This window comes from Bradyrhizobium canariense, assembly GCF_018130465.1.
In the GTDB taxonomy this organism is placed as follows: Bacteria; Pseudomonadota; Alphaproteobacteria; order Rhizobiales; family Xanthobacteraceae; genus Bradyrhizobium; species Bradyrhizobium canariense_C.
Window position 1 is genome coordinate 12501 of record NZ_JAFCKJ010000021.1, and the last position, 56607, is coordinate 69107.

The window sequence follows — 56607 nt, forward strand, 5'->3', positions numbered from 1 at the left end:
AGCGCGAAGAAGTTCCTGGTGCGCAAGCCCGTCAACAACGCCATCATGCGCTCCGGCTTCGGCGGCCGCCGTCACCCGATCCTCGGTTATGTGAAGATGCATACCGGCGTCGACTGGGCCACCTCCTACGGCACGCCGATCTTCGCCTCCGGCAACGGCGTGATCGAGAAGGCCGGCCCCGAGGGCGGCTACGGCAAATACATCCGCATCAAGCATAACAACGGCTACGAGACCGCCTATGGCCACATGTCGGCCTTCGCCAAGGGCATGGAGCCCGGCAAAAAGGTGCGGCAGGGCCAGGTGATCGGCTTCGTCGGTTCGACCGGCGCGTCGACCGGCCCGCACGTCCACTACGAAATCCTGGTCAATGGCCGCTTCGTCGATCCGCTGCGCGTAAAATTGCCGCGCGGCCGCTCGCTGGAAGGCCCGATGCTGGCCGGCTTCGAGAAGGAGCGCGACCGGCTCGACGGCATGATGAGCGGCCGCGCCGGCGCCATCGCCCGGATGTCGGACGCAACCGGCGGCCCGTTGCAGGTCAGCAACCGGTAAAGCCAACGAACCGGCCGAGATCGGTCGGACATCTTCAACACGATCTGGATTTGACGTTGTCGCGCGGAGCTCGCGTCGCGGCGTCACAACGTCAAGTTTCGTTTGCCAAAGCGGCATGAGGAGCGAATACTTTCCAAAAAAACGGGAGGTCTCGCCATGAAGAACAGGCTCGCCTGCGCAGCCTTCGTCGCTGCAATTGTCTCCGCCACCAGCGTTTCGGCCGAAAACTGGGAGGTCACCAGGCTCGTCCCGGGCTCGGCGTTCCACGGCGTGCACGGGCTTGCGATCGACAAGGCCGGCCACCTGTTTGCCGGCAGCGTCGCGGGCGCGGCGCTCTACGAGGTCGACATCGCCGGCGGTACCGCCAAGGTTGCAATCCCCGCTCCGATCGGAATGGCTGACGACATCGCGTTCGCGCCCGACGGCACCATGGCCTGGACCGGCTTCCTGGCCGGCGATCTCTATGCGCGCAAGGGCGACGGCCCGATCAAGAAGCTCGCCTCGGGGCTACCAGGCATCAACTCGCTCGCCTTCCGCAAGGACGGCAGGCTCTACGCCACCACCGTTTTCCTCGGCGACACGCTCTATGAGATCGACGTCGAGGGCGTCAAACCGCCGCGCCAGATCATGGAGAAGATGGGCGGCCTCAACGGCTTCGAGTTCGGCCCCGACGACAAGCTCTACGGTCCGCTCTGGTTCAAGGGACAGGTCGCCAAGGTCGACGTCGACAAAGCCGAGCTGACCGTCGTTGCCGACGGCTTCAAGGTCCCGGCCGCGGTGAACTTCGATTCCAAGGGCAATCTCTGGGTGGTCGACACCGCGCTCGGCCAGCTCGTTCAGGTCGATCCCAAGTCGGGCACAAAGACCATGGTCGCGCAATTGAAGCCGTCGCTGGACAATCTCGCGATCGACGACAAGGACCGGATCTACGTCTCCAACATGGCCGACAACGGCATCCAGGAGGTCGATCCGGCGACCGGCCAGGCGCGGCAGGTCATCATCGGCAAGCTCGCCCTGCCCGGCGGCATCGGCGTCACGTCGGAGAACGGCAAGGATACGATCCACGTCGCCGACGTGTTCGCCTATCGCACGGTGGACGGCGCGACCGGCGAGGTCACCGAGAAGGCGCGCATGCACGCCGCCGGCGTCACGCTCGAATATCCGATGAGCGTGACGGCGAAGGGCAACGACGTGATTTTGTCGAGCTGGTTCACCGGCACGGTGCAGGTGATCGACGGCAAGACCGGCGCCACGCGCGACATGCTGCACGGCTTCAAGGCGCCGCATGACGCGATCGTGCTCGCGGACGGCAGTATCCTGGTGGCCGAGCTCGGCACCAAGTCGCTGGTCCGCGTCAGCGGCGAGCACGGCAAGGATCGCACGCCGCTGATCGGTGGCCTCGAGGGCCCGGTCGGACTGGTCGCCGGATCGCGCGGCGAGGTCTATCTCACCGAAGCCTTTTCCGGCGTGATCTCGATGATCGAGAGCGGCGGCGAAAAGACCGTGCTCGCCAAGGACCTGAAAATGCCCGAAGGCATCGCGCGTACCAGCGACGGCAAGCTGATCGTGGCGGAAGTCGGAGCCAAACGGTTGATCGAGATCGCGCCGGAGAGCGGCACGGTCACCGAGATCACGGCCAATCTCCCGATCGGCCTCGAGGGCGCGCCCGGAGGGCTGCCGACGCATATTCCGACGGGCGTTGCGGTCGGCACGAGCGGCGTGATCTACTTCAGCTCGGATGTCGAGAACGCGATCTACAAGGTGGTGAGGAAGTAAAACTCCACAGCGCTCGATGCCGCGCCGCCAGGATTCGGCCTCAAGCCCGCTCCGCATTTCAGCTCCAGCTGGCGCGGTCATTGACCCGCGCAGGTGTACGCATGTGTCAGCAGTGCTATAGTCCAGCCAGGAGGACAGTAAATTGCGTGAAGCCTTGCTCGCCGCAGTTTGTTTGACGGTTTTGCTGACGCCAGCGCACGCGAGCGAGGTCGACTGCAACGGCTATCGCTATGGCATGAGGGTCCGGGACGTGGTGACCCTCGACATCGACAACGCAAAGTCTCCGGCGTGCGAAATCCCCAACAAGGTAACCTGGGACATCAAGAAATGGTGCAACGACGATGACTTCTGCACGTTCCGCGCGCGCGTCGTGCGGCGGAACGGGAACAGGTATATCATCGACCGGATCGTCGGGCCGGTGAAGTGGGGGGATTAATCCTTCGCGCTCGCCTGCCTGGACGCCTTCAGATGCTCCTCACCAAAGATACGCTCGATCGAGAAGTGCCCCGTATCGGGGTCGTTCCAGTTCTCGCCACCGCTCAATCCCCAACGCCGCTCCAGCTTCCTGAGCAGGTCACAGTGGCTATCTATCCATTGGCGCACATCGGCATCAACAACGTCGCGGCTATGTTGGGCCCAATCGATCGCAAATCCCCGGGGATGTTCTGAGGGATTGCCGCGGACTCCAAAGCCACCGAGGCCGCGGACGGGTGCCCCGAATTTGATAAGATCATTGAAGAATCCGAGGAACTGGGCCGCGATCGCTGTATTGATCGTTACCTTTTTGCCATTGCTGAGCGTGATCGTCTGGCGCTCGCTCGGTGGTGCCATTGGCGTGTGTGCCGGCACGTTGAACTTGCCGCCAACAGGACCGCTCCCTTCCGTATCGCCGTCCATATGCTCGGGAGGCTCGCCGTGATCCGATAGTCCGGCCAGCGCCGACACTGACGGTCCCAGCGTCAGTGGTATGGATTCCCCGCCCTGCAACCGCTTAAATGGCTTCCGGAACGGACCTTCGTGGAAGTAGCTTTCAGGATGCCTTGGATCTGCCGTGGGCAAATCTGCGCCCTGCGTGCCCTTGGCGTACTGCTGGGTGGATGTTGGTGGAGAAGCGTTGCCGGTCGCAATGAAGTGGAGCAAGGCTTCCGACCTGTTCGAACCCGCGACAAGTTCTGGCAGAAAGTTCTTCTTGAAGTCCTCGAACTCTGCGGCGGTCACCGGACGCGAATAGGTCCCGTTCGAGCCGCCCTGGTAATAGCCGCGACCCCTGTCTTCCGACGTCGACAGCAAGACGTGAGCCAGGGATTGATCACGCGCCATGGCGCGATTGAAGGCCGTTTCGAGTTGAACGAGCTTGGTGTCGTGCGGGGCGCTCCAGCCTACCTCGCCTTTCACCATGTCTGCCAATTTCTTGACGATGGCCGGCTTTTTGAGCTCATCAAGGAACTGCGTGCGATCGATGCCGTTGCTTACGCCGGTGAGGACGCTCGTCACATGGCCAGGACCGCCAGCACCTTCATCAACCGAGATCGGGTCGGTCGGCTTTGCGGGAATGCCGTCGCCAAATACATCAGAGTCGGCCTCGCCAGCCAATCTACGGACTTCGTCAAAACCCGCGCCCATCTTGGTCAAGCAGTTCGCCAGGACTTGCTGGATGGTGGCTGATCCGTTCGGACCAAAAATGCTCACGTTGCGCGCGAAGAACGCAGCACGTACGGCCGCGTCCGGATAAACCGCCGTGAAGACGGTCGCGGCCGACTGCGTCTTGTCGGTTTCCGCAGCCTGGAGCACCATCGCCGCCGCAACCGATCCGAAACCTTTGGTGCCGGCACAGAGATGCGCGAGGAAAAGATCGACGGCGCTTACTCCGCGATCCGTGATTGTAGCTGTGAGCAGATCTGCCGACTTCGCAGCAACAATCGCCGCCATGATGCATTGAACATCGGGAAACTCGATTTGGTCAGGCAGAATGCCTTCTCCTTCAGGCGTAGCTATCAGGCTCTGCCATGCGTCTTTCGTGAAGCGATACACTCCAAACGCTGGAGCGCCGGGCGGATCGCTGGTCTTGACGTCGGTCTCGCTCCATTGATCACCGCTCAACACGAAAGCCAGGGCGTAAAGATAGGCCGGGTTTGTCCCGTTCAAAGCGGCCTGCAAATAGCAGGTCGTCGCAAAGTCCTCCCTGTCGACTTGCGCAGGGAACGGGCTGAAGGAAACCACCACTGGAACGTCGGCGGCTTCGGGGACGAGAAAAGTGTCGTCGACAAAGCCTTTTCGCTGGTCGAGATCTGCCCCGCTCGTTGCCTCGACGAAGACCCAATGGATCAGATTGTCACCGACCTGCTCCGTAACCGAGTCCTTTGCGCCGGTCTTGACCTTCTCTCCGCCAAAGACCCGCAGCGGAACGCCGTCCAGCACGACCTGGTCGGAAGCGTCTCGCGGCTCCTTGAGGAGAGGCTGACTCGCTTTAACCTTCATGACCGTCTCGGGCATGTGCGTTTCCTGTGGTTAGATTAGGGACACCTTGTGCGCGAAATGGCGTTGTAGGACTTGTCGTTCAGGTTATCGGTATCGGCATCAGTCAGCGCGAAGCGCTTCTCCTGTTTCACCTTGGCTTTTGCGACCGTGATTGCATCGCGCGTCGTTTGGTCGAATTTGCCGGAGAAGTGGTCTTTCAGCCTCGGGTCGCACACCGCAAGGATTTGTTGGAGCGACACCACTGCGGCTTCATTCGCGAAAGTAAATTTCTCGAATGCCGTGCGGTATCCGCGATCTACGCCGGACATATCGACGTTGCACACCCGCGCGTTGCGAAAAGCCTGAACTTCGGCCGGGCTCATGATCTGATTTGTGATATTGGCGAATGGCCGCGCGCCGGGGCCACTTTGGTTGGCTCCTATTTTCGCTTGCTCGATCGCGTCTCTTGTCGCCGGGTCATCGAAGCTTGTCGATCGCGCAACGCACAAGTTCGACTGGATTCCCTGTCCAATGGAGATGGGCACATTTTGCTCGGCTTTGGTTTTGCCGTCCATATTCTCTTCAGCCCGGGGCAGCGGTGGATTTTTTGGACCGGCTCCCGGCAGTGCGCCACCCGGCGTCGTCGGAATCGAATTGAGCAAGGCACCCTTCACCAGCGATCTGCGAATCTGTTCCGCGTTGCCCTTGTCGGGAGACGGGTTGCCGCTGACGCTGTCGCGAGTCCTCTGGTTGACGAGATCTTCGATGTAGAATGGCGTACAAATCAGCATGTATTCCCGGAGCACGTGTACGGCATCCGGCTGATATGCAATCCGCACGTTCAACGTCTCGCGGTACTGCAAGCGCTTCTCACGCACCAGAAGCGAGACAGTCGATTTCTCGATCTCGAACAGCAGTCGCGAGTAGTAGTTTGTGAAGGAATTGCTCGCTAGGCCGAAGGCGAGACCTGCTATGGCGATCGGCGCAGCGCCAACGCCCGTCGTATACAACAGCGCTTCGGTAAAAGTTCTCGTGTCGTGGATCTGGCTCAGGATCGCGCTGCGGTCACGACGCCGGCTGGCTAGCCATGCGAGATAGCTGTCGCAGCGACGATCGATATCGTTGAAACCGGCACTCACGAGAGCCGCCCATTGGGCGCTTCCATACCGGCTAACGTCGCAGGAGACGATGGCATCAGAGGCCGGATCGACGATCTTGACCCCTCCGGCCTGCACACACAGATACGAGAGATAGATCTCGAGCCGGCGAGTCGATTCAGCCATGTCCTCGGCCGGCAACTCGGTGCCGATGCCTTCCTGAATCATCTTCTCTTCGAAAGAGCTGCAGCCGCTCACCAGCAGCGCCAACGCAACAAAGCCCGCAACGATACCCGCACGCATCGCACGCTCCACAATATTTTTCAGACTGTGGCGAGCGACCCTGTCGCTACGAGCGACAGCCTCACGCGAACAACATTTCCGGCAAATACCGTGTGTCGCCACAATCCCTTAAATCGTGAAGGATTGTGGCGAGCCTCTATGGAATTGTTCAAGAAGATTCATGCACGCTCTGAGAGAAAGCGCGGAGCGTGTCCCATTTATAACACACGGCCCCTGCGTGCGCCGCAACGACGCAGCCAATGGTTGTGATGCCTGTCACGCACATGCCGCACCACTTGATTGCTCGTCGCCCGAAAGAAGATCGCCTGCACTGCAGGTACAAAAAAACCTCCCCGCATCGCGGGGAGGTTTGGTCAGATTCGGTGCCTTTCCTTACGCTCAGTTCAACTTCCGCTTCGACACCGGCGCCTCGAACTGCGCGATCTCCGCGGTCTGCGGCGCCTTGCCGTTGAAGGTCAGCACGTTGCCTTCGGACGAGATCGCAACGCTGTCGCCGTCCCTGACGTCGCCGGCCAGGATCATCTCGGCGAGCGGATCCTGGACGTGACGCTGGATCACGCGCTTGAGCGGCCTTGCGCCGTAGGCGGGATCCCAGCCCTTGGCGGCGAGCCAGTCGCGTCCCGCAGCGTCGAGCGTCAGCACGATCTTGCGATCGGCCAAAAGCTTCTGCAGCCGCGCGAACTGGATCTCGACGATCCGGCCCATCTCGCTCCTCTGCAAGCGATGGAACAGGATGATCTCGTCGACGCGGTTGAGGAATTCCGGGCGGAAATGCCCACGCACCATTCCCATCACCTGCTCGCGCACGGCCGAGGTGTCCTCGCCCTCCGGCTGGTTCACCAGAAACTCCGAACCGAGGTTCGAGGTCATGATGATCAGCGTGTTGCGGAAGTCGACGGTGCGGCCCTGGCCGTCGGTGAGGCGGCCGTCGTCGAGCACCTGCAACAGGACGTTGAAGACGTCAGGATGCGCCTTCTCGATCTCGTCGAACAGCACCACCTGGTAGGGCCGGCGCCGCACCGCTTCGGTCAGCGCACCGCCCTCGTCATAGCCGACATAGCCCGGGGGCGCGCCGATCAGCCGCGAGACCGAGTGCTTCTCCATGTACTCGGACATGTCGAGGCGGACCATCGCGGTCTCGTCGTTGAACAGATATTCGGCGAGCGCTTTCGTCAGCTCGGTCTTGCCGACGCCGGTGGGCCCCAGGAACATGAACGAGCCGGTCGGCCGGTTCGGGTCCTGCAGCCCCGCGCGCGAACGGCGCACGGCGGTCGCGACCGCATGCACGGCTTCGGCCTGGCCGACGACGCGATTGCCGAGCGAGTCCTCCATCCTCAGGAGCTTGTCCTTCTCGCCTTCCAGCATCTTGTCGACGGGCACGCCGGTCCAGCGCGAGACCACCTGCGCGATGTGGTTGGCGGTAACAGCCTCCTCCATCATCTCGCCGGAGTTTTCCTTGGCCTCGATGTCCGCGAGCTGCTTCTCGAGCTGCGGGATCCGGCCATAGGCCAGCTCGCCGGCCTTCTGGAATTCGCCGCGCCGCTGCGCGTCGGCGAGATCGACGCGCAAGCCGTCGAGCTCGGACTTCAGCTTCTGGGCATCGGAGAGCTTGTTCTTCTCCGCACTCCAGCGCGCGGTGATCGCCGCAGATTTCTCCTCGAGCTCGGCAAGTTCCTTCTGAAGCGTCTCGAGACGGGACTTCGAGCCGAGATCGCTTTCCTTCTTGAGCGCTTCCTGTTCGATCTTCAGCCGGATGATTTCCCGATCCATCGAATCCAGCTCTTCCGGCTTGGAATCGACCTGCATCTTGAGCCGCGCGGCGGCCTCGTCCATGAGGTCGATCGCCTTGTCCGGCAGGAAGCGGTCGGTGATGTAGCGGTTGGACAGCGTCGTGGCGGCCACCAGCGCGGAATCGGTGATCCGGACGCCATGGTGCTGCTCGTACTTGTCCTTGAGGCCGCGCAGGATCGAGATCGTGTCCTCGACCGTGGGCTCGCTGACGAAGATCGGCTGGAAGCGCCGCGCCAGCGCCGCGTCCTTCTCGACGTGCTTCCGGTACTCGTCGAGCGTGGTCGCGCCGATGCAGTGCAGCTCGCCGCGGGCGAGCGCAGGCTTGAGCAGGTTGGAGGCGTCCATCGCGCCGTCGCCCTTGCCGGCGCCGATCAGCGTGTGCATCTCGTCGATGAAAAGGACGAAATTGCCATCGCTCGCGGTCACCTCCTGGAGCACGGCCTTCAGCCGCTCCTCGAACTCGCCGCGATATTTCGCGCCGGCGATCAGCGCACCGAGGTCGAGCGACAGCAGCTTCTTGTCCTTCAGGCTCTCGGGCACGTCGCCGTTGACGATGCGCAGCGCCAGGCCCTCGGCGATGGCGGTCTTGCCGACGCCGGGCTCACCGATCAGGACCGGATTGTTCTTGGTCCGGCGCGACAGCACCTGGATCGTGCGGCGGATCTCCTCGTCGCGGCCGATGACCGGATCGAGCTTGCCGTCGCGCGCCGCCTGGGTCAGGTCGCGGGCATATTTCTTCAGCGCGTCGTAGGCGTTCTCGGCCGTCGCGGAGTCGGCGGTCCGGCCCTTGCGCAGCGCTTCGATCGCCGCGTTGAGGTTCTGCGGGGTGACGCCGCCCTTAGCCAGGATCGCGCCGGCCTCGCTGGTCTTTTCCAGCGCGAGCCCGAGCAGCAGCCGCTCGACGGTGACAAAGCTGTCGCCAGCCTTCTCGCCGGCCTTCTCGGCGGCGTCGAAGGTGCGGGCGAGCTCGGGCGCCAGATAGATCTGGCCGGCGCCGCCGCCACTGACTTTCGGCACCTTTTGGAGGGCGTCCTCGGTCGCCTTCAGAATTGCGCGGGAATTGCCGCCGGCGCGGTCGATGAGGCCGGCAGCCAGGCCTTCATTGTCGTCCAGCAGCACTTTCAGGACGTGCAGGGTCGAAAACTGCTGGTGCCCTTCGCGCACCGCAAGCGACTGCGCGGACTGGACGAAGCCCCTGGAGCGTTCGGTATATTTGTCGATGTTCATGTTTTTCTGTCCCTCGGCCTGCCCCTGGAGCCCTCTAAGGCACTCCAACGGCATCTTCATTGGGTTTCCGCTGGCCGCGTTGACATTCCTCAACCGACAGCGGTCGTTATCAGCCGGCGCTGGCGCCGGCCTGACCCAGATGTGGGAAGCCTGCCTTCGGACCGGAAGAGGCGAGTTCACAATTTCGTGCGCGGATCCGCCCGCTTGGCGCCGGTGGGCCGAATCCCCTAAGTAGCGGCATGACACCCAGCGCAATGACTGCCGGCCAGACTGCCGAGATCACCGGCCTCTACCGTTATCCGATCAAGGGCCTGACGCCGGAGCCCCTGCCCCGCATCTCCCTGCGGATCGGCCAGACCCTGCCCGCCGACCGCCGCTACGCCATCGAGAACGGCCCGAGCGGCTTCGACCCTGATGCGCCCCAGTGGAAGCCGAAAATCCAGTTCCTGATGCTGGCGCGGAATGAGCGGCTGGCTTCCCTCGACAGCCGTTTCGAGGACGCGACCAACCGCCTGACCATCCGCAAGGACGGCCAAATCGTCGCCAGCGGCGATCTCGAGACCGCGGCCGGGCGCGCCGCCATCGAGGGCTATTTCAGCGAGAACTTTCAGCCGGAGCTGAAGGGCCCGCCCAAGGTCCTGTCCGGCCGTGACCACAGCTTTTCCGACGTCGCCCGCAAGGTCGTGTCCATCATCAATCTCGACAGCGTCCGCGCGCTCGAGACCATGCTCGGCGGCGCCGCCGTCCACCCGCTGCGCTTCCGCGCCAATCTCTACGTGAAGGGCTGGCCGGCTTGGTCCGAGCTCGACCTCGTCGGCCAGACGCTCGCGATCGGACAGGCCCGGCTGCAAGTGGTCAAGCGCATCAAGCGCTGCCCGGCCACCAATGTCGATCCTGATACCGCCAGGCGCGATCTCGAGATCCCGGCCGCGCTCTCAAGCAATCTCGGCCACATGGATTGCGGCATCTATGCCGAGGTGATCGCCGACGGCGACATCGGCGTCGGCGACGCGATCGCGGTGGAAGAGCCGAGATTGGTGTGACGCGGCGCCTGCTCCACGTACTCCGTCATGGCGAGGAGCGAAGCGACGAAGCAATCCAGAGTGCATCCGCGGAGGGATTATGGATGGCTTCGCTTCGCTCGCAATGACAAGCGTCAATTCGGCATCACGTAGGCATAGATCCGGCCGCGCGAGATCGGGGCTTCGCGGACGCGGTTGCCGTTGTTGCCGGAGATCATGATCGGATTACCCTGCGCATCGATGCCGGTGATGATGCCGACATGGCCGCCCCGACCACCGCGCGACATCACTGCGATGGCGCCGACCTGCGGACCGGAGACGCGCGTGCCGTAATGCGCGAACGAATTCGCCATATCGGAGCCGGTGCCATGGTGACCGGTCTTCTCAAGCACCATGTTCATGAACCGCGCGCACCACAGGCTGCCGCGGCCGGTCGGATTGCCGCCGACATAGCGGCGCGCCTCGGACACGAGGCCGGATCCACCGCCAAAGCCCCCACCGCTCATCGCGTTATTGGCCATGCCGCCAACATTCGCGTTGGTGGCCATCTCACTGCCACGCCTCGAGGCGTTTCGATCGTTATCACGCAGGGCCATCCGACGGCTAACGCGCGGGGTCGTTCCACCGCTGCCGCTCGTGACCATTCCACCGCTGCCGCTCATGGTCATTCCACCGCTGCCGCTCATGCTCATTCCACCGCTGCCGCTCATGGCGACGCCGCCGCTATTGGCGTTCGGGTCATAGCTGGCGAAGGTGTTGCCGAACCCGCTCGCCTGCAATTGCGCCGCGCCGCGCTCGAAGCGCGAGCTGCGTGCGTGATACCGGAAATGATGATGTCTGCTGGCGTGATGCGCGTAAGCGTGCCGCTCTGCGCTATGACGATGAGGTCGTGCTGACGCCGGCGAGGTGAACGCGGCGACCGCCGCGAAGAAAACAGCCAGCGCGACGACACAGCGCGACAGGCGAGACGCAAACAACTCGAACATTCTTCATCCTTCGTTGACACCCCCACTTCCCCGTCGGCCCGTGCGGTGGCCGACATCCGCGGGCTGTATCAGTATCTTGATGTGGCGAGAAAAAGACGCGGCTGCGGAGATTTTGGACGATGATTAACAAGTGTTAGGATCGCATGCGCTGACCGCAGAACGGCATTCCAATGCCGCAGCCACCTCAAGGAGAAAACCGGATGCCCCACGCCCTCACGAAGGACAATTGCCGTCTCTATTTCGAAGAAGCAGGCGCGGGCACGCCGATTATTTTTCTGCACGAGTTCGCGGCCGACTACACCAATTGGGAGCCGCAGATGCGCTACTTCTCGCGCGGCCATCGCTGCATCACCTATTCCGCGCGCGGCTACACGCCATCGGACGTGCCTGACGGCGAGGTCTACGGCTACACGCATTTCTACACCGATGCGCTCGCGGTGCTCGATCATCTGAAGATTGATCGCGCGCACTTCGTCGGCCTCTCGATGGGCGCCTATTCGTCGCTCCAGATCGGGCTCAACGCGCCCCAACGTGCACTGTCGATGACGCTCGCCGGCGTCGGCTCAGGCTCGGAGATCGAGAACCTCGAGGCCTGGCGCAAGCAGTGCCGCAGCAACGCGGAGCAATTCGAGACGCTCGGCTCCGCGGAGGTCGCAAAAGTCACGCGCGAGGCACCGAGCCGGATTCCCTTCCTGGTGAAGGACCCGCGCGGCCACGCCGATTTCTACGCCGCCCTGGCACGGCACGACGCCAAGGGATCGGCGCGGACGATGCGCGGCTTCCAGGGCGGCCGCCCCTCGATCTTTGCAATGACGGACGCGATCAAAGGCGCCACGACGCCGGCACTCATCATCTGCGGCGACGAGGACGATCCGTGCGTGGGCGCAAGCCTGTTCCTGAAGAAGCATCTGCCTGCGGCGGGGCTCGCCATGTTTCCGAAGTCCGGCCACGTGCTCAATCTCGAAGAGCCCGCGCTGTTCAACGAAACGGTGGAACGGTTCGTCACGCTGGTGGAAGCGGGAAGATGGCCGGCGCGCGATCCGAGGTCGCTGGCGGCGCATTAGCGCGAAGGGCGCACCCCGCGCACTCCGTCATTGCGAGCGTCGCGAAGCAGTGACGGGCAACTACTTCCCGCCGCCCCGCGTCAGCAAGAACACGCCCTGCTCGCCGAACAGATTCCACACCCACCACGGCATCCGCAGCCGCAGCGGACGGCCATAGAGGTCGAGCGCCTCGGCACGTTCCATCTTGACGTCGATCGCGTCGCAGAGCTCGACGAAATCCTTGATGGTGCAGAAATGGATGTTGGCGGTGTCGTACCAGCTTGCCGGCAGATTTTCCGTGCGCGGCATGTGGCCGCCGATCAGGAGCTGGAGCCGCATCTTCCAGAAGCCGAAATTCGGGAACGAGACGATGGCGCGGCGGCCGATGCGCAGCAAATTCTCCAGCACCACTTTCGGCTGCCGCGTCGCCTGCAACGTCTGCGACAGGATCACGTAGTCGAAGGCGTCATCCGGATAATTCACGAGGTCGGTGTCGGCATCGCCCTGCACCACCGCAAGACCCTTGGCGACGCAGCGGTTGACGCCCTCGCGCGACAGCTCGATGCCGCGGCCGTCGATGCCGCGGGTCTCCAGCAGTTGGAGCAGGTCGCCCTCGCCACAGCCGACGTCGAGCACCTTCGAGCCCGGCTTGACCATCTCGGCGACCAGCACATGGTCGGCGCGAAACTGACCGGATTGCCCGGTCGCGAGGCCGCCCAGCGGCAACGCTTCCTGTACAGACATGGCTAGCCGTCCTTGTTAAGCATTCTTGGCGGTGAGCCCGCGCGCCTTGCCTGCCGATTCCAGGAAGGCGCGGGAGATATCGAAGAATTCGGGAACGTCGAGCAGGAAGGCGTCATGGCCGCGATCGGTCTCGATCTCGGCGAACGATACCCGTGCGCTCGACGCATTCAGCGCATGCACCAGCGCGCGCGATTCCGAGGTCGGAAACAGCCAGTCGCTGGTGAAGGAGACCACGCAGAAGCGGGTCTGGATTCCCGCGAACGCCTTCGCCAGCACGCCGCCATGGTCGCCGGCGATGTCGAAATAGTCCATCGCCCGGGTCAGATAGAGATAGGAGTTGGCGTCGAAGCGTTCGACGAAGGACGAGCCCTGGTAGCGCAGATAGGACTCGACCTGGAAGTCGGCGTCGAACGAGAAGGTCGGCAGCTCACGGTCCTGCATGCGCCGTCCGAATTTTCGATGCAGCGCGGCGTCCGAGAGATAGGTGATGTGCGCCGCCATCCGCGCGACAGCGAGCCCGCGATGCGGATGGAGGCCGTGATCGGCATAGCCGCCACCGTGCCAGTCGGGATCGGCCATCACGGCCTGCCGGCCAAGCTCGTGGAACGCGATGTTCTGCGCCGAATGCCGCGTCGAGCAGGCAATCGCCAGCACGGAGAACACGCGGCTCGGATATGCCGCAGTCCATTGCAGCACCTGCATGCCGCCCATCGAGCCGCCGACGACCGCGAACAGCGTGTCGATACCGAGCCGGTCAATCAACATCGCCTGCGCGCGCACCATGTCCGGGATGGTGATGACAGGAAATTCAAGCCCCCACACCTTGCCCGTGGCGGGATTGATCGAAGCCGGACCGGTCGAGCCCATGCAGCCGCCGATCACGTTGGAGCAGATGATGAAGTAGTGTTGAGGATCAAGCGGTCGGCCGGGGCCGACCAGCGTCTCCCACCAGCCGGGCTTGCCGGTGACAGGGTGCACATTTGCGACGTGCTGGTCGCCGGTCAGCGCATGGCAGATCAGGATCGCGTTGGAGCGATCGGCATTCAGCTCGCCGTAAGTCTGGTAGGCGATCTGGAACGGGCTGAGATCGACACCGCAATCGAGCCGCAGCGGCTGCTCCGCGCCGAACTGCGCGACCTGCGAGCTCGGATGATCCACCTCGTGCGACCGCTCGTCGGCAGTGATCGCGGGACTCGGAATTGACTGGACGCCAACCATCTGACCATCGACCTCGTTTGCGATCGTCGTGGTGACCGCATTGACATCAGGCCATGAAAAACCCGGCCTGAACGATAGGTTCGGCCGGGATCGAAAGGGTCCCCGGCCTGTTTAGCGAGTTTTTTAACGTGGCTGCAAGCCGGCCGGCTCAAATGACCACGGAACGGTCAAAAACTACCGTCTTGGGCGGTTTTCGTCAAGTCGCGGCCCGGATCAGCCAAATTCGCCTGTCGCGCCGCCGGCGGAAAGGGCCCGATTTCCCTTTGCATTTCTCTTTGCTTTCGCCGCCCCGACTGCCTAATCAGGACATCCACCGCAGCGGTGACGGCTCGACTGATCCGCATTGGAACGCCTCTCAACAACCCCTGTCAGACATGTCCCAACGTCCGCCCGCGCCACCATCGCTCCAGGAATTGCGCAAGGAGATCGACGCGATCGACGAGGGCATGCATCGCCTGTTGATGCAGCGCGGCGACATCATCGACCGCCTGATCCAGGTGAAGCAGACCCAGGAGGTCGGCTCGGCGTTCCGCCCGGCGCGCGAGGCCGCCATGATGCGTGACCTCGTCCAGCGCCATCGCGGCATCCTGCCGCTCGACACGGTCGAGAGCATCTGGCGCGTCATCATCGCGACTTTCACCTACGTCCAAGCGCCGTTCTCGGTCCACGCCGACATATCGGCGAGCGAGCCGGCCATGCGCGATTCCGCGCGCTTCCATTTCGGCTTCACCGTGCCTTACGTCGCGCATTTCAGCGCACAGGCGGCGGTCGAGGCGGTGGCGAAATCCAAGGGCGATCTGGCTCTGGTCTCGGCGACCTCCAGCCGCACGCCGTGGTGGCTGGAGCTGGAAGCGGTCGGCGCGCCAAAAATCATCGCGCGGCTGCCCTTCGTCGAGCGCGCCGACCATCCGGCGGCGTTGCCCGTCTTCGCGGTCTCGCGCGTCGCCGACAGCGCCCTGGTGACGGAGGTCGAGACCTTCAGCGTGCGCGTGTCGGGGTGGAACGCCGAGGTCGCGCGCGCCTTGTCGCCGCTCGCCGAGATCGTGGCAGTGCCCGACACCGCCTTCGACGGCGCTGCGCTGCTGATCTCGGTCACGGGTGCGGGCGGCATCGACAAGATCAAGGCAGCTCTGATCGAAGCGGGGGCCTCGGTGCGTTCCACGGCCCTCGTCGGCAGCCACGCAACGCGCTATACGGTGCCCCCGACCCGGTCGAAATCGTAAGTCGCGAACCGCTTAAGCCACTCCGGAGTTGAAGATGTCCCGCCCCGTGCCGAATCCCGGCATTCTCGATATTGCGCCCTACACGCCCGGCAAGAGTCCGGTGGCAGAGCCAGGCCGCAAGGTGTTCAAGCTCTCGGCCAACGAGACGCCGTTCGGGCCTTCGCCGAAGGCGATCGAGGCGTTCAAGCAGGTGGCGGATCATCTGGAAGACTACCCGGAAGGAACCTCGCGCGTGCTGCGCGAAGCGATCGGACGCACCTTCGGGCTCGATCCCAACCGCATCATCTGCGGCGCCGGCTCGGACGAGATCCTCAATCTGCTCGCCCACACCTATCTCAGTCACGGTGACGAGGCGATCTCGACCACGCACGGCTTCCTCGTCTACCCGATCGCCACCATGGCGGTCGGCGCCAAGAACGTCATCGCGGCGGAGAAGAACCTCACTTCGGATGTCGATGCCATCCTGAAAGCCGTCACGTCGCGGACAAAACTGGTCTGGCTCGCCAACCCCAACAACCCGACCGGAACCTATCTGCCGTTCGACGAGGTCAAGCGTCTGCGCGCCGGCCTGCCCTCGCACGTGCTGCTGGTGCTGGACGCAGCCTATTGCGACTACGTCTCGCGCAACGATTACGAGATGGGGATCGAGCTGGTGGCGACCACCGAGAACACGGTCGTGACGCACACCTTCTCCAAGATCCATGGTCTTGCCGCGCTGCGCATCGGCTGGATGTTCGGCCCCGAGCACATCATCGACGCGGTCAACCGCATCCGCGGTCCCTTCAACGTGTCGACGCCGGCGATGTACGCTGCCGTTGCCGCGATCGAGGACACCGCGCACCAGGCCATGTCGAAGCAGTTCACCGAGACCTGGCGCAACTGGCTGACCGAGGAGATCGGCAAGCTCGGGCTGAAGGTGACGCCGAGCGTCGCCAATTTCGTGCTGATCCACTTCCCGACCGATGGCAAGACCTCGGACGCCGCCGACGCCTTCCTCACCAAGCGCGGGCTGGTGCTGCGCGGCTTGAAGAACTACGGCCTGCCGCATTCGCTGCGCATGACCATCGGCACCGAGGAGGCCAACCGCCTCGTCGTCGAGGGCCTGCGCGACTTCATGGCCGGAAGATGAGCGCGAACCCGCACTTCCAGCGCGTCGCGCTGATCGGCTTCGGCCTGATCGGCGGCTCGATCGCGCGCGCTGCGAAGCTCCAGGGCCTGGCTGGCGAGATCGTCACCACCGCGCGCTCGGAGAAGACGCGCGCACGCGTGATGGAGCTCGGCATCGTCGATCAGGTCGTGTCGACCAATGCAGAAGCCGTGAAGGACGCCGATCTCGTCATCCTCTGCATTCCCGTCGGCGCCTGCGGGCCGGTGGCACAGGAGATCGCCGCGCATCTCAAGCCAGGGGCGATCATCTCCGACGTCGGCTCGGTCAAGGGCGCCATCGTCAGGGATATGGCGCCGCATCTGCCGGAAGGCATCCATTTCGTGCCGGCGCATCCCGTCGCGGGCACCGAGCATTCGGGCCCCGATTCAGGCTTCGCCGAGCTTTTCATCAACCGCTGGTGCATCCTCACCCCACCGGATGGCGTCGATGCGGCTGCCACCGATCGCCTGCGCGCGTTCTGGGCGGCGATGGGCGCCAAGGTCGAGGTCATGACGCCGGATCATCATGATCTCGTGCTCGCGATCACCAGCCATCTGCCGCATCTGATCGCCTACACCATCGTCGGCACCGCCGACGAACTGGCGCAGGTGACGGAGTCCGAGGTCATCAAGTTCTCCGCCGGCGGCTTTCGCGATTTCACCCGCATCGCCGCCTCCGATCCGACGATGTGGCGCGACGTCTTCCTCGCCAACAAGGAAGCCGTGCTGGAGATGCTCGGCACCTTCACCGAGGATCTGGCAAAACTCACCCGCGCGATCCGCCGCGGCGACGGCGAGGCACTGTTCGACCACTTCACCCGCACCCGCGCCATCCGCCGCGGCATCGTCGAAATCGGCCAGGATTCGGCCGCCGCGGATTTCGGCCGGCCGCATGCGGCGCTGAAAAAGCCGTAGCGCTCGATCCGGACTCCGGTTCCGAGCTTAGAACGGATAGTAGCGGATCTGCGTCATGACGACGTTCTCGTCGGTCTTCGGAGCGCCGCCGACGCCGGCGAACGCGAACCGTTGCGTGTAGGAATACTGCAGGCCGGCTTTGAGCGTACCGTAATTGCCCTGGTAGATGGTGTCGTAGATCCCGGCCGTGGTCTGCCGGACCTCCCTGGTGTTGCCGTTGCAGGTCGCGGCCGGCGAGTTCTCCGTGCCACAGCCGGTGTTGTTGTAGAGCGGATTGCCATAGCCGAAGGGCACCGTGCCGACATTCGCGAAATTTGCCTTGGCCCTTTCCAGGCCCGCATAGGAATAAACATCGAGGCTCGGCGTCGCGTGCCATATCAGGCCGACCGCGGCGGCCGTGATCGTCAGCGGGAGGACGGTGCCGTCCTGCGCCACCGCCGCATCGGGGAATGGCGTTGCCGTGAAGCGACCGAGCACGCCGTGCGACCCATAAAGCTGAAGATCGAGGGTTTTCGGAATCAACTCGGCAAAGATGTGACCGCCGAAGCTTCCGGTGTCGTAGGTGTGGTTGGCGTTGTTGAAGCGGTCGAACAGCTGGCGGTAGAGCACCCACGCCTCGACATGCAGCTTGGTGGGCCCGAGCCGTGGGTCCCACGCTGCCTTGACGGTGAAGTCGGGCACCTGATTCAAACTGACATTGTTGAGGTTGTTGAAGAAGCTGCCGCCGGGACCGGTCAGGTTGACCTGAAGGTTCGGGTTCAGCACGCCCTGCGGTCCAACGGCGGGTGTGCCGACGGCCGGGACGTTGCCGCCGAAGAACGCCGTCTGGGCGTTCTCGACCGACGCAGCCAGCTTGAATTCCGGTCCGATGTCCTGCCAGACGCGCAGCCCGGGCTGCCGTGCCGCAAGAAATCCGGGAACGGATTCGAAGTCGATCACGCCGGGCGCATCGACGCCGCGAGGATCGATGCCGGACTTGGTCGGCGCGTTCAGCGACCAGGATTGCCCGGCGAGGAAGTGAAGACCCAGATCGCTGCGGTCCAGTTCCAGGCTGAGCTGCCGCATGCGCGGATTGAACGAGTTGGTCGCAACCGAGCTCGCCGTCTGAGCCGCACCTTCGAAATCGATCTCACCGTAACCAGCGAGGTGCGTGTCGGCATCGACATTGCCCTCGGCCAGCACCGAGAACCTGCTCTGGCGTGCGGAGAAGCGCGTTTCAGGGATGTTGAAATTGCGGCTCTGCTGATAGGGGATGAAGTTGTAAACCGAGCCGGTATCGGAAGCGAGATTGCGCGAGCGGTAGATGCCGGTGAGATCGACCCAGCCACCGAAGGTCAACGTCACGCCCTTGTAGCAGACCTTGCCGGCCGCACATGGATCGGCGGCGAGCGCCTTGTAACTTGCCGGCAACTGAACGGCCTTCGCCTGCGCTTCAACCTGTCGCGTCTTGCGCGCCTCCGAGTCCACGCGCTGCTGGAGCTCCTTCAGCTTGGCCTTCAGCGACTGGATTTCGGTTGTGACATTGTCGTCGGCACGCACCTGCCCTGAACAGGCAGCGAGAATGCCCAGCATCAGTCCGCAATTGATGATCCGCACTTGAAGCGTCCTCCATTTGGGAAGCGGATTGGATTCCGCGCGCCGTCTCCGGCGCCTGCATGCTTCCCTGGTGTGGAGTGATTTGAATGCGGCTGCGCTTATTCGCGGCGAGGTGCATCTTCTGCATCACGTTTTCCTGACGATCATGTTCGGAATATTTGCGCGGCCTTGCCGATCGGCATGCGCGATTGTCGTTATTGTCCAAGGCCACGCGCAATGGGCCCGGCCGGGACATTGCCGGGCCCATTCCGCGACGGGCAAGTGGTGGGACGGCGGCTATTTGCCCTTGGTCGCGCGCATCACCGTAGGGCGCGGGGATTTCGGCGAAGGGACGAACGCCATCGTCTCCCGCGTCGTGGGATTCGAGATGTCGCGATCACCGTTCGGATAGATCGAGGCGTATGCGGCCGGCTCCTGCGACTGCCATTGCCATTGCGCGAACGCAGGCGTCACGAGCGTGGTCGAGATGGCGATAGCGGCAACGAACAGCCTGGACTTGGTCATGATATCTCTCCTGCCTAGGCGGACCGCATCATCGTGCGGCCGACATGGAGAGAGAGCGGAGTTTGCGGCTCCGCATTCCCGGCGTGCAATCACGATCCGGCGAAGCGGCCGTGAGTTCAGCCTGTAGCCCGGATGGAAGGAGTTACGACAGCTGAGGGCGACGAATGCAGAGAGGTGACTCTGAATTCATCCTACCGCTTCGCGCTGCGACCAATCTTTCCCGGCTTGAACAGATCGAGGTCGATGGCCTGTCCCATCGCCAGATATCCGGTGCGGTTGGGATGAAGCTTGTCGCCGGCGCCGCCGGTGGTGCTTTCGGGAACGAACTCCGGCTTGAGGCCACCCGAGGCCGGATCGAGCGTCGCGCGATCAAAATCGATCACACCGTCGAATGTCCCCGAGCTGCGGATGAATGCGTTGAGCGCCTTGCGCTTGTCATCCTGCTCGGGGAAACCATGCGCCGCGCTGGTGCTGCCCAATGCCGAAACGACGGTGGCGCCAATGATCCGGGCTTGCGGCCATTTCGCACGTAGCCTCGCGACGCCGTCCTTCATCGCGGCGATGACCTGGTCGGCCGTGAAATTGCCGTTCTTGCTGAAATCGTTGATGCCTTCCAGCCAGATCAGGCTCGATATGCCGGACAGCGACAGCACGTCGCGATCGAGCCGCTGGCCCGAAGCGGGGCCGCCCGCGTACGGTTTGTCGGCACCATATTCGGCGGGGCCTGCGATTTGGTTGCCACCGATGCCGCCATTCACGACGGCGACCTTGTTGCCGTAGACCGCCTTCAGGCGACGCGACAGCACGTTGGGCCAGCGATCGTCGCCATTCATGGTTGAGGCGGTCCCGTCGGTAATCGAATCCCCAAACGCCATGATGGCGAAGGCATCGGCAGGCGCAGTCATCTCGATCGCATCGAGGAAGAACCACGACGCAGTCGCATAGGGAAAGGAAGCCTCGTCTTCGAGGGCGCCCTTCGCGTCGGCGCCGGGCGCACTGACATAGGAGGTGGTCAGCGCTTTGGCGTGCCGGGTCATCGGACCGCTCTGGCCGGCGACATGAAAACTGACCGCAAGCCGGCGGCCGGCGAGGTCATCAGGCCGCTTTGCAAACGGCAGCGCGATCGCATCGCTCCAGACCGAATTCCCCGGCGACACCGTAACGGAAGCCGTGCCGGCGAACGTAACCGGGGTGTTGGAGCCGCGGATCAACGCGGCACTGCCCGATTGCAGGCCGAGGTAAACGCCGTCGAACGTGACGGGTTTGGTGCCGAAGGCGTTGCTGAGCCGGATGCGGGCCTGACGGCCCCAGATATCCGGCCGCACGATCAGGCGAAAGGTCTGGTCCTGCGCACCGGCCGCAGGCTCGGGAAACGCGAATTTCTGTTCGGGCTGGGCAGACGGATTGCCGACGGGGTATGGACCCTGGACCGCGCCCGTCCAGGACACCACCCAATGTTCGCCATCCTTGGCGCTTGCGGTCTGAAACGAGGCGACGAGCAGCGATGCTGCGACGAGACAATTCAACGCGTGCATTGTTTCCCCCGAACCCCAGATAATTTGGGCGCGACCTTAGAGCCGTCAGTTGGCCTTCAATAGGGCGGCAGAACGCTACCTGTCCAGACGCCGCTGACGCACTCCTCGCCCGACGCCAGAGAGGGCCTCGCAGGTTGCGTCACCGGCACCAACAAGAAGCCCTTCGCAGAAGCGATCTGTTCACAGCTTCGAACGCGTCAGGCGGACCAAGCTGTCCGCCCGGCAGATTCATGAATTCACGACCTAATAGAGCGGCGGGATCTGGCCGACCTTGACCGGGCCGAGCAGCACAGCGCCGTCGACGAACTTCAGCGGGAAGCTGCGAGCCTTCTTGCCTTCCAGCGTGCTCTCGGTGCCGATCGAATTGATGCCGGCGGCAACGCCGGCATTGGCGTTCTGCTTGATGACCTTGCCGAGGCCGGGAACGGCGCGGTCGAGCGCACCGAACAGATTGTTGAGGTCCTGCGACTTCACGCCGGGCGCGACGCGATCGAGGGTTGCCTGCGGCACCCCCTCCTCCAGCATCTTCTCGATGCCGAGCGCGGGGATCACGCGCTCGAGGCCCGTCACCGTCATCTGCAATTCGCCGTCGAGACGGCCGTTAGCCGAGATCCCGAGCGTGCCGGCCGCAACCGCGATCATCTCGCCCTGCTGGATCCGGGACTGCACGATCTCGATATGGCCGCCGGCGGCCTGGATCTCGCGGAAGCGCTGCGGCCACGGCTTTGGCGTGAGGTCGGACAGTCCGGTGATCTTCGCGCGCGTGTCGGCCTCGAACGGCTCGGCGAGCAGCGGATGAACGCCCTGAATGCTGCCCTGCGCGATCTGGAACACGGTCTCGATCACGGGATGATCGGACGTCGAGCCATCCGCGAGGCGCCCATGCAGTTCGACCTGCTTTGCGCGCGCGAGCGGCACCTGCACGCTGCCGTCGACACGGTTGACGGTCGGCTCCTCGAACACGATGGAGGCGCGCTCCGGCACGGCGGGCAGGCCGACCACGCTGCTGCGGCCCTTGCTCCAGTTCACGACGAAGGTGCTTTGCGTGACGCCGTCGGTGAGCGTCGCGGGTGCGGAGAATTCGGCGATGACGCGCTTGGGATCGTAGACCTGGGCAACGACCAGGATGTTGTCGAGCTTCGCCGTGAACGGCGTCTTGCTGGCGTTCTGCGACACCAGGGCGACGCTGGCGCCGGAACACTGGACCTCGAAGCGGAAGGGGAAGCCCGCGATCGATCGCTTGGCGCAATCATAGATGCGGCCGGATTTGGCCTCCTGCGCGCGCCAGGCGTCGGCGGCGATTTCGGCCTGCGACGCCGCATAGAACCAGAAGCAGCTCCACGCGACGGCGAGGATCAGGAGGATGACAGGGGCGATGAAAAGGCCCCAACGGGAGCGCCGGCGCGCGGCAACGGTCATATCGGACATACGGCGACCCTTTGACCCCTGATGATGGCAAATGTAAGCGAGGTACGGCTGCGACGAAAGGCGGAGAATTCGCTTCGCTTGGGGGCGCGGTTCTGGTAGCCGTGCCCGAAATGTCGGAAATTACCCTCCCCTCCGTCACCACTGCCAAGGGCGACCTCTGGGTGTTCGGCTACGGCTCGCTGATGTGGCGGCCGGGCTTCGAATTCGAGGAGCGTGTCCCGGCGCGGCTGGTCGGCGAGCATCGCGCGCTCTGTGTCTATTCCTTCGTGCACCGTGGCACGCCGGAGAAGCCGGGTCTGGTGCTCGGCCTCGACCGCGGCGGCGCCTGCCGCGGCATCGCCTTCCGCGTCGCCGAAAAGAACCGCGCCGACGTCGTCGCCTATTTGCGCGCGCGCGAGCAGGTGACGTCGGTCTATCGCGAAGTCTTGCGCTCGGTGTGGCTGGAGAACGACGCGCGGCAGCGCGTCTCCGCGCTCGCCTATGTCGTCGACCGCGGCCATGTGCAGTATGCCGGCCGGCTGTCGCTCACCGACCAGCATCGCCACGTGCTCCAGGGCCACGGCCAGTCCGGCGCCAACCGCGACTACGTGACCGCGACGGTGAAGGCGATCGAGGCCGAAGGTTTTCGCGATGCGCCGCTGCATCAGCTTGCCACGATGCTGCATGGTGATGCGCATTCTCCGCACGCGCCGGCTCCGATCGAAGATCGAGAAAACCGCTAGCTCTCCGACGGCGCATAGCTCGGCGCCGAGCCGATCAGCTGCTCCTGCTCCTTGCGGCCCGCTTCGACGAGGCGGCCGGTCGCGTCTTCGATCGCCGTTTGCACACGGGAGAGAAACTCGTCCTTGGGCAAGCCCGGCGGCAGCGGATCGAGGAACTCCACCACCAGCGTGCCGGGATAGCGCATGAAGGTGCGGCGCGGCCAGAACAGGCCGGAATTGAGCGCGATCGGCAGGCACTGCGCGCCGCAGGACGAATAGATCTGCGCAAACCCGGTCTTGTAGTCCGGTGGCGCGCCCGGTGCGCGGCGCGTGCCTTCGGGGAAGATCACGAGCTGCCCGCCGCTGCGCACCGCCTCACGCGCCCGCCGCGTCATGTCCAGCAGCGCCTTGACGCCGGCGTTGCGGTCGATCGCGATCATCCCGGTCTTGACCAGGAACTGACCGAACACCGGGATCTGCATGAGCTGACGCTTGAGGATGAAAATTGGACGGTCGAAAAAACCCGGCAAGACGAACGTCTCCCAGAACGACTGGTGCTTCGCCGCGATGACCAATGGTCCCGCCGGGATCTTTTCGAGGCCGCGGAATTCCACCTTGATGTTGCAGACCACCCGCATCAGGAACAGCGTCGCCTTGGCCCACCATCGCGCGACCGTGAGCATGGCGCGCGGCGGCAATGCGAAGGTCGGCAGCGCCACGATCGCGAGGCACACCAGCACGGTGTAGAACAGCACGTTGAACACGAGCGATCGCAGGAAAATCAAGAACATCGAGGATCCGATCAATTGCCGATCAGTTGCCGATCAATTGGCCTGTGCGGTGGCGGGCCGCTTCGACTGAAGCCAGGGAGGCTGCTCCGACATCTCGGGCGAAAGGTCAATCCCGAAATCCTCCAGCCGCACCCTGAGCTCGGCAGCGATGTACTTGACATATTCCGACAGCAGCAGCCGCAAGGTTGACGCCGAGGTCCACCACGGCTCCTCGCGCCATTTGTCGCCGACCACCACGAACGGGATCAGTGTAGTCTCCGGCATCGCATGCGAGAATTCCACCAGCGCGCGCGGCATGTGATAGTTCGAGGTGACCACGATCAGCGATTTGAAGCCGCGCCCCTCGGCCCAGCGCCGCGCTTCCGCGGCATTGCCGCGGGTCGAGACCGCGGTGCGGTCGAGATCGACGCAGCAATGCATGAAGGACTGGTTCTCCGGCAGCGTCCGGGAGATGTCGCTCGCCGTCGAGGTCGGGTGCACGCCGGAGATCAGGAGCCTCCTGCCATAGCCGGCAGCGAGCAACTCCATCGCATCCGACACCCGCGAGGAGCCGCCGGTCAGCACCACGATGCCGTCCGCCCTGCGGTCCGGCGCGATCTCGGCGCCGCGCAATTGCGACAGAAACACGATGAAGCCCGCCGCCGCGCCGACGAAGGCGAGCGCAATCGTCGACATCACGGCCGCGCGCAGCCAGCCGCGCGGCAGTTTCGGCGATCGATCGTCGGTCGGCGCGGTCATGCGATGTCGGTAATCCCTTCCCTGAGGTGATTTTAGGACGTTTTGAGGCGAAGTGGAGTCCGGTTTATCAGCCTCAATCGACGTCATTCAGCGTCGCGAACAGCGTCTGGCGCGAGGCGACCGCGGTGATCGCGCCGATCAGCACCGCCTGCACCGCGAGCACGATGTAGCCGGACGGCCGCAGCGAGAAGGTACCGAGCAGCGCGGCGAACTGGTCGCCGACGGGGGTGCCGGAAAACCAGCCTGCAATCGACTCGGAGAAGCCGAACACCAGCATGGCCGCGCCGCCGCCGATCACGCCGCCCTCCAGCCCCAGCCTGAGGAAATGACGCAGGAAGCGGTTGGCGATGTAGCGGTCGCCGGCGCCGACGAAATGCAGCACCTCGACGATCGGACGGTTCGCCGCCATGGCGCCTCGGGTCGCGAACGACACCGAGATGATGGTGGCGACGATGACGAGCGCGAGGATGCCGAGGCCGGCGAGCACCGTGGCGTTGGTCATCGAGCGCATGCGCTCGATCCAGGCGCGGTGATCGTCGACGCTGGCGCTTGGCGCCACCTGGGTCACGCGGGCGCGCAAGGCGCCGAGGTCGAGCGCCGTGCCGGGCTGCACGCGCGCGATGATCATGCGCGGCACCGGCAGATCGTCCATCGAGAGGCCGGTGCCGAGCCAGGGCTCGAGCAGCTTGCCGCTCTCGTCCTTCGTGAACGGCTTGACCTCGACGATGCCGGCTTGCGCGCGCATTGCCTCGGTCACCGCCGCGGTGTCGCGTTCGAGATCGCGACCCGCCTGCGGGCGGACCTGGATGGTGATTTCGCTGGCGACGTCCGACTGCCATTCGGCGGCGGAGGCGCTCACCAGCAGCACCGTGCCGGTCGTCATCGACGCCAGGAAGGTCATGATGGCGACGACGGCGACCAGCGCGCGGCCGTGGATCGAGGCGCGCGGCACGATCGGCGACATGTTGCGCGCCCTGGCCGGAAGCGGCGGCCCCTCCTGTCCGAGATCGACCAGCACGCCGCGCTCGTCGGGCCTACTCATAGACGTGCAGCCGTCCCTGGTGCAGCACGAAGCGTCGCGCCTCGTACTGGTCCATCAGGGCGATATCGTGGGTGGCGATGATGACGGCGGTGCCTGACTTGTTGAGCTCGATGAACAGCCGCAGCAGGCGGCGGCCGAGCGTCGGATCGACACTGCCGGTCGGCTCGTCTGCCAGCAGCAGCTGCGGCCGCGAGATCACGGCGCGTGCGATCGCCGCGCGCTGCTTCTCGCCGCCGGACAGGATCGGCGGCAGCGCGTCCATGCGTTCGCCGAGCCCGACCCATTTCAGGAGATCGATGACCTCCTTACGGTAGCTCGATTCGTTGCGACCCATGACGCGGAACGGCAGCGCGACGTTCTCGTAGGTCGTCATGTGGTCGAGCAGGCGGAAATCCTGGAGCACGATGCCGATGCGCTTGCGCAAGTCCGCGATCTCGTCCTTGCCGAGCTGCGAGATGTCGTGACCGAACAGATTGACGAGACCCCGCGTCGGTCGATGCGACAGGAACAGGAGGCGCAGCAACGAGGTCTTGCCGGCGCCGGACGGGCCGGTGAGAAACTGGAAGGAATGCGCCGGGATCTGGAAATTGAGGTCGCGCAGGACCTCGGGCCCCAGGCCGTAACGCAATCCGACATTTTCGAACCGAACCAAGCTCAGCTCCGTTCGAGAGAGGCCGCGGGCCGCACGGCTGTGCTCCGCCACACGCGATAACGGGTTTTGCGGCCGTTATGGTTTCCGGTTCGTTAACGGTCGTCCTGTAGCACAATCGGTAGCATCTTTCGCCTCGGTTCTCCGCGACCGTGTCACCGTCAAGACTTGTCCATGCATCAAGGCTCGTCCATGCATATCGTCTGCCCTCATTGTACGACATCCTACGCCATCAAGCTTGCGAGCCTGGGGGCGAACGGCCGGACGGTCCGCTGCTCCCGTTGCAAGGAAACCTGGTTCGCCCATGCCGAGGATGCCATCGAGGAGGCATCTGTCCCGGCCATGGCCGCGGCCAGCCAGGCCGACGACCAGTCCGATCTCGCCGAGCAGTGGAACTCCTATGCCCAGGACGACGGCACCACTGATGCGCCTGTCGTTGACAGCCCCTCGATCGCCAGCGACTGGCCGGACCAGGAAGCCAGGGACACCGAGGACGAGTGGTCGGCCGCCGCCCGGTCCGTCGAGGAGGAAGTCGTCGGCGAACAGCACCAGTCCTGGTTCCGCAGCCTGTTCGGCCGCCGCGGCGCGCGGGTGAGCCGTCCGGTTGCCACCGCGGCCCCGCGAAAATCCCATTTCGGCCTGCCAACCGCCTGCGCCGCCATGGGTGCGCTGGTGCTGGCGCTGGTGATCTGGCGCGGCGACATGGTCCGGCTGCTGCCGCAGACGGCCGCATTCTACAAAATGGTCGGCCTCGAAGTTAACCTGCGCGCGCTGGCCTTCAAGGACGTCAAGCTCTCCAGCGAGACCGTGGACGGTAAGCAGGTGCTGGTGATCGAGGGCGTGATCGTGGGCCAGGGCAAGAAGCCGCTCGACATTCCCCGGCTGCGCTTCGCGGTGCGCGACGCGCAAGGTGCGGAAATCTACGCCTGGAACACCGTTCTGGAACAGACCGTGCTACAGCCCGGCGAGCGCGCCTTCTTCCGCTCGCGCCTGGCCTCGCCGCCGCCGGAGGGCCGCAATATCGACGTTCGCTTCTTCAACCGGCGCGACATCGCGGGCGGCAGCGTATAATCGATTTCGCAGGTCTCGCAGGCAAAGTTGGTGCGAGATTGATCCCAAGGTTGGTCTCATGCCCAAAATCCTGATCGCCGACGACGAGGATTCGATGCGCCAGCTGGTGGCGCGCGCCATCGCCATGGACGGCCACGAGGTCGTCACCGCGCAGGACGGCGCCGAGGCGCTGGAGATCCTGACTCGCGCGGACGGCGGGTTCGACCTGCTGCTCACCGACATCCAGATGCCGGTGATGGACGGCATCGCGCTGGCGTTGTCCGTCGCACGCGATTTCCCCGATTTGACCATTCTGCTGATGACCGGCTTTGCCGACCAGCGCGAGCGCGCCTCGAACCTCAATGCGCTGGTGCATGACGTCGTGACCAAGCCGTTCTCGGTCGCCGACATCCGCACGGCGGTGGCGGATGCGCTGGCGGCGAAAAAGGGGTAGCGGCCCCACGCACACGGTGTCGTCCCGGCGAAGGCCGGGACCCATACCGCGAGGTCCATCTGTAAAGATCGATAGTCGTACAGGGCGACAAGTCTTCGCCAAACGACTCCCTGTGGTTATGGGTCCCGGCCTTCGCCGGGACGACACCGAGATTGTCGCGGGCTGCGAGCCAACTCGTCAGCGCCTCAAAAATCCTTCAGCAGCCGCTCGATGTAGTCGAGCTCGATCTGCGGGCGCGAGCTATCCCCTAAGCGGCGGCGGAGCTCTTCGAGGATGCGGCGGACGCGCTGGGCGTCGATCTCGCCGGGGATCTTGACCGTGTAGTCGTCGCTCAGATCGCGGCCGTGAAGGGGGCGACCGAGCGGATCGGTCTGATTGCCGCCGCTCTGCTGGCGGCCGGGACGGTTGCCGGGACCATCGCCCTGTCCGTCGCCATCGCCCTGCTGCATTGCCTCGGCCATCTTCTGCGCGCCCTTGCGCAAGGCGTCGAGCGCTTTCCCTTGCGAGTCCACGGCACCGTCCGAATTGCCTTCGCCGAGCTGCGAGCCGGCATCGCCCATGGCCCCGTCGGCGGCGTCCAGACTGCCGTCGTCATCGCCCTGGTCGCCGTCCTGATCGCCATCCTGGCCCGGCTGTCCCTGCTCGCCCTGCTGACCCTTCTGCCCTTTCTGGCTCTGGCTTTTTTGGCCCTTTTGCCCCTTCTGCGCGAGGCCGCGCTTGGCGAGCTCGTCCTGCAGCTTCTTCAGGCGGTCGCGCAGTGACTGCTGATCCTGCTGGAGGTCCGACATCGACTGGTCGCCCTGCTGCTTGCCGCGCGAGCGCTCACGCCGGGAGTCCTGGCCCTGCTTGAAAGTCTTGTCGCGCAATTGCTGCTGCTTGCGGATCATGTCGCTGAGCTCGTTGAGCGCCTGCTCCATGTCGCTGTCGCCGGATTGCCCCGGCTGCGCCATCTGGAGATTTTCCATGATCTGCGCGAGCTGCTCGAGCATGCGCTGGGCCGCTTCTTTATTGCCTTCGCGCGCCGCCTTCTCGATTTGCTTCAGCAATTCGTCCAGGTCGCGCTGCGTGATGACGGAACGATCGCGATTGGAGGATTGGCTCTTTTCCGTCGCGCGCTTGTACTCCTCGAGCTTCTGGATGGCATCGGATTGATTGTTCAGGCTCTTGCCGGATTCCTTCTGCCTCAGGCTGTCGCCGGAATCCTGCATCGCCTTTTCAGCGCCATCGAGCAGGGCATCGACATCCTGATCCTGCTGGGCAGCCACGGGCGAGACGCCTCCCAACAGGAAGGCGAGACAGGCGATCGAGATCGCCTTCAAGACTGGCACGCGTGCTAACTTCCGCATTTACGGTCTCGCGTCGACTGGTTGGCCCCGTCGTTGCCCGCCTTCGCCCGGTTGTTCGCCGACTTGCGATAGGCCTGAAGCTGCTCGCGCAATGCGTCCTGCTGCTTCGCCAGCTCTTCGAGCTGCTCGGGCGTGGCGCTCTGGGTCTTTTGTTTCAGCTCGACGGACTTGTCGAGGATGAGCTGAACCTCGGCGGGGAATGGCTGCCGGGGTCCAAGCGGATTCTGCTCGGCGCGCCGGGCGAGATCACGCACCTTGCCGGCCATGGCTTCGCGCAGCTTCTGCGTCAGCACCCTGATCTCGTCCTCGCTGGCGCCGCGTTCCAGCGCCCGCTTGAGCGCGTCCTGGGCCCCGCGCAACGCCGCGTTGACGCTGCCGGCGACACCGTCGTCCTCGATCGTGACCGAGAACGCCCACATGCTCGCCACCACATCGCGCAGTGCGTCGTCGGTGCGCGCAGCCTCGAGCTGGGACGCCAGGCTGCGCAGACCGAGATAGCAGCCGGCATCCGGCGTGAACAATTCGGGCGCGATCATCAATGCGTCGAGCGCAGCGTAGACGTCGGAATTCTTGTTGGCGTCGAGCGCAAGGATACGGCGCTGTTCGACCAACGCGCGCGCGAGCGAGTTGGTGAACAGCCGCTCGGGCAGGCGCATGTTGAAGGGCTCGCTCCTGGCCTCGTTGCCGGCTTCGTCCTTGGCGGTGAGGGTCAGCGTGACGTCGGCGCCGGCATAGGGATCCTCGCTGAGGTCCTTCACCGTCTGGCCGACGCCGTTGCGGGTGCGCGCATTCGGCAGCACGAGCGGGAATTGCGGAGGCTGGAATAGCGGCCGCGCGGCGGCCTTGGTGTCGGCCTCCTTGCTGCCATCCTTGGCATCAGCGGGGCGCAGGCCGATTTGCGCGTCGGCGCCGGTGACGCCGTAATCGTCCTCGATCTTGTAGGAGAGCTGGAGTCCGCCACGGGCCTGGCGCTCGGGATCCTTGGCGAGGGCGATCGTCGGCGCGCGGTCCGGCGTTGCCGCAAACGCCCATTGCGGCTGGCCGGAGGGCGCGCGGACATGCGCGGTGCCGTCGCCGGTGATGGCAAAATGCTTCTCGTTGGTGCCCTTGGGCGTGGCTTCGGTGGGCGCGACCTCCTTGAGGCCGCCGGAGACGGCAACATCGAGGCTACCGCCGGAGGAGCGCACGATCAGGGTCGAGCCGGCGGGAACGGCAAGCGGGCCGCTGGGCGGCAGCGCCGCGGCCTCCTTGTTCGCGGCCGACAGGATGACCGGAGGCTTGCCGGTGTAGAGCGGCGGCGTGACCCAGGCGTCGACGCGAACATTCGCCGGCGCCAGCACGCCGTTCCAGTGGAAGGCGGCCCCGAGCCGCACCGCACGCTCGTCACCGGCGGCGAAGAAGGTCGCAACCAGCATCACCATGACCAGCGCGCGCAGCGCCCAGGGATCATGCAGAGCGAGCCGGGGCTTCGGCAGACCGGCGCGGATGCGCTTGATCGAAGCCAGCGTGCGCTCGCGCTGCGCCTGCCACAACGCCTGCGCAACCGGGTCCCGCGAGCTCAGCGTGTCCGTCAGCGTGGTGGCCGGCCGATGACGGATGCCGGAGCCGCGGTCGAGCCGGGCCAGCGCCTCCTCGCGGCTCGGCCAGCGAAAGCGACTCAACGGGAACAGGACGGCAATCGCGATGCCGGCGAAAACGACGAGACCGATGGCGCGGGCAATGAACGGCAGCGCCAGCCAGAGTCCGGCCCAGGACACCACCAGGAACAGGCCAATGACGGTGAGAAGCCGCGCCAAATTTGGCCAGGCACGCTCCCACGCGATGGCATAAGTGGCCCGCTGCAGGGCCTGCGCCAGCTTCAGCCGCGACAGAGCGTCGCCATCGCGGATCGGGTCTGACGGGTCGGGGGTGACGCCGTTCAATCAACTCTCCAGGTTGCCCGGGAGAGAAGCGTACCACAACGGCAGCACTGAGGCATCCGTTCCTGTACGGGAGACACCCCTTTTCCCGCATAACACGAGGACGTGACTGGCCCGCCGCAACCCCGTAATTTCCGCGCCGCCATCCAAAGAAAACAAAGGAAACGCCATGGACAAGAAGATGCACGACAAGGGCCTGGAAGTCCGCAAAGCGGTGCTGGGCGAGGCCTATGTCAACAACGCCCTGAAGAGCGTCGACGATTTCAACCGCCCGTTCCAGGAGATGCTCAACGAATATTGCTGGGGCACGGTGTGGGGCCGCGAGGAGCTGCCGCGCAAGACCCGCAGCATGCTCAACATCGCGATGATCGCGATCCTCAATCGTCAGCACGAATTCCGCGCGCATCTGAAGGGCGCACTCACCAACGGCGTCAGCCGCGACGAGATCCGCGAGATCCTGATGCAGGTCGCGATCTATGGCGGCATGCCGGCTGCGGTCGACAGTTTTCGGATCGCGCGCGAAGTGTTCGCGGAGATCGACGGCAAGGCGTGAGCGGTGCCGGTGTGAGGGACGGGGACGCGAGGTCCCTGCCCCACGTCGTCCTGGCTTTTGCCAGGACGACACCGAGGATGGATGCGCGCCGATCGACAACAACGAATCACGAATATTCAACACAAGGAAACACCATGGACATCGGATTCATCGGCCTCGGAAACATGGGTTTCCCGATGGCGCGGCGGCTGATCGAGGCCGGCAACCGGCTCGTCGTGTTCGACACGCGCCAAGAGGTCGTCGACAAGCTGGTGGCGCGCGGCGCCACTGCGGCGACGTCGCCGAAGGATGTCGCCGACCAGGTCGAGACTGTCATGGCGAGCCTGCCCTCGCTGCAGGCTTCGCTCGCGGTTGCGACGGGGCCGAACGGCGTGATCGAGGGGAGCCGCGTAAGACGCTTCATCGATCTCTCCACCGTCGGCTCGGCAATGGCGGTGAAGATTCATGGCCTGCTCGCAGAGCATGACATCGTGCAGATCGACTGCCCGGTCTCCGGCGGCGTCGGCGGCGCCGAGAAGGGCACGCTGGCGGTGATGGTCTCGGGGCCGAAGCCCGAGTTCGAGCTGCTCAAGCCCGCGCTCGACGTCATCGGAAAAGTGTTCTTCATCGGCGAGAAGCCCGGCGCGGCGCAGACCATGAAGCTCGCCAACAACTTCTTGTCGGCCACCGCGATCGTGGCGACCTCGGAAGCCGTGGTGATGGGCGTCAAAGCCGGACTCGATCCTGCCGTGATGATCGACGTCATCAATGCCGGCTCCGGCATGAACACCGCGAGCCGAGACAAGTTTCCGCGCGCGGTGCTGCCGCGGACGTTCGACTTCGGCTTTGCCACCGGACTGATGGTGAAGGACGTGCGGCTGGCGCTGGAGGAGATGAAGCAGCTCGGCCTGTCGATGGAGGTCGCGGATGCGGTCGGCCGGTTGTGGGAGACGGTCATCAGCGCGGAAGGCGCCGAGTCCGATTTCACCGCGGCGATCAAGCCGATCGAGAAGAAGGCGGGGGTTGTTGTCGGCGGCAAGCCGGGCGGATTGGCGGGGAAGTAGTTTTCGCGCGCCCCCTCCCGCGTCGTCCTGCACAAGCGAGCGCTTGGCAACGCGCAGCGTTGTCCAATGGCGAGCGCCGATCCAGGACCCATTACCACAGGCCGCAGGGACTACGGGGACTCGGGGTGACCGCTTCGCCCCAAACCACTTCCTGGGGTCATGGGTCCTGGCTTTCGCCAGGACGACACTGAAGATGAGGCGCGGTCGTACCGCTCCTCACCTCGCCTCACAGCCACGGCGCCGGCGTATCCATCGCGATCAGTTGCTCAACCTCGATACGCGGCCGCACGACCGCGTACTGGTCGCCCTTCACCAGCACCTCGGGGACCAGCGGCCTCGTATTGTAGGTGCCAGCCTGCACTGCGCCATAAGCGCCGGCGGTCATGATGGCGAGGAGATCACCCGGCTTCGGCGTCGGCAGGGTGCGGTCGAGCGCGAGGTAATCGCCGGTCTCGCAGACCGGGCCGACGACGTCGGCCGCGATCGTGGCCGCACCCTTCGCAGGCTGTGTCACCGGCAAGATGTCGTGGTGGGCCTCGTACAGCGTCGGACGGATCAGATCGTTCATGGCGGCGTCGATGATGACGAAATTCTTGCCGTCACCGTGCTTCACATAGATGACCTTGGCGACCAGGATACCGGCATTGCCGACGATCATGCGGCCCGGCTCGAACATCAGCGTGCAGCCGAGATTGTGGCTGACGCGCTTGACCATGGCGGCATAGGCGTCGGGCGCCGGCGGCGCCTCGCGATCCATGTAATAGGGAATGCCGAGACCGCCACCGAAATCGACATGCGAGATGTTGTGGCCGTCGGCGCGCAGCGTCTGCACGAATTCGGAGAGGATGCGGAACGCGATCTCCATCTTGGAGAGGTCGGTGATCTGGCTGCCGATATGCACGTCGGTGCCTGTTACCTCGATGCCCGGCAGCTTCGCGGCGCGGGCATAGACCTCGCGGGCATACGCGATCGGAATGCCGAACTTGTTCTCGGACTTGCCGGTCGAGATCTTTGCGTGCGTGCCGGCATCGACGTCCGGATTGACACGGATCGAGATGCGCGCGGTCTTGCCCGTCTCGGTCGCAAGGCGCGACAGCAACTCGAGCTCGGGCTCGGATTCGACGTTGAGGCAAAGGATGTCGGCGGCCAGCGCGGCGCGCAGCTCGTCTTCCGTCTTGCCGACGCCGGAGAACAGGATCTTGCTGGCGGGAATGCCGGCGGCCAGCGCGCGCTTCAATTCGCCGCCGGAGACCACGTCCGCGCCGGCCCCGAGCCTGGCCAGCGTCCGCAGCACCGACTGATTGGAGTTCGCCTTCATGGCGTAGCAGACCAGCACCTTCTCGCCGGCGAAGGCGTCGGTGAAAACGCGATAGTGCCGCTCAAGCGTCGCGGTCGAATAGCAATAGAACGGCGTGCCGACGGTTGCAGCCAGCTCGGACAGGTTCACCGCCTCGGCGTGCAGCACGCCGTTGCGATAGTCAAAATGGTTCATGGCGTTGGCTCAGTTGCCCCAGCCTATCGGCTGGGTCTTTCGTCCAGGAGCGGGTCGAGGATGAACGGTTTCTTCTTGCCCTTGGCCGCCGCCGGTGCGGCGTCCGCGCCATAGGTGGGATTGAACACGCTCGGCGTCTTCTGGGCTTCGGTCTCGGTGTCGGTCGGCTGCGCGACGTTGGCCGTGGACGCGCTGGAGGCGGTCGGCGGCAGATCCAGCGGGCCCTTGCGGCCGCAGCCGGCAAGCGCGAGCGCCGTCAGGCTCAAGACAATGATGGCCCACCCCGAGCCGGCCGGGCGAAACTTTGACGTCACGACGAAATCCCCACTACGCGCGGCGCACCATACAGAGATTGGCGCGTTCTGGCGAGAGCCCGATGACCATGAAACATAAGCGAAATTTTGCCCTCAGCCCAATTTTCGCTCTTTTTCCAACCGCTTCACCCAGGCCTTGGCCTGCGCGGCAACGTTCTTCGGCGCGGTGCCGCCAAAGCTGGTGCGGCTCTTCACCGACGATTCGACCGAGAGCACGCCGAGCACGTCCTTGGTGATCTTCGGCTCGATCGCCTGCATCTCCTTGAGCGGGAGCTCGTGCAGCGCCACGCCGCCCTCAGCGGCTTTCGCGACGATGCGGCCGGTGACGTGATGGGCCTCGCGGAACGGCATCTTCAACGTCCGCACCAGCCAGTCGGCAAGATCGGTCGCGGTGGCGTAGCCCTCGCCTGCGGCCGCTTTCATCTTCGCTTCATCAGGCACGAGATCGCGGACCATGCCGGTCATGGCACGGATCGCGAGCGACAGCGCGGCGAAGCCTTCCATGGCGCCCTGCTTGTCCTCCTGCATGTCCTTTTGATAGGCGAGCGGCAGGCCCTTCATCACGATCAGCAGCCCATTGAGCGCGCCGATCACGCGGCCGGTCTTGGCGCGCACCAGCTCGGCGGCGTCAGGATTGCGCTTCTGCGGCATGATCGAGGATCCCGTGGTGAACTTGTCGCTGAGGCGGATCATGCCGACCAGCGGCGAGGTCCAGATCACGATCTCCTCGGCAAAGCGCGACATGTGCACGGCGCAGATCGAGGCCGCCGACAGCGTCTCCAGCACGAAGTCGCGATCGGAGACCGCATCGAGCGAGTTCGCCATCGGACGATCAAAACCGAGCGCCTTCGCGGTGGCGTGACGGTCGATCGGGAACGAGGTGCCGGCGAGCGCTGCAGCTCCGAGCGGGGATTCGTTCAGCCGCTTGCGCGCGTCCTGGAAACGGCCGCGATCGCGCGCGGCCATCTCGACATAGGCGAGCAGATGGTGACCGAAGGTCACCGGCTGCGCGGTCTGCAGATGCGTGAAGCCGGGCATCACGGTCGCGGCATGTTCGAGAGCGCGATTGACCAGCGCCGCCTGGAACGTGGCGAGCGCGGCGTCGGTCTCATCGAGGATATCGCGGACATAGAGCCGGAAATCGGTCGCGACCTGGTCGTTGCGCGAGCGCGCGGTGTGCAGGCGGCCGGCGGCAGGGCCAATCAGCTCGGACAGGCGGCTCTCGACATTCATGTGAATGTCCTCGAGCGCACGCTTGAATTCGAAGTCGCCCTTGCCGATCTCTGACAAAATCGTGTCTAGACCCTTGCCGATATTTTTCGCATCAGAGGCCGTGATGATGCCCTGTGCGGCCAGCATCGCGGCGTGAGCCTTGGACGCGGCAATGTCCTGGGCAAAGAGGTGACGATCGACGTCGATGGAAACGTTGATCTCTTCCATGATCTCGTCGGGACGTTCCGAGAACCGGCCGCCCCACATCTTGTTGCTCATGATCCCCTGCTCACGCCTTGCTTGCCGCCACCGCATGTTTGCTGGCTGCGGCCCGCCGTATTAAGAGGCCCCTGATAGCCATATCTGCGACCGGATGACAAACGATATGCTCGACAAGAAGCCTTCCGCCACGCGCCGGATCCCCCTCGTCATCGCCACCGTGGCGGTCGGGGGCATTGCCGGCTTCGCCGCGCTTTACGGGCTGGGCCTGAGCCGGGCGCCTACCGGCGATCCGGCCTGCCGGGCGGCAGTGACGACGGCCTCGAGGATCGCCCCGCTCGCCCATGGCGAGCTGGCGGCGCTGACCATGGCGACCGCACCGCTGAAGCTGCCGGACTTGGCCTTCGAGGACGCCGACGGCAAGCCGAAGAAGCTGTCGGATTTCCGCGGCAAGACGCTGCTGGTGAACCTCTGGGCCACCTGGTGCGTGCCCTGCCGCAAGGAAATGCCGGCGCTGGACGAGCTCCAGGGCAAGCTTTCGGGCCCGAATTTCGAGGTGGTGGCGGTCAATATCGACACCCGCGACCCCGAGAAGCCCAAGACGTTCCTGAAAGAGGCCAATCTGACCCGACTCGGCTATTTCAACGATCAGAAAGCGAAGGTTTTTCAGGATCTTAAGGCGATAGGCCGGGCTTTGGGCATGCCCACCTCAGTGCTGGTCGATCCCCAAGGCTGCGAGATCGCGACGATCGCGGGGCCGGCGGAATGGGCGAGCGAGGATGCGCTCAAGCTGATCCGGGCGGCGACGGGCAAAGCCGCCGCGTCGTTCTAGGCGATGATGTTTTAAGCCGTGACGTTGAGGTTGCCGCCGACGCCGGCGCCGACATTGGCAAGCGAGGGCTGTCCGGCGCCGAGCAGCGTCAGGACGGTGGATTTCTCCGCATCCGCGTTCTGCTTCATCAGCGTCGCCGAGATATTCGACTGCAGCGCGCCTTGCTGAGCGGCCAGCATGGTGCTGACCATCGCCATCATGTCCATTACGCGAACCCTCGTACCGGGCGCAGCCTAGGGGCGTGGGGTTAACGCGACATGAATTGTCACGAAGCGGATGCACGCAGGATGGGCGGTGCCCGTGTCCCGGACGCGGCGCGTCATGCAATGACGCGACGCAGAGCCGGGACCCATGCCTCGGCCCCATGCCTCGGCGTGCACGCGGCCTCTGGGCCCCGGCTCAGCAGCGCTTCGCGCTGCGTCCGGGGCACGAGACCGCCTCTACCGCGTCGGAACCGGCTTGGCGCCGCGGTAGTCGTAGAAGCCACGTTGGGTCTTGCGGCCGAGCCAGCCGGCCTCGACGTATTTCACCAGCAGCGGGCACGGACGATACTTGGAGTCGGCCAATCCCTCATGCAGCACCTGCATGATGGAGAGACAGGTATCGAGGCCGATGAAATCGGCGAGCTCCAGCGGACCCATCGGATGGTGCGCCCCGAGCTTCATCGCCGCGTCGATCGCCTCGACGTTACCCACGCCTTCGTACAGCGTGTAAATCGCCTCGTTGATCATCGGCAGCAGGATGCGGTTGACGATGAAGGCCGGGAAATCCTCGGAGACCGCGACCTGCTTGCCGAGCTTGGCGACGAATTCCTTGGACGCCTCGAAGGTCTGATCGTCGGTAGCGATGCCGCGGATCAGCTCCACCAGCTCCATCAGCGGCACCGGATTCATGAAGTGAATGCCGATGAAGCGTTCGGGCCGGTCGGTGGCGGCGGCGAGCCGCGTGATCGAGATCGAGGAGGTATCGGAGGCGACGATCGCCTCCGGCTTCAACACTGCGCAGAGCTCGTGGAAAATCTTGCGCTTGACCTCTTCCTTCTCGACCGCGGTCTCGATCACGAGATCGCAGTCCGCGAGATCGTCCAACTTCTCGCCGGCCACGATGCGCGCCATCGCCTTGGCTTTGTCGTCCTCGCTGACGGCCTTCTTGGAGACCTGCCGCGCCAGATTGCCGTTGATCGTGGCCATGCCTGACTTGAGGCGGTCGACCGAAATGTCGTTGAGGACCACGTCGAAGCCGGCCAGCGCAGCGACATGCGCGATGCCATTGCCCATCTGCCCCGCGCCGATCACGCCGACCTTCTTGATTACTGCCGCCATAATGTCATCCACCGGAACGGCGCGCTGCTGACCGCGCCTGCCTATCCCCCTGAGCCGGGAGGTCCGATTTAATCAGAACCCGGCCTCGAAACCTAGATTGGATCGCTTCGAAGGCGTGTCCCACGCCAAAGAAAACGCCTCAAAAAGCAACACCGGCCGGAGTTTATACCTCCGGCCGGTGTTTTAGCGCGTTTTACTTGCCGAGCTTGCCGAGTTCGGCCGTCAGCTCCGGAACCGCCTGGTAGAGGTCGGCGACCAGACCGTAATCGGCAACCTGGAAGATCGGCGCGTCCTCGTCCTTGTTGATCGCGACGATCACCTTGGAGTCCTTCATGCCGGCCAGATGCTGGATCGCGCCGGAAATGCCGACAGCGACATAGAGCTCGGGGGCCACGACCTTGCCGGTCTGGCCGACCTGCCAGTCGTTCGGCGCATAGCCCGCATCCACCGCCGCGCGCGAAGCGCCGACGCCGGCGCCGAGCTTGTCGGCGAGCGGCTCGATGTACTTTGCGAAGTTCTCACGGCTCTGCATGGCGCGGCCACCGGAGACGATGATCTTGGCCGAGGTCAGCTCGGGACGGTCGCTCTTTGCGACTTCCTCGCCGACGAAGGACGACAGGCCCGGATCGGCCGCCGCCGCGACGCTCTCGACCGACGCGCTGCCGCCTTCACCCGCCGCGGCGAAGGTGGACGTGCGCACCGTGATGACCTTCTTGGCGTCCTTCGACTTCACCGTCTGGATGGCGTTGCCGGCGTAGATCGGACGCTCATAGGTGTCGGGCGCGACCACCTTGGTGATCTCCGAGACCTGCATGACGTCGAGCAGGGCTGCGACGCGCGGCATCACGTTCTTGAAGCGCGAGGTCGCGGGTGCGACAATGGCGTCATAGGACGGCGCCAGCGAGACGATCAGCGCGGCCAGCGGCTCGGCCAGATCGTGCGCGTAAAGCGCGCCGTCGGCCAGCAGCACCTTCTTGACACCGGCAAGCTTGGCGGCGGCGTCCGCCGCGGCCTTGGCGTTCTCGCCGGCCACCAGAACCTCGACGTCCGCGCCGAGCGCTGCCGCCGCAGTCAGGGCCTTGTTGGTCGCATCCTTGAGCGACGCATTGTCGTGTTCGGCAATCAGAAGCGTCGTCATCAGAGCACCCCGGCTTCGTTCTTGAGTTTCGACACCAGCTCGGCGACGTCCTTGACCTTGACGCCCGCCTTGCGGCCCGCCGGCTCCGTCGTCTTGAGAACCTCGAGACGCGCCGTGGCGTCGACGCCGTAATCGGCGACGGTCTTGTCCGCGATCGGCTTCTTCTTGGCCTTCATGATGTTGGGCAGCGAGGCGTAACGCGGCTCGTTGAGACGGAGATCGGTGGTGACGATCGCCGGTCCCTTCAGCTTCACGGTCTGCAAGCCGCCGTCGACTTCGCGGGTGACCTTGAAGTCGCTTCCGTCAACCTCGAGCTTCGAGGCGAAGGTCGCCTGCGACCAGCCGAGCAGCGCGGCCAGCATCTGGCCGGTCTGATTGCTGTCGTCGTCGATCGCCTGCTTGCCGAGAATGATCAGGCCCGGCTGCTCTTCGTCCGCAATCTTCTTCAGGATCTTGGCGACCGCGAGCGGCTCGACCGCGCCCTCGGCCTTCACCAAGATGCCGCGATCGGCGCCCATGGCGAGACCGGTGCGGATCGTTTCCGACGCCTGCGCCGGTCCGATGGAGACCACCACGACTTCGGTCGCCTTGCCGGCTTCCTTTAGGCGCAGCGCTTCCTCGACCGCAATTTCGTCGAACGGGTTCATCGACATTTTGACGTTGGCGAGTTCAACGCCCGATCCATCACTCTTGACGCGGACCTTGACGTTGTAATCGACCACCCGCTTTACCGGCACCAAGACCTTCATCGATCCTCTTTCACTCAATCTGGGAGGGGGGTTATCAACTGGCGCGGAACCTAAAGGCCTGATCCGGCCCGGTCAACGCGCGAAGGGGTCTAATTTTGGCGCCCAGAAATGCGCCGCTTAATGGGTCAGCGATTCTGGCCCGGAACCCAGAGCACGTCGCCGGCGCCGTCATCGTTAGCGGCGCGGCTGGCGACGAACAGGAAGTCTGACAGGCGGTTCATATACTGGATGCCAGCGGCACCAACGGGCTCGCCCGGCCGGGCCGCCAGTTCCACCATCACGCGTTCCGCCCTGCGGCAAATCGTACGGGCGACATGGAGGTAGGCGGCGGCCGGCGTTCCGCCCGGCAGCACGAAGGAGGTCAAGGGCGCCAGCTTGTCGTTGAGCGCGTCGATGTCGCGCTCGAGCCGCTCGACCTGGCTCGCCACCACCCGCAGCCGCTCCGCTTTGCCCTCACGTTCGGGCACCGCGAGGTCCGCGCCGAGGTCGAACAGATCGTTCTGGATGCGGCCAAGCATCGCGTCGAGCTCGGGCGCATCCCTGGTGTGAAGCCGGGCCACGCCGATCGCAGCATTGGTCTCGTCGACCGTGCCATAGGCCTCAATGCGCAGATCGTATTTCGGGCGGCGTTCGCCCGAGCCGAGCGCCGTCGTGCCGTCGTCACCGGTTTTCGTATAGATGCGGTTGAGCATGACCATGTTAACGCCCCATCGCCCACACGGCGAGCATCGCGATGACGATCGCCACGAACTGCAGCAGCACGCGCAAGCGCATCAGCTTCTGCGAGGTGTTGGGCGAGCCGCCGCGCATCATGTTGATGAGACCGAGCAGCAGCACCAACGCCACGGCGCCGACCGCGATCGGCAGGATGAAAGTACTCAGGAGAGATGCCATTTGAGGGTAGATAACACCCTGCGCGCCGGTCCGCCATGGCGTTCCCGATCTGGCTTTTAAGCCAATAATATCAGAAGCTAGCTGGATGAATCCGGGTTTGCGCGAATTGCCCATCCTCTTCGCCTTTCCCCGCTTGCGGGGAGAGGCCGGAATGCGCTCCCCGCGCGCGGGAAGAGGAAGCAGCAACAGCAGTGCAGGTGGCGAGTGAAGGCAATCCGCACCATCTACGTCGTCGTGATGGACGCGTTCTACACGTTCCTGGCCGACGACGGCTGGGCGATCGCGAGCCACATCGCGCTGTCGACGCTGATGGCGCTGTTCCCGTTCCTGATCGTGCTGACCTCGCTCGCCGGGTTCTTCGGCTCCAAGGAGCTCGCGGACCAGGCCGCAAGCCTGATGCTTCAGGTCTGGCCCAAGCAAGTCTCCGACTCAATCTCGGGCGAGGTGCACGACGTGCTGACCACGACCCGCTCCGGTGTGCTGACCGTCGGCGCGGTGCTGTCGGTCTACTTCGCCTCGAACGGCGTCGAGGCGCTGCGGGTCGCACTCAACCGCGCCTATGCGGTGGTCGAAATGCGGCGCTGGTACTGGCTGCGTCTGGAGTCGATCGGCTACACGCTGGTCGCCGCCTTCACCGCGCTCGCCATGGCGTTCCTGATCGTGCTCGGTCCGCTCATCATCGAAGCGACGCGGCGCCACATTCCGCTGTTCGTCGAATCCAACGAGAGCATCCTCACCTGGCTGCGCTACGGCATCACCGTGGGCGCGCTGGTGGTGGCGCTGCTCATCCTGCACGCCTGGCTGCCGGCGGGGCGACGCGGCTTCCTCCAGATCCTGCCCGGCATCGTCTTCACCATCGGGGCATCGCTGATATCAGGCATCGTGTTCGGGCAATATCTGGCGCGCTTCGCCAACAACTACGTGACGATGTATGCGGGGCTCGCCTCGGTGATCATCGCGCTGGTGTTCCTGTACTTCATCGCCGCGATCTTCGTTTTCGGCGGCGAGCTCAACGCAGCGATCATCAAGTCGCGGCTTCCTCACGGCGTGTCGCTGCAAGCAGCGCAGTCGCTAAAGCCCGCGGAGACACAGGCTTGACCAGAAAGGCGTCGGCGCCGGCCGCGCGCGAGGCGACCTCGTCCTCGCCGCGACCGGACACCCCGATGATGGGGATCTGAGCCAGCGGCGTCGCCATGGTACGGATCCGCCTGATCGCCTCGACGCCGTCAATGCCCGGCAGAACCATATCCATCAGCACCGCGTCGAACGCCCCCTGCGCGAGCCGGTTCACCGCGTCCTCGCCGCGCCCGATGAACTCGGCATGATGGCCGAGTTCGGTCAGGATGGTGTTGAGCACGACACGGCCGAACGGATTGTCCTCGACGCTGAGCAAGCGTAGCGCCGGGACCGCATCCATCTCGGCTTCGCCCTTCGACTTGCTGGACTTGCCCGATCCCGTGGCATCCACCGACACCGTCAACGTGAAGGTGGCGCCGCCGCCGCGCCGCGGGGCGACGGTGATGTCGCCGCCCATCGCGCGCGCCAGTTGCTTCACCGAGGACAGGCCCAGGCCGGCGCCGCCGAAGCGCGAGGCAATGGTGACATTGGCCTGGGTAAACGGGCGGAACAGCCGCTTGATCTCGGCCATGGCGAGGCCGATGCCGCTGTCGGACACGGCGAAGGCGACACCGGCCCTGCCTTTGCTCTTTGCTTTGCCTTTGCCCTTGCTCGCGGCGGAACGCCAAGGCGCGACCGTGAGCGCCACGCCGCCGTGCTCGGTGAATTTCACGGCATTGTCGATCAGGTTCTCGAGCGCGGCGCGCAGGCGGACGGGATCACCGACCACCAGCCCCGGCAGCTTCTCGGAGATATCGACCTCGGCCTGGAGACCCTTGGCCGCGGCGCGACCGGCCAGCGAATCGCCGGCGTTGCGGGCGAGCGTCCGCAGGTCGAACAAATCCTGCCGCAGCGTGCTTCCACCCTTGCCGGCTCCCTTGCCGGTTCTGGCGGCATCGACGAACAGGGTCGCAAGGCTCGCCAGATGCTCGGCACCGGCCTTGATCGTGTCGGCCCAACGCCGCTCCCGCTCACCGAGATCGGAAGTCGCGAGCAGGTCGCTGATCGCGAGAATGCCGGTCAGGGGGGTGCGGACCTCATGGGCAAAGGCGGCAAGAGCGGCCTGGACCACGTCCGGCTCGACCCGCTTGGTGCTGCGCTTGGGCAACCGGGCGGTCGGCCCGGACCGCTTCCGAACCACTCGCTTGGACGTCCGCGTAGTGCGCGCTGCGCGCGTTTTCGCCGCCATAACTCCCCTTCGAAGTATCCCCTTCGAACCCCGGGCCGTCAGGCGAGCATGGCACGGCGGAACCCCCGGAGTCACGGCGGTGTTTGGCTAACCCCCAGAGAAACTTAACCTAATCCCACCAACTGGCGGATACCGGCGGGCGTGGCCCCGGCAGCGCGCAGTTCACGAAGGCCGGTCGAGCTGGTTGATTTCGACAGCTTCCGGCCGGCCTCGTCGCGAAGTAGCCCATGGTGGCGGTAGACGGGTTCGGGCAGGCGGAGCAGAACCTGCAGCAGACGGTGGACCGAGGTGGCGTGGAACAGGTCCTGGCCCCGCACGATCTCGCTGATGTCCTGGAGCGCATCGTCGACAACGACTGACAGATGGTAGCTTGTCGGCGTCTCCTTGCGGGCCAGGATCACGTCGCCCCAGGCCTCGGGCCGCGCGGGGACGATGCCGCGCTCACCAGCGGGCCCCTCGCCCAGCTCGTTCCAGGTCAGGCCGGCGGCGCGGCGGCAGGCGGCCGCCATGTCGAGCCGAAGCGCATAAGGCGTGCCGGTGTCGATGAGCCGGTCGCGCTCGTCGGCGGACAGCGATTTGGCGTCGCCGGGATAGAGCGGTGCGCCGTCGGGATCGCGCGGCCACGGCCCATCCGCTTCACGCGCCGCAACCAGCCTTGCGATCTCGGCGCGGCTCTCGAAGGCGGGATAGACCAGGCCAAGCGCGGAGAGCCTGTCCAGCGCCGCGCGATACGCGCCGAGATGCTCCGACTGCCGCCGCACCGGCGTCTCCCAGGCGATGCCGAGCCAGGCGAGGTCTTCGTCAATCGCCGCCTCATACTCCGGCCGGCAGCGCGTCGCGTCGATGTCCTCGATCCGCAGCAACAGCCGCCCACCGGTCTCGCGCGCACGGTCGGAATTCAACAGCGCTGAATAGGCGTGTCCGAGGTGCAGGTAGCCGTTCGGACTGGGGGCAAATCGGAAAACGGGTGGCATAGATTCTCGCGAGACTTGTCATTGCCGGGTAAAGCCGCCTGAAGGACGGCCTCGCTTCCGCTCGCCTATGACCCGGTAATCCATCTTCCAGGACTCTGTTACGATAGGAGAGGGATGCGCGGGTCCCGCCCACGCCGAAGGTTTCGGCGGGCTTCTCGGTATTGGGCCAGCGTAGCTTTAGCAGAGACGGCAAGCCCGCGCATGACGAGTTGAGCAAGCCATGACCATCCACCTGGAAACCCAATCCGACCTCGAAGAGGCCGTCCACGCGCTGGTCAAGCGCGATCCGCGGCTCAAGCCCGTGCTCGCGACTGCCGGCATGCCGGCGTTGCGGCGGCGCGAGCCCGGCTTTGCCGGGCTCGCGCATATCGTGTGCGGGCAGCAGCTCTCGACGGCGAGCGCCGCGGCGATCTGGGGACGGTTGTCCGCCGCCTTCGATCCGTTCGACCACGAGGCGGTGCGCCGCGCCCGCACCGACCGGCTGGGACGGCTCGGCCTGTCCGCCGCCAAGATCAAGACACTGAAACATCTCGCGCGCGAGATCACTGCGGAGCGGCTGAACCTCGAGGTGCTCGCTGAAGAGGATGCCGACGCCGCGCATCACACGCTAATCTCGCTGCCCGGCATCGGGCCCTGGACCGCGGACGTCTATCTGCTGTTTTGCCTGGGCCATGGCGACGCCTGGCCGGCCGGCGACCTCGCCGTGCAGGAAGGCATCCGCATCGGGCTCGGCTTGCAGGCGCGGCCGACGGAAAAGCAGATGACGCCACTCGCCGAACCCTGGCGCCCCTTGCGCGGCGCGGCGGCGCATCTGTGGTGGAGCTATTATCGCGCCGTGAAAAAGCGCGAAGGCGTCATCGCCGGATCTGCCTAGAGTGCGAGACCGCACAAACTGGAAAGAATGGCAATCGTTCCTACGCCTCTTCGAAGCCGAGCAAATTTGAAGACGCGCGCTTCCGTCGCAAATGGCGGAGCAACCAATTCGAATCTCGCCTGTTGTCGACCGGCACAATCAACAGCCGGAGGACAAACTATGTCACGCCTAACAATGCTCGCCGCAGCTCTCTTGCTGCTCGGATCAGTGCCCGTAAGCGCACAGTCGCAGCCGGCGCAAAGCGGGCCGGGCAACAACGCGGTCAACAGTTCTGATCACAACAACTCGAACGCACCGGTTGCAGGCCGCAACAGCTTCACCGAGGGTCAGGCGAAGTCGAAGATCGAGTCGGCCGGATATTCCAATGTTTCCGGCTTGCAAAAGGACGACAAGGGCGTCTGGCGCGGCAAGGCCGACAAGGCCGGGACCAAGGCGGATGTGAGCGTGGACTTCCAAGGCAACGTGAACCCCGCCAAGTAAGCAGGAGGATGAAACATGACGACCACCATTTCTCGACTCTATGACAACTATTCGGATGCGGAGCGTGCGGTCAGGCGCCTGGAGGCCGCAGGCGTGCCGCACTCCGACGTGAGCATCGTCGCGAACAATTCCGATAACTGGTACGGCTCATCGACGGGCAAAGTCGATCGTGATCGCGACGGCGTCGACGATCGCGCCGAAGGCGCCGGCACGGGTGCCGGCATCGGCGCAGGCCTCGGCACCGCGGCCGGCCTGCTTGCAGGACTTGGCTTGCTCGCTATTCCGGGACTCGGACCGGTCGTTGCTGCCGGATGGCTGGCCTCAACCGCAGTGGGTGCCGCAGCCGGCGCCGCGACGGGCGGCATCGTCGGCGCGTTGACCCAGGCCGGGATGTCGAAGGAAGATGCATCGCGCTATGCGGAGGGCGTTCGCCGCGGCGGAACGCTGGTTTCAGCGCGGGTATCCGAGCAAGATCGAGCCCGTCTTGATACCCTTCTGAATGAAAGGTCGGTGAACCTGCAGGATCGGAGCGCCGCCTGGCAAAAGTCCGGCTGGAATGGCTTCGATGACGCAAGCCCGCCATTGTCACCTGACGATGTCGGCCGTGAGCGTGAATTGTACGGCGCCGGCACCCGCGGCAGGTAAGGATGTTCCGTCCGCCGCACGCGGGCGGCGGCGGACCCCGCAGCTAATGCCACAAGGGAGGCTCCACTGAGGTGGAGCCTTTCTTGCGTGCCTATTGCAAGCTTCGCGAAAGCAGGAGATCTCGATACGCTGAAGGGGCGCATTCCGCCGGAGCAGGGCCACATGCTCTCACTGCTCGGGTAAAGCGCTTTCGAGGCCTGTCGAACCGGTATAGCGTCAACCCCAGGGAAAACGCCGCGAAGACGGCCAAGGTCGCGCATGCTGGACAAGACGAAGGATATTTCCGTCTCTGCACAAGCCTGGCTCGATGAATTCGAGCGCACGCTGGGCAAGCCCGATCCCGCCGCACTCGACCGCCTCTTCCTCGCCGACAGCTTTTGGCGCGACGTGCTGGCGCTGAGCTGGAACCTGCAAACGATCGCTGGCCATGATCAGATCGCGCAGGCGCTGACGCTTCTGTCGCCCAAGGCGGCACCGGGCAGCTTCAAGATCGCGCCGAACCGAGCGCCGCCGCGCTGGGTGACGCGTGCCGGCAACAACAATATCGAAGTGATCTTCAATTTCGAAACCGCCCTGGGGCGCGGCAGCGGCATCGTCAGGCTTATGCCCGACGCTACCGACGGCGACCGCCTGAAAGCATGGACGCTGCTCACCGCACTCGACGAACTCAAAGGCTTCGAGGAGCAGCTCGGCAACGCGCGGCCGCGCGGCCAGGCCTATTCGCGCGACTTCCGTGGACCGAACTGGCTCGACCTGCGCAACGCCTCGCGCGACTACGCCGATCGCGATCCCGTCGTGCTGGTGGTCGGCGGCGGCCAGGCCGGGCTCGCGATTGCGGCGCGGCTGAAGCAGTTGCAAATCGACACCCTGATCGTCGATCGCGAGGCACGGATCGGGGACAATTGGCGCAAGCGCTACCACGCGCTGACCCTGCATAACCAGGTGCAGGTCAATCATTTGCCCTACATGCCGTTTCCGCCGAGCTGGCCGACCTATATCCCCAAGGACAAGCTCGCCAACTGGTTCGAAGCTTACGTCGACGCGATGGAGCTGAACTTCTGGACCGGCACCGAATTCGAGGACGGTGTCTACGACGATGCCAAGGACAATTGGACCGTCACATTGCGACGCGCCGACGGGGGCAAACGCACCATGCACCCGCGCCATGTCGTGATGGCGACCGGCGTCAGCGGCATCGCAAATGTGCCTGATATTCCAACCCTCGATAACTTCAAGGGCACGCTGCTGCATTCGGGCCGCTACGAGGACGGCGAGAACTGGACGGGCAGGCGCGCCATCGTCATCGGCACCGGCAATAGCGGCCACGACATCGCGCAGGATCTTCACTCCAGTGGCGCGGACGTGACGCTGGTGCAGCGTTCGCCCACGCTCGTCACCAATATCGAGCCGTCGGCCCAACTCGCTTATGCGACCTACAATGAGGGCACGCTCGAGGACAACGACCTGATCGCGACCTCGATGCCGACGCCACTCGCGAAGAAGACCCATGTGATGCTGACGGAGCAGTCGAAGGAACTCGACAAGGAGCTGCTCGACGGATTGCAGCGCGTCGGCTTCAAGCTCGACTTCGGCGAGGCCGGCACCGGCTGGCAGTTCAAGTACCTCACCCGCGGCGGCGGCTATTATTTCAACGTCGGCTGCTCCAACCTCATCGTCGAGGGCGCGATCAAGCTCAGGCAGTTTTCCGACATCGAGGGCTTCGTCACCGAGGGCGCGCGGATGAAGGACGGCGCGACCCTTCCGGCCGACCTGATCGTGCTCTCGACCGGATACAAGACGCAGGAATATCTGGTGCGGAAACTGTTCGGCGACGGCGTCGCCGATCGGGTCGGCCCGGTCTGGGGATTTGGCGACGGCCTCGAGCTGCGCAACATGTATGCGCGCACCAGGCAGCCCGGCCTGTGGTTCATCGCCGGCAGCCTCGCGCAGTGCCGGATCAACTCGAAATATCTCGCGCTCCAGATCAAGGCGATCGAGGAAGGGATTTTGGGGCGTGAGGTGAGTGCCGCTTAGGCCTCGTCATTGCGAGCGCAGCGAAGCAATCCAGAATCTTTCCGCAGAGACAGTCTGGATTGCTTCGCTGCGCTCGCAATGACAGTGTGGGGACGATCACGCTGCCAAAACGAACAAAGGGACAATCAATGCCAGCCATTCTCGGCGCCGGCGAGCACCGTTACCGCGTCGTCGAAAACTTCACCAAGCTGCCGGACGGATGGCAGCTCACCGACGTCGCTTCGGTCGCGGTCGACAGCAAGGACCGGGTCTACGTCTTCAACCGCGGTGCCCATCCGATGGTCGTGCTGGACCGCGAGGGCAATTTTCTCCGCAGCTGGGGCGAGGGGCTTTTCTCGCGCGCCCACGGCCTGCACATCGATGCCGACGACAATCTCTATTGCACCGATGACGGCGATCACACCGTGCGCAAGTGCACCGCCGACGGCAAGGTGCTGCTGACGATCGGCATCCCCGAGAAGCCGTCGCCGTTCATGAGCGGCGAGCCCTTCCACCGCTGCACCCACACCGCACTGTCGCCGAAGGGCGAGATCTACGTCTCCGACGGCTATGGCAATGCGCGCGTGCACAAGTTCACGCCGGAAGGCAAGCTCCTCAAGAGCTGGGGCGAGCCCGGCACCGATCCCGGCCAGTTCAACATCGTGCACAACATCGCCGCCGACGCCGACGGTTTTGTCTACGTCGCCGACCGCGAGAACCACCGCGTGCAGGTGTTCGACGGCAACGGCAAGTACGAGACGCAGTGGAACAATCTGCACCGCCCTTGTGCGCTATGCTGCTGCGGCGGCGGCAAGAGCCCGACCTTCGTCATCGGGGAGCTCGGCCCGGGCCTCGCGGTCAACCGCAAGGTGCCAAATCTCGGCCCGCGGCTGTCGATCGTGGACGCGAAAGGCAATCGCATCGCGCGGCTCGGCGGCGAGGAGGGCCCGGGCATCGCGAGCGGCAAGTTCCTGGCACCGCACGGCATTGCGCTGGATTCCAGGGGCGACATCTATGTCGGCGAGGTCGGCGTCACCGACTGGAAGACCAGCTTTCCGGACGAGGAGATGCCGGCCGCGGTCCGCGCCACGCGGTGCTTGCAGAAGCTGGAGCGGGTACGCGAGTAGCAGCGCGGGTAAGCCCCGATGCGCTGTCAGGTCGCCCCTGCCTTCCGTCCCCGCCCCAAATCGCGGCGCTTCTGGGCGCTTTGCCACCCCGCCGCCGCATTGCTTGCGACTGAATAAGTCGCTCAACGGGCTTCACAATCCCGTCACGCTGCATGTAGTATGTCAGTACATGCTGCTTCGCAGCGTACATTGGAGGCCGGGAGCGTTACTTGAACGCACATGTCTCGCAAGGCAGTTGGCCGGTGTTGGTACTGAATGCGGACTTCCGGCCGCTGAGTTACTACCCGCTGTCTTTATGGTCGTGGCAGGACGCGATCAAGGCGGTGTTCCTCGACCGCGTCAACATCGTCGCGCATTACGATCAGGCGGTCCATAGTCCCACGCTGCAAATGCAGCTGCCGAGCGTTGTCTCGCTCAAATCCTTCGTCAAGCCGACAACGCATCCTGCCTTCACCCGATTCAACGTCTTCCTGCGCGATCGTTTCGCCTGCCAATATTGCGGCTCGCCCGAAGACCTCACCTTCGATCACATCATCCCGCGCAGCAAAGGCGGCCAGACCACCTGGGAGAACGTGGTCGCGGCCTGCTCACCCTGCAATCTGCGCAAGGGCAATCTCACGCCGGTGCAGGCAAAGATGTTTCCGCGCCAGCACGCCTTCGCGCCGACCGTGCACCAGCTCCACCGCAACGGCCGCCTGTTCCCGCCGAACTATCTGCACGACAGCTGGCTGGATTATCTCTACTGGGATACGGAGCTGGATCCGTAAGGTCTGCGCCTGGTCTCACGCCCCGATCGCATTCCGCGCCACCACATCACGATAGAACGCCGCGCTCAGCTTTGGCACGCGCACCTGCGTCTCGAAATCGACCCGGTACAGGCCAAACCGCTTTCCGTAACCAAAAATCCATTCGAAATTGTCCATCAGGCTCCACAGGAAATAGCCGCGGATCGGGACGCCTTCGACAATCGCGCGCTGCATCTGGGTCAGATAGTTGCGCAGGAACATGATGCGGTCGAGATCATAGACCTGGCCGTCGGCGGCGAGCTTGTCTTCGGACGAGGTGCCGTTCTCGCTGATATAGATATTGTCGATGTTCCAGATTTTCGCGGCGATGCGCGGCGCCCAGTAGATCACTTCGGGACCGACGCGGAGCCATTCCGAATTCATGTGCGGGAATGAGCTGGGAAACGGCAGCACGTGGAAGCCGGGCGCGCGATCGGAGGCCGTGACGTAATATTGCGGCGCGTAGATGTTGAGGCCGACGAAGTCGTTGGGCGTACCGATGATCTTCAACTCCTCTGCGGTGAATTTCGGCGCGTCCGCGCCGGCATAGGCGAGGAAACCGTCGGTGTATTTGCCTTCCAGGACCACGCCGAGAAAGCCGGCGTTGAGCTCGCGCGTCGCGATCTCGGCGGCGCGGATGTTCTCGGGCGTCGCGATCGCCGGCACGCAGGCGGCGATGTTCTCGGCCGCACCGACGCGGGTACCGGCGCGCCCCGACGCGCGGATCGCCTGCACCGCGAGCCCATGCGCCAGCGCGACGTGATGGCGGGCCTGGTTCAGCTGCGCGAGCGGCAGCTCGAGGCCGGGGGCGTCGATGCCCCAGCCATAGCCGAAATTCACGAAGCGCCCGACCTCGTTCACGGTGAAGATGTTCTTCACGCGATCGGTCAGGCGCCGGGCGACGTAGGCCGCGTAGTCGGCAAAGGCCTTCGAGGTGTCGCTCGACTGCCAGCCGCCGACGCGGTCCTGGAGCGCCTGCGGCAAGTCCCAGTGATAGAGGGTCGCATAGGGCTCGATGCCGTTCGCGAGCAGCTCCTCGACGAGGCGATCGTAGAAATCGAGCCCCTTGGCGTTGGGCTGCCCTGCACCATCCGGAAATACCCGCGGCCACGCGATCGAGAACCGGTAGGCCTTGACGCCAAGCGCCTTGATCAGCCCGACGTCGTCCTTGTAGCGATGATAGTGCTCGTTGGCGCGGTCGCCGGTTGAGCCGTCCTCGATCTTGCCGGGCGTGTGGCTGAAGACGTCCCAGATCGACTTGCCGCGGCCGTCCTCATTGACGGCGCCCTCGATCTGGTAGGACGAGGTCGCCGTGCCCCAGAGAAAATTCTTCGGGAAGGGCGCGGGCGCATGGCGGTCGGGCACTATCAGCGTTTCATTTGCCGCGGCGTTCTCCGCAGCCTTCTCCGCAGCCTTGGCACCCGCCGCAGCGCCAACCGCCGCAAGGCCCGCGAGCTTTGCAAAATCGCGCCGCGAGAAATCAGTTGCCATTGCTATCTCCGGGCCTGCTCCATTTCGATCTGATAAACGGAGATCCGGTCGATCTCGAATGCGACGGTAGGCGGCGACTCCGCGTCGACCGGACCGACGCCGAGAAAAAATTTCGATCCGATCGCGAGATTGACGATCATGTACATGGGATCGTCGAAACCGACCGGCACCTTGATGTCGGACACCGGCTTGCGGTCGATGAAATAGACCAGGCGATCCTCCTCCCACAGCACACCGTAAGTGTGGAATGTGCTCGAGGCGTCGCCGACCGCGAAGTCGAAGCCGCAGGACTGGATCTTCTGGGTCGCGGGAATCCGCCAATGCGTCGTCATCACGAGATCGCCCGGCTTTTCGCCGCGGCCTTCCAGCACGTCGACCTCCGGCGGCCAGCCGCCGTCATCCGCCAGCATCCAGAACGCCGGCCACACCGCATGCCCCACCGGCACCTTGGCGCGGATCTCGAAATAGCCGTGCTTCTGCGCGAACGTGCCCTGGGTCGTGAGTAACCCGGAGACGTACTCGTTGTTGAACAGCACTGACTTCAGCTCCGGCGGCGTGCGGCTGGCGACGATCGACAGCACGCCGTCCTTCACCTTGAAGGGATCGAGCCCGAGCGGCGCCGAAGCGCGGCCGGCATAGCGCGGATCGACATAGATCTGCTGCTCGCCATTGGCACTGGTCTTGCGCTTGAAATCGGAGCCGTCGCCGCCCCAGTAACGCGCCTCCGGCCAGGCCGCGCCGCCGGCGTAATGCGGCACCCAGCGTCCGTTCGTCAGCGGATGCTCGTCAAAATCCTCGTTGAAGGTCCGGCGCAGCGGCAAGAATACCAGCGAGGCCGGATTGACCGTCTCCAGTCGGCGGCACTCGATGGTGGAGGGATCGGTCGTCACCTGCAGCGACATGCTCACCGGGGCACCGTCGAGATCGTCCTGCGCGATGCCCGGCGCAGGCACAACGCAGAGACCGATCGCAGCCAGAGCGCCCCTCGTCCAACGCTCGATCATCACCGCACTTCGAAGATGCCAGAGGAAAGGCAGAGGTTAGCTCGCTCATATCGGAACGGGCAAGAGCAGGTCCGCGACCGCGCGCCAATTCGGGAGCGCCGCTCGCCCAAGCGATCCACATTTTCGTGCACTTACAAAAAATGGAGCACCGCATAAATATAAATGAAGACCGCCCGGGCAGCGCCCAGCAGGCCCCCCGCCGGGGACGGAACTCGAAGCGCCGGCATCCGTTCAGAGTCGGGGCCGGATGTCCCGCGGGCGCCGATTGTCCGCGCCAGACATAGCCGGCCCCGCGACAGCACAAGGGGAGAATAGTCATGGCCACAAGCGAGACGGATCACGTCTACAAGATCCTGGAACTGGTCGGATCGTCCGAAACCTCGATCGAGGATGCGATCAAGAATGCGGTCAGCCGTGCCGCCAAGACCATTCGCGAGATGAAATGGTTCGAGGTGGTGCAAACGCGCGGCCATATCGAAAAGGGTTCCGTGCGCCACTACCAAGTTACGCTGCGCGTCGGCTTCACACTGGATGAGTGAGGCAGAAACGCCGGGCGAAGCCGACGCGTGAGGCCAGCCTGGTTAACCGCGACAATAAGCTGCCAATTGTCGAGGACTGCTCCGGTCGAAATACGGGTTTCGCACAATCAGCGCGGATGTTGCAACAGGCCGTTAAGGCCAAAGTGAGAGGTTTGCGCCGAAATGGAGCAAGCCTGATGACCACGGGCCGCGAACTCGGAAAGACGCGCCTTCCGCTCTGGGCGGCGGGTTTCGTCATACTGACCTGCTTCGCCATCCTCGGCTTGAGCGCCTGGCGTGAATGGGAAATGCGCAATGCCGATCTCAAGAACGCCGAGATCGACGTCGCCAATCTGGCGCATTCGCTGATCCAGCACGCGGACGACACGTTCGAACTCGTTGATACGATCCTCGTCGGGTTGGTCCACCGGCTCGAAATCGACGGAACTGATCCGGACACGATTGCAAAGCTTCAGGCCTATTTGCCGACACGGAAATCATCGGACCGCATCCGCGGCATCTTCGTCTATGACGCGACCGGGCGGTGGCTTGCCACGACCGAGCGCCTCGACTTCTCCAAGCTCAACAACAGCGACCGCGAATATTTCCAGCGACATCGCGACTCGCCGGAAACGGGCACGCTGATCGGACCGCCCGTGAGGAGCCGATCCGGGGGCCAATGGATCATTACCGCGTCCCGTCGGATCAACGATTCCGACGGCGGCTTCGCCGGCGTTGCCCTGCTCACGATCGACGTCGGCTATTTCGTCAAGTTCTACGAGCGGTTCGACATCGGTCCGAACGGCTCGGCATCGCTGCTCAACGATAGCGGCATCATGCTGGCGCGCAGCCGTGACGACAGCGGTGCCTTTGTCGGACGCGACCTGTCCAATGCACCCTTGTTCAAGGGATGGGAAAGTCGTGCCCCCGCCGCAGTCTACTATTTCAAGTCGCCGCTCGATGGCGTGCAGCGGCTGAGCTACTACCAGCGCAGCAGCCGCTATCCCCTGATGGTGCTGGCGAGCAAGTCGCGGGACGACGTGCTGGCGCCCTGGCGGCACGCTGCGGCTGCGCGCACCACCTTCGTCCTCGGCTTGGTGCTGCTGATCGCGGTGATCGGCTTCTACCTGGTCCGTCAGCTCGTGCAGCGGCAACGCATGGCACAGGCCCTCGTCGTCACGGAATCAAACTTCCGCCTGTTGGCCGAGCAATCCAGCGACATGGTGACCCGGATCGGGCTGGATAACCGGCTGCTCTACGTTTCTCCCTCGTGCGTACGCATCACGGGCTGGTCCTCCGACGAACTGCTTGCCACCTCAGCCCTGGCCGGCATTCACGCCGACGACATGGAGCGCGTCGAGCAGGCCATCGCCGCGCTTAAGAATGGCGAGGCCGAGGAGGCGCGTTTCGTCTATCGCCAGCGTCATCGCGACAAGGGCGAGATCTGGGCCGAGGCGGCGTTGCACGTGACCCTGGCGTCGGACAGCGGTGAGATCGACGGCGTCGTCGCGGTGGTGCGCGACATGACCGAGCAGAAGGATCTTCAGGACAAGCTCGCCTCGCTTGCAACGACCGACGGCCTCACCGGCCTCGCCAACCGGCGCGCATTCGACGAGCGCCTCGCCGACGAATGGGCGCGCGCCCGGCGCGACAGCACGCAGCTCTCGCTCCTGCTGATCGATGTCGATCATTTCAAGAAGTTCAACGACCATTACGGACATCTGGCGGGCGACGGGTGCCTACGTGCGCTGGGCCGGATCCTATCCGCCCACAGCAGGCGCCCGGCCGACCTCGCGGCGCGCTACGGCGGCGAAGAATTCGCCGTGCTGTTGCCGAACACCGGTCCCGAGGGCTGCGCCGAGGTCGGCGAAGGGATTCGCAAGGCACTGCACGATCTCGCCATGCTGCATGCGCAAAATCACCCCTCCCGCCTGGTCACCGCAAGCGTCGGCGCCGCGACGAGCCTTCCGTCCCAAACCACGACGGACTCCAGCACGCTGGTCGCCGCCGCCGATCGCGCGCTCTACGCCGCCAAGGACAACGGCCGTGACCGGCTGGTGATGTCGGGACAGGTCGTTCCCTGGCCCGCGAGAAGCGCGTAACGGGATCGACCGTTGCTCCGGATTGGCGCCGGCGCTCCAGCGGGGTATGGCTTGGATCACGGCCAGATGTTCGGCCAATCCGAGAGTGCTGCTGTGACTGATGGGATCAAACTCGTCCTCTTCGACATGGACAATGTCCTCTGCGACTACGACAGGGGAAAGCGTGTCGCGTGGCTGGCGAAGCTTGCGGGGGCCACCAGCGACTCGGTTCACAAGGCGATCTGGGACAGCGGCTTCGAGCTGCTCGGCGATTCCGGCACTCTCGATGCCGGGGACTATTTGCGGGGTTTCGGCGAACGCATCGGCTATCCGCTGTCGCTGGACGAGTGGATCGAGGCGCGACGCCGTTCAATGCAGGCCGATCGTGCGATGCTGGAGATTGCCGGCAGCTTGCGTAAGACCGTCGACATTGCCGTCCTGACCAACAACACCACGCTGGTCGCCGACCATATCGAGACGCTGCTGCCGGAACTGCGGCCGCTGTTCGGCTCGCGCATCTACACCTCGGCCAGGTTCAAGACGGCGAAGCCGGACCCGCGCTGCTACCGCCTCTGTCTGTCGGAGCTCGACGTGAAGCCGGAGAGCGTCCTGTTCGTCGACGATCTCATGGCCAATGTCGCCGGCGCGCGAGAGGCGGGTCTATTCGCGCATCACCACACCTCAGTTGAGACTTTCAGGCGGACCCTTTCGGAGTACGGCCTGCTTCACGCTTGAATACGCGCTCCGCTTTCCCCGGCGTCAGGCGAGGTGGCACGCCACAAGGTGCCCGCCCGCCCCCTCCTTCAGCTCCGGTGCGCTTTCCGCGCAACGCGGCTGGGCGATAGGACAGCGGGTGTGGAAGTGGCAGCCCGACGGCGGCTTCATCGGGCTTGGAACGTCGCCCTTGAGGCGGATCCGCTCGCGCTTGAGCTTGGGATCGGGCACCGGCACAGCCGATAACAGCGCCCTTGTGTAGGGATGCTGCGGATGGCGGTAGAGGTCGCTGGCCTTGGCGAGCTCGACGATACGGCCGAGATACATCACCGCGACGCGGTCGGAGATGTGCTCGACCACCGACAAATCGTGCGCGACGAAGAGATAGGTGAGGTTCAGTTCGGCCTGGAGATCTTCCAGCAGGTTGATGACCTGGGCCTGGATCGAGACGTCGAGCGCGGACACCGGCTCGTCGCAGACGATCAGCTTCGGCTCGACCGCGAGCGCGCGCGCGATCACGATGCGCTGGCGCTGGCCGCCGGAAAATTCGTGCGGATAGCGGCGCATGTGCTCGGCCT

54 protein-coding genes and 1 riboswitch (2 of these 55 running past the window's edge) are annotated in these 56607 nt (G+C 64.6%); of the genes, 24 read left to right on the plus strand and 30 right to left on the minus strand.

Translation table 11 applies throughout. The annotated features are described in order from the left end of the window. From JQ591_RS34070 to JQ591_RS34080, 3 genes are all read left to right on the plus strand, one after another. Positions 1–549, plus strand: partial view of a M23 family metallopeptidase gene (locus tag JQ591_RS34070; protein ID WP_211400337.1) — the 3' end only. The gene continues 1515 nt to the left of window position 1, outside the view; only the last 549 of its 2064 coding nucleotides appear in the window; the start codon falls outside the window, past its left edge; the stop codon is at positions 547–549. A gap of 156 nt (positions 550–705) precedes the next feature. Further along, the gene (locus JQ591_RS34075; protein ID WP_211400338.1) at positions 706–2325 is read left to right on the plus strand and encodes an SMP-30/gluconolactonase/LRE family protein; all 1620 of its coding nucleotides are present in this window, start codon (positions 706–708) and stop codon (positions 2323–2325) included. 142 nt (positions 2326–2467) lie between these two features. Beyond that, entirely contained in the window at positions 2468–2761 is a 294-nt protein-coding gene (locus JQ591_RS34080) for a hypothetical protein (RefSeq protein WP_211400339.1), read from the plus strand. On the opposite strand, the gene JQ591_RS34085 is transcribed toward JQ591_RS34080, so the two are convergent. The 3 genes from JQ591_RS34085 to clpB form a co-directional block, all read right to left on the minus strand. Further along, positions 2758–4818: a hypothetical protein gene (locus JQ591_RS34085; RefSeq protein ID WP_211400340.1), complete on the minus strand. Its 2061-nt coding sequence runs from the start codon at positions 4816–4818 to the stop codon at positions 2758–2760. The genes JQ591_RS34080 and JQ591_RS34085 overlap by 4 nt on opposite strands. Positions 4819–4838: 20 nt before the next feature. Beyond that, positions 4839–6182 (minus strand): hypothetical protein, encoded by a 1344-nt coding sequence (locus tag JQ591_RS34090; RefSeq protein WP_211400341.1) that lies wholly within the window; start codon positions 6180–6182, stop codon positions 4839–4841. Positions 6183–6560: 378 nt separating this feature from the next. After that, complete coding sequence (gene clpB / locus JQ591_RS34095) at positions 6561–9200, minus strand: ATP-dependent chaperone ClpB (protein WP_211400342.1); 2640 nt, start codon at positions 9198–9200, stop codon at positions 6561–6563. Positions 9201–9454: 254 nt separating this feature from the next. Here clpB and JQ591_RS34100 point away from each other — a divergent pair, with 254 nt between their 5' ends. Further along, on the plus strand, positions 9455–10243 hold the full coding sequence (locus JQ591_RS34100; RefSeq protein WP_211400407.1) for an MOSC domain-containing protein: 789 nt from the start codon (positions 9455–9457) through the stop codon (positions 10241–10243). 113 nt (positions 10244–10356) lie between these two features. On the opposite strand, the gene JQ591_RS34105 is transcribed toward JQ591_RS34100, so the two are convergent. Next, positions 10357–11208 carry a TIGR02594 family protein gene (locus JQ591_RS34105; RefSeq protein WP_211400343.1) on the minus strand — a complete coding sequence of 284 codons (852 nt, stop codon included), beginning with the start codon at positions 11206–11208 and terminating at the stop codon, positions 10357–10359. Between the two features lie 200 nt (positions 11209–11408). On the opposite strand from JQ591_RS34105, the gene JQ591_RS34110 reads away from it, so the two are divergent. Further along, on the plus strand, positions 11409–12272 hold the full coding sequence (locus tag JQ591_RS34110; protein ID WP_211400344.1) for an alpha/beta fold hydrolase: 864 nt from the start codon (positions 11409–11411) through the stop codon (positions 12270–12272). Positions 12273–12332: 60 nt separating this feature from the next. Here JQ591_RS34110 and metW read toward each other — a convergent pair whose 3' ends face one another. After that, complete coding sequence (gene metW, locus JQ591_RS34115) at positions 12333–12995, minus strand: methionine biosynthesis protein MetW (protein WP_211400345.1); 663 nt, start codon at positions 12993–12995, stop codon at positions 12333–12335. A gap of 15 nt (positions 12996–13010) precedes the next feature. Further along, complete coding sequence (gene metX / locus JQ591_RS34120; protein ID WP_211400346.1) at positions 13011–14213, minus strand: homoserine O-acetyltransferase MetX; 1203 nt, start codon at positions 14211–14213, stop codon at positions 13011–13013. Positions 14214–14303: 90 nt separating this feature from the next. After that, a riboswitch (SAM riboswitch) is annotated at positions 14304–14383 on the minus strand. Positions 14384–14587: 204 nt separating this feature from the next. On the opposite strand from metX, the gene JQ591_RS34125 reads away from it, so the two are divergent. From JQ591_RS34125 to JQ591_RS34135, 3 genes are read left to right on the plus strand one after another with little or no spacing between them, the layout of a single operon-like run. Next, positions 14588–15436 (plus strand): chorismate mutase, encoded by an 849-nt coding sequence (locus JQ591_RS34125; RefSeq protein WP_211400347.1) that lies wholly within the window; start codon positions 14588–14590, stop codon positions 15434–15436. A 34-nt stretch (positions 15437–15470) separates the two neighbouring features. Continuing rightward, positions 15471–16565, plus strand: coding sequence for a histidinol-phosphate transaminase (hisC, locus tag JQ591_RS34130; RefSeq protein ID WP_211400348.1), 1095 nt, complete (start codon positions 15471–15473; stop codon positions 16563–16565). Next, positions 16562–17497 carry a prephenate/arogenate dehydrogenase family protein gene (locus JQ591_RS34135; RefSeq protein ID WP_211400349.1) on the plus strand — a complete coding sequence of 312 codons (936 nt, stop codon included), beginning with the start codon at positions 16562–16564 and terminating at the stop codon, positions 17495–17497. The genes hisC and JQ591_RS34135 overlap by 4 nt, the downstream gene beginning before the upstream one ends. A 27-nt stretch (positions 17498–17524) precedes the next feature. Here JQ591_RS34135 and JQ591_RS34140 read toward each other — a convergent pair whose 3' ends face one another. From JQ591_RS34140 to JQ591_RS34155, 4 genes are all read right to left on the minus strand, one after another. After that, positions 17525–19093 (minus strand): hypothetical protein, encoded by a 1569-nt coding sequence (locus tag JQ591_RS34140; RefSeq protein ID WP_211400350.1) that lies wholly within the window; start codon positions 19091–19093, stop codon positions 17525–17527. 276 nt (positions 19094–19369) lie between these two features. Further along, complete coding sequence (locus JQ591_RS34145; protein ID WP_211400351.1) at positions 19370–19597, minus strand: hypothetical protein; 228 nt, start codon at positions 19595–19597, stop codon at positions 19370–19372. 191 nt (positions 19598–19788) lie between these two features. After that, a complete protein-coding gene (locus JQ591_RS34150) occupies positions 19789–21132 on the minus strand; it encodes a GDSL-type esterase/lipase family protein (RefSeq protein ID WP_211400352.1) in 1344 nt (447 codons plus the stop codon). A gap of 243 nt (positions 21133–21375) precedes the next feature. Continuing rightward, positions 21376–22560, minus strand: coding sequence for a DUF2125 domain-containing protein (locus tag JQ591_RS34155; RefSeq protein WP_211400353.1), 1185 nt, complete (start codon positions 22558–22560; stop codon positions 21376–21378). Positions 22561–22670: 110 nt separating this feature from the next. On the opposite strand from JQ591_RS34155, the gene JQ591_RS34160 reads away from it, so the two are divergent. Next, entirely contained in the window at positions 22671–23282 is a 612-nt protein-coding gene (locus JQ591_RS34160; protein WP_211400354.1) for a gamma-glutamylcyclotransferase, read from the plus strand. On the opposite strand, the gene JQ591_RS34165 is transcribed toward JQ591_RS34160, so the two are convergent. From JQ591_RS34165 to ftsE, 4 genes are all read right to left on the minus strand, one after another. Next, on the minus strand, positions 23279–24052 hold the full coding sequence (locus JQ591_RS34165) for a lysophospholipid acyltransferase family protein (protein ID WP_211400355.1): 774 nt from the start codon (positions 24050–24052) through the stop codon (positions 23279–23281). The genes JQ591_RS34160 and JQ591_RS34165 overlap by 4 nt on opposite strands. A 33-nt stretch (positions 24053–24085) precedes the next feature. Then, entirely contained in the window at positions 24086–24790 is a 705-nt protein-coding gene (locus JQ591_RS34170; protein ID WP_211400356.1) for a YdcF family protein, read from the minus strand. A 73-nt stretch (positions 24791–24863) separates the two neighbouring features. Next, complete coding sequence (locus JQ591_RS34175; protein WP_211400357.1) at positions 24864–25832, minus strand: cell division protein FtsX; 969 nt, start codon at positions 25830–25832, stop codon at positions 24864–24866. Continuing rightward, positions 25825–26484, minus strand: a complete 660-nt coding sequence (gene ftsE / locus JQ591_RS34180) for a cell division ATP-binding protein FtsE (protein ID WP_211400358.1) — start codon at positions 26482–26484, stop codon at positions 25825–25827. Before ftsE ends, JQ591_RS34175 begins: the two co-directional genes overlap by 8 nt. A gap of 189 nt (positions 26485–26673) precedes the next feature. Between ftsE and JQ591_RS34185 the strand changes: the two genes are divergently transcribed. Next, entirely contained in the window at positions 26674–27552 is an 879-nt protein-coding gene (locus JQ591_RS34185; protein ID WP_211400359.1) for an MJ0042-type zinc finger domain-containing protein, read from the plus strand. A gap of 58 nt (positions 27553–27610) precedes the next feature. Beyond that, entirely contained in the window at positions 27611–27985 is a 375-nt protein-coding gene (locus JQ591_RS34190; RefSeq protein WP_211400360.1) for a response regulator, read from the plus strand. Between the two features lie 185 nt (positions 27986–28170). Here JQ591_RS34190 and JQ591_RS34195 read toward each other — a convergent pair whose 3' ends face one another. Both JQ591_RS34195 and JQ591_RS34200 read right to left on the minus strand, forming a co-directional pair. Then, complete coding sequence (locus tag JQ591_RS34195; RefSeq protein WP_211400361.1) at positions 28171–29331, minus strand: DUF4175 family protein; 1161 nt, start codon at positions 29329–29331, stop codon at positions 28171–28173. Then, positions 29319–31253, minus strand: a complete 1935-nt coding sequence (locus JQ591_RS34200; protein WP_211400362.1) for a TIGR02302 family protein — start codon at positions 31251–31253, stop codon at positions 29319–29321. The genes JQ591_RS34195 and JQ591_RS34200 overlap by 13 nt, the downstream gene beginning before the upstream one ends. A gap of 166 nt (positions 31254–31419) precedes the next feature. Between JQ591_RS34200 and JQ591_RS34205 the strand changes: the two genes are divergently transcribed. Together JQ591_RS34205 and JQ591_RS34210 are read left to right on the plus strand one after the other, a co-directional pair. Next, complete coding sequence (locus tag JQ591_RS34205) at positions 31420–31803, plus strand: carboxymuconolactone decarboxylase family protein (RefSeq protein ID WP_027514149.1); 384 nt, start codon at positions 31420–31422, stop codon at positions 31801–31803. Positions 31804–31937: 134 nt separating this feature from the next. Next, complete coding sequence (locus tag JQ591_RS34210) at positions 31938–32846, plus strand: NAD(P)-dependent oxidoreductase (protein ID WP_211400363.1); 909 nt, start codon at positions 31938–31940, stop codon at positions 32844–32846. Between the two features lie 226 nt (positions 32847–33072). On the opposite strand, the gene lysA is transcribed toward JQ591_RS34210, so the two are convergent. The 3 genes from lysA to argH all read right to left on the minus strand — a co-directional run bounded on the left by lysA (position 33073) and on the right by argH (position 36143). Further along, the gene (lysA, locus tag JQ591_RS34215) at positions 33073–34338 is read right to left on the minus strand and encodes a diaminopimelate decarboxylase (RefSeq protein WP_211400364.1); all 1266 of its coding nucleotides are present in this window, start codon (positions 34336–34338) and stop codon (positions 33073–33075) included. A 23-nt stretch (positions 34339–34361) separates the two neighbouring features. After that, positions 34362–34652, minus strand: coding sequence for an LPS translocon maturation chaperone LptM (lptM, locus tag JQ591_RS34220; protein ID WP_211400365.1), 291 nt, complete (start codon positions 34650–34652; stop codon positions 34362–34364). Between the two features lie 93 nt (positions 34653–34745). Then, entirely contained in the window at positions 34746–36143 is a 1398-nt protein-coding gene (argH, locus tag JQ591_RS34225) for an argininosuccinate lyase (protein WP_211400366.1), read from the minus strand. 106 nt (positions 36144–36249) lie between these two features. On the opposite strand from argH, the gene tlpA reads away from it, so the two are divergent. Then, positions 36250–36915 (plus strand): thiol:disulfide interchange protein TlpA, encoded by a 666-nt coding sequence (gene tlpA / locus JQ591_RS34230; RefSeq protein ID WP_211400367.1) that lies wholly within the window; start codon positions 36250–36252, stop codon positions 36913–36915. Between the two features lie 11 nt (positions 36916–36926). On the opposite strand, the gene JQ591_RS34235 is transcribed toward tlpA, so the two are convergent. The 6 genes from JQ591_RS34235 to JQ591_RS34260 form a co-directional block, all read right to left on the minus strand. Then, positions 36927–37121 (minus strand): hypothetical protein, encoded by a 195-nt coding sequence (locus tag JQ591_RS34235; RefSeq protein ID WP_211400368.1) that lies wholly within the window; start codon positions 37119–37121, stop codon positions 36927–36929. A gap of 234 nt (positions 37122–37355) precedes the next feature. Next, positions 37356–38237 carry a 3-hydroxybutyryl-CoA dehydrogenase gene (locus tag JQ591_RS34240; RefSeq protein ID WP_211400369.1) on the minus strand — a complete coding sequence of 294 codons (882 nt, stop codon included), beginning with the start codon at positions 38235–38237 and terminating at the stop codon, positions 37356–37358. A 193-nt stretch (positions 38238–38430) separates the two neighbouring features. Next, entirely contained in the window at positions 38431–39375 is a 945-nt protein-coding gene (locus tag JQ591_RS34245; protein WP_027514159.1) for an electron transfer flavoprotein subunit alpha/FixB family protein, read from the minus strand. Further along, on the minus strand, positions 39375–40124 hold the full coding sequence (locus JQ591_RS34250) for an electron transfer flavoprotein subunit beta/FixA family protein (protein ID WP_211400370.1): 750 nt from the start codon (positions 40122–40124) through the stop codon (positions 39375–39377). The genes JQ591_RS34245 and JQ591_RS34250 overlap by 1 nt, the downstream gene beginning before the upstream one ends. Positions 40125–40249: 125 nt before the next feature. Beyond that, a complete protein-coding gene (locus JQ591_RS34255) occupies positions 40250–40822 on the minus strand; it encodes a cob(I)yrinic acid a,c-diamide adenosyltransferase (protein WP_211400371.1) in 573 nt (190 codons plus the stop codon). A 1-nt stretch (position 40823) separates the two neighbouring features. Beyond that, on the minus strand, positions 40824–41018 hold the full coding sequence (locus JQ591_RS34260; protein WP_211400408.1) for a twin transmembrane helix small protein: 195 nt from the start codon (positions 41016–41018) through the stop codon (positions 40824–40826). A 204-nt stretch (positions 41019–41222) separates the two neighbouring features. Between JQ591_RS34260 and JQ591_RS34265 the strand changes: the two genes are divergently transcribed. Then, positions 41223–42116, plus strand: a complete 894-nt coding sequence (locus tag JQ591_RS34265) for a YihY/virulence factor BrkB family protein (RefSeq protein WP_211400372.1) — start codon at positions 41223–41225, stop codon at positions 42114–42116. On the opposite strand, the gene JQ591_RS34270 is transcribed toward JQ591_RS34265, so the two are convergent. Continuing rightward, a complete protein-coding gene (locus JQ591_RS34270) occupies positions 42043–43323 on the minus strand; it encodes an ATP-binding protein (protein ID WP_211400373.1) in 1281 nt (426 codons plus the stop codon). The genes JQ591_RS34265 and JQ591_RS34270 overlap by 74 nt on opposite strands. Positions 43324–43427: 104 nt before the next feature. Then, the gene (gene gluQRS / locus JQ591_RS34275; protein ID WP_211400374.1) at positions 43428–44297 is read right to left on the minus strand and encodes a tRNA glutamyl-Q(34) synthetase GluQRS; all 870 of its coding nucleotides are present in this window, start codon (positions 44295–44297) and stop codon (positions 43428–43430) included. Positions 44298–44517: 220 nt separating this feature from the next. Here gluQRS and JQ591_RS34280 point away from each other — a divergent pair, with 220 nt between their 5' ends. The 6 genes from JQ591_RS34280 (at position 44518) to JQ591_RS34305 (ending at position 50203) form a co-directional block, all read left to right on the plus strand. Further along, positions 44518–45171: a DNA-3-methyladenine glycosylase family protein gene (locus JQ591_RS34280; RefSeq protein ID WP_211400375.1), complete on the plus strand. Its 654-nt coding sequence runs from the start codon at positions 44518–44520 to the stop codon at positions 45169–45171. 159 nt (positions 45172–45330) lie between these two features. Then, on the plus strand, positions 45331–45651 hold the full coding sequence (locus tag JQ591_RS34285) for a hypothetical protein (RefSeq protein WP_211400376.1): 321 nt from the start codon (positions 45331–45333) through the stop codon (positions 45649–45651). Positions 45652–45666: 15 nt separating this feature from the next. Beyond that, on the plus strand, positions 45667–46296 hold the full coding sequence (locus tag JQ591_RS34290) for a hypothetical protein (RefSeq protein WP_211400377.1): 630 nt from the start codon (positions 45667–45669) through the stop codon (positions 46294–46296). Between the two features lie 258 nt (positions 46297–46554). Next, positions 46555–48330, plus strand: coding sequence for a flavin-containing monooxygenase (locus tag JQ591_RS34295; protein ID WP_211400378.1), 1776 nt, complete (start codon positions 46555–46557; stop codon positions 48328–48330). A 128-nt stretch (positions 48331–48458) separates the two neighbouring features. Then, a complete protein-coding gene (locus tag JQ591_RS34300; protein WP_211400379.1) occupies positions 48459–49436 on the plus strand; it encodes a peptidyl-alpha-hydroxyglycine alpha-amidating lyase family protein in 978 nt (325 codons plus the stop codon). Positions 49437–49645: 209 nt separating this feature from the next. Continuing rightward, positions 49646–50203 carry an HNH endonuclease gene (locus JQ591_RS34305; RefSeq protein ID WP_018316280.1) on the plus strand — a complete coding sequence of 186 codons (558 nt, stop codon included), beginning with the start codon at positions 49646–49648 and terminating at the stop codon, positions 50201–50203. 15 nt (positions 50204–50218) lie between these two features. Here JQ591_RS34305 and JQ591_RS34310 read toward each other — a convergent pair whose 3' ends face one another. Continuing rightward, a complete protein-coding gene (locus JQ591_RS34310) occupies positions 50219–51712 on the minus strand; it encodes a GH1 family beta-glucosidase (protein WP_211400380.1) in 1494 nt (497 codons plus the stop codon). 2 nt (positions 51713–51714) lie between these two features. After that, on the minus strand, positions 51715–52716 hold the full coding sequence (locus JQ591_RS34315; protein ID WP_211400381.1) for a glycoside hydrolase family 16 protein: 1002 nt from the start codon (positions 52714–52716) through the stop codon (positions 51715–51717). 317 nt (positions 52717–53033) lie between these two features. On the opposite strand from JQ591_RS34315, the gene JQ591_RS34320 reads away from it, so the two are divergent. From JQ591_RS34320 to JQ591_RS34330, 3 genes are all read left to right on the plus strand, one after another. After that, complete coding sequence (locus JQ591_RS34320) at positions 53034–53255, plus strand: dodecin (RefSeq protein WP_211400382.1); 222 nt, start codon at positions 53034–53036, stop codon at positions 53253–53255. Between the two features lie 176 nt (positions 53256–53431). Continuing rightward, a complete protein-coding gene (locus tag JQ591_RS34325; protein ID WP_211400383.1) occupies positions 53432–55336 on the plus strand; it encodes a sensor domain-containing diguanylate cyclase in 1905 nt (634 codons plus the stop codon). Between the two features lie 66 nt (positions 55337–55402). Then, positions 55403–56050, plus strand: a complete 648-nt coding sequence (locus JQ591_RS34330) for an HAD family hydrolase (protein ID WP_211400384.1) — start codon at positions 55403–55405, stop codon at positions 56048–56050. Between the two features lie 24 nt (positions 56051–56074). Here the strand turns inward: JQ591_RS34330 and JQ591_RS34335 are convergent, their stop codons facing one another. Then, on the minus strand, positions 56075–56607 hold the 3' portion of the coding sequence (locus JQ591_RS34335) for an ABC transporter ATP-binding protein (protein WP_211400385.1). The gene runs 436 nt beyond the window's last position; only the last 533 of its 969 coding nucleotides appear in the window; its start codon lies beyond the right edge, outside the window; the stop codon is at positions 56075–56077.

Bases quoted from the DNA above. Each gene is read 5' to 3' on its own strand.
- JQ591_RS34075 (WP_211400338.1), top strand. From the start codon at position 706: ATGAAGAACAGGCTCGCCTGCGCAGCCTTCGTCGCTGCAATTGTCTCC.
- JQ591_RS34085 (WP_211400340.1), bottom strand. From the start codon at position 4,818: ATGCCCGAGACGGTCATGAAGGTTAAAGCGAGTCAGCCTCTCCTCAAG.
- JQ591_RS34090 (WP_211400341.1), bottom strand. From the start codon at position 6,182: ATGCGTGCGGGTATCGTTGCGGGCTTTGTTGCGTTGGCGCTGCTGGTG.
- clpB (WP_211400342.1), bottom strand. From the start codon at position 9,200: ATGAACATCGACAAATATACCGAACGCTCCAGGGGCTTCGTCCAGTCC.
- JQ591_RS34100 (WP_211400407.1), top strand. From the start codon at position 9,455: ATGACTGCCGGCCAGACTGCCGAGATCACCGGCCTCTACCGTTATCCG.
- JQ591_RS34105 (WP_211400343.1), bottom strand. From the start codon at position 11,208: ATGTTCGAGTTGTTTGCGTCTCGCCTGTCGCGCTGTGTCGTCGCGCTG.
- JQ591_RS34110 (WP_211400344.1), top strand. From the start codon at position 11,409: ATGCCCCACGCCCTCACGAAGGACAATTGCCGTCTCTATTTCGAAGAA.
- metW (WP_211400345.1), bottom strand. From the start codon at position 12,995: ATGTCTGTACAGGAAGCGTTGCCGCTGGGCGGCCTCGCGACCGGGCAA.
- metX (WP_211400346.1), bottom strand. From the start codon at position 14,213: ATGGTTGGCGTCCAGTCAATTCCGAGTCCCGCGATCACTGCCGACGAG.
- JQ591_RS34125 (WP_211400347.1), top strand. From the start codon at position 14,588: ATGTCCCAACGTCCGCCCGCGCCACCATCGCTCCAGGAATTGCGCAAG.
- hisC (WP_211400348.1), top strand. From the start codon at position 15,471: ATGTCCCGCCCCGTGCCGAATCCCGGCATTCTCGATATTGCGCCCTAC.
- JQ591_RS34135 (WP_211400349.1), top strand. From the start codon at position 16,562: ATGAGCGCGAACCCGCACTTCCAGCGCGTCGCGCTGATCGGCTTCGGC.
- JQ591_RS34145 (WP_211400351.1), bottom strand. From the start codon at position 19,597: ATGACCAAGTCCAGGCTGTTCGTTGCCGCTATCGCCATCTCGACCACG.
- JQ591_RS34150 (WP_211400352.1), bottom strand. From the start codon at position 21,132: ATGCACGCGTTGAATTGTCTCGTCGCAGCATCGCTGCTCGTCGCCTCG.
- JQ591_RS34155 (WP_211400353.1), bottom strand. From the start codon at position 22,560: ATGTCCGATATGACCGTTGCCGCGCGCCGGCGCTCCCGTTGGGGCCTT.
- JQ591_RS34160 (WP_211400354.1), top strand. From the start codon at position 22,671: ATGTCGGAAATTACCCTCCCCTCCGTCACCACTGCCAAGGGCGACCTC.
- JQ591_RS34165 (WP_211400355.1), bottom strand. From the start codon at position 24,052: ATGTTCTTGATTTTCCTGCGATCGCTCGTGTTCAACGTGCTGTTCTAC.
- JQ591_RS34170 (WP_211400356.1), bottom strand. From the start codon at position 24,790: ATGACCGCGCCGACCGACGATCGATCGCCGAAACTGCCGCGCGGCTGG.
- JQ591_RS34175 (WP_211400357.1), bottom strand. From the start codon at position 25,832: ATGAGTAGGCCCGACGAGCGCGGCGTGCTGGTCGATCTCGGACAGGAG.
- JQ591_RS34185 (WP_211400359.1), top strand. From the start codon at position 26,674: ATGCATATCGTCTGCCCTCATTGTACGACATCCTACGCCATCAAGCTT.
- JQ591_RS34190 (WP_211400360.1), top strand. From the start codon at position 27,611: ATGCCCAAAATCCTGATCGCCGACGACGAGGATTCGATGCGCCAGCTG.
- JQ591_RS34195 (WP_211400361.1), bottom strand. From the start codon at position 29,331: ATGCGGAAGTTAGCACGCGTGCCAGTCTTGAAGGCGATCTCGATCGCC.
- JQ591_RS34205 (WP_027514149.1), top strand. From the start codon at position 31,420: ATGGACAAGAAGATGCACGACAAGGGCCTGGAAGTCCGCAAAGCGGTG.
- JQ591_RS34210 (WP_211400363.1), top strand. From the start codon at position 31,938: ATGGACATCGGATTCATCGGCCTCGGAAACATGGGTTTCCCGATGGCG.
- lysA (WP_211400364.1), bottom strand. From the start codon at position 34,338: ATGAACCATTTTGACTATCGCAACGGCGTGCTGCACGCCGAGGCGGTG.
- argH (WP_211400366.1), bottom strand. From the start codon at position 36,143: ATGAGCAACAAGATGTGGGGCGGCCGGTTCTCGGAACGTCCCGACGAG.
- tlpA (WP_211400367.1), top strand. From the start codon at position 36,250: ATGCTCGACAAGAAGCCTTCCGCCACGCGCCGGATCCCCCTCGTCATC.
- JQ591_RS34235 (WP_211400368.1), bottom strand. From the start codon at position 37,121: ATGGACATGATGGCGATGGTCAGCACCATGCTGGCCGCTCAGCAAGGC.
- JQ591_RS34240 (WP_211400369.1), bottom strand. From the start codon at position 38,237: ATGGCGGCAGTAATCAAGAAGGTCGGCGTGATCGGCGCGGGGCAGATG.
- JQ591_RS34245 (WP_027514159.1), bottom strand. From the start codon at position 39,375: ATGACGACGCTTCTGATTGCCGAACACGACAATGCGTCGCTCAAGGAT.
- JQ591_RS34250 (WP_211400370.1), bottom strand. From the start codon at position 40,124: ATGAAGGTCTTGGTGCCGGTAAAGCGGGTGGTCGATTACAACGTCAAG.
- JQ591_RS34255 (WP_211400371.1), bottom strand. From the start codon at position 40,822: ATGGTCATGCTCAACCGCATCTATACGAAAACCGGTGACGACGGCACG.
- JQ591_RS34260 (WP_211400408.1), bottom strand. From the start codon at position 41,018: ATGGCATCTCTCCTGAGTACTTTCATCCTGCCGATCGCGGTCGGCGCC.
- JQ591_RS34270 (WP_211400373.1), bottom strand. From the start codon at position 43,323: ATGGCGGCGAAAACGCGCGCAGCGCGCACTACGCGGACGTCCAAGCGA.
- gluQRS (WP_211400374.1), bottom strand. From the start codon at position 44,297: ATGCCACCCGTTTTCCGATTTGCCCCCAGTCCGAACGGCTACCTGCAC.
- JQ591_RS34280 (WP_211400375.1), top strand. From the start codon at position 44,518: ATGACCATCCACCTGGAAACCCAATCCGACCTCGAAGAGGCCGTCCAC.
- JQ591_RS34285 (WP_211400376.1), top strand. From the start codon at position 45,331: ATGTCACGCCTAACAATGCTCGCCGCAGCTCTCTTGCTGCTCGGATCA.
- JQ591_RS34290 (WP_211400377.1), top strand. From the start codon at position 45,667: ATGACGACCACCATTTCTCGACTCTATGACAACTATTCGGATGCGGAG.
- JQ591_RS34295 (WP_211400378.1), top strand. From the start codon at position 46,555: ATGCTGGACAAGACGAAGGATATTTCCGTCTCTGCACAAGCCTGGCTC.
- JQ591_RS34300 (WP_211400379.1), top strand. From the start codon at position 48,459: ATGCCAGCCATTCTCGGCGCCGGCGAGCACCGTTACCGCGTCGTCGAA.
- JQ591_RS34310 (WP_211400380.1), bottom strand. From the start codon at position 51,712: ATGGCAACTGATTTCTCGCGGCGCGATTTTGCAAAGCTCGCGGGCCTT.
- JQ591_RS34315 (WP_211400381.1), bottom strand. From the start codon at position 52,716: ATGATCGAGCGTTGGACGAGGGGCGCTCTGGCTGCGATCGGTCTCTGC.
- JQ591_RS34320 (WP_211400382.1), top strand. From the start codon at position 53,034: ATGGCCACAAGCGAGACGGATCACGTCTACAAGATCCTGGAACTGGTC.
- JQ591_RS34325 (WP_211400383.1), top strand. From the start codon at position 53,432: ATGACCACGGGCCGCGAACTCGGAAAGACGCGCCTTCCGCTCTGGGCG.
- JQ591_RS34330 (WP_211400384.1), top strand. From the start codon at position 55,403: ATGTTCGGCCAATCCGAGAGTGCTGCTGTGACTGATGGGATCAAACTC.